Genomic DNA, 57,528 nt, shown 5'->3' with positions numbered 1-57,528 from the left:
AAACGTTCCGTCTATGCCGACATGTTCGGCCCGACCACCGGCGACAGGGTGCGGCTCGCCGACACCGATCTCATCATCGAGGTCGAGAAGGATTTCACCACTTACGGCGAGGAGGTGAAGTTCGGCGGCGGCAAGGTGATCCGCGACGGCATGGGACAGTCGCAGGTCACCAACAAGCAGGGCGCGGCCGACACCGTCATCACCAATGCGCTGATCGTGGATCACTGGGGCATCGTGAAGGCCGACGTCGCGATCAAGGACGGCATGATCGCCGGCATCGGCAAGGCCGGCAATCCCGACATCCAGCCTGGCGTCACCATCATCATCGGTCCCGGCACCGACGTGATCGCGGGCGAAGGAAAAATCCTCACCGCAGGCGGCTTCGACAGTCACATCCATTTCATCTGCCCGCAGCAGATCGAGCACGCGCTGATGAGCGGCGTTACTTCGATGCTGGGCGGTGGCACCGGCCCATCGCACGGCACCTTCGCGACCACCTGCACGCCGGGCCCGTGGCACATGGGGCGGATGATTCAGTCGTTCGACGCCTTCCCGGTCAATCTCGGCATCTCCGGCAAGGGCAACGCCTCACGGCCCGCCGCGCTGGTCGAGATGATCAAGGGCGGCGCTTGCGCGCTGAAGCTGCACGAGGATTGGGGCACCACGCCGGCCGCGATCGACAACTGCCTGTCGGTGGCCGATGCTCATGACATCCAGGTGATGATCCATACCGATACGCTGAACGAATCCGGCTTCGTCGAGGACACGATCAAGGCGTTCAAGGGCCGCACCATCCATGCCTTCCACACCGAGGGCGCCGGCGGTGGTCACGCCCCAGATATCATCAAGGTCGCGGGGCTCAAGAACGTGCTGCCGTCCTCGACCAACCCGACGCGGCCCTTCACCCGCAACACCATCGACGAGCATCTGGACATGCTGATGGTGTGCCACCACCTCGATCCCTCGATCGCGGAAGATCTGGCGTTCGCGGAAAGCCGCATCCGGAAAGAGACCATCGCGGCCGAAGACATCCTGCACGATCTCGGCGCGCTCTCGATGATGTCGTCGGACTCGCAGGCGATGGGCCGGCTCGGCGAGGTCATCATCAGGACCTGGCAGACCGCCGACAAGATGAAGAAGCAGCGCGGCTCGCTGCCGCAGGACAAGGGCAAGGACAACGACAATTTCCGCGTCAAGCGCTACATCGCCAAATACACCATCAACCCCGCGATCGCGCACGGCGTATCGAAACTGATCGGCTCGGTCGAGAAGGGCAAGCTTGCCGATCTCGTGCTGTGGTCGCCGGCCTTCTTCGGCGTCAAGCCGGATTGCATCGTTAAGGGCGGCACCATCGTCGCAGCTCCGATGGGCGATCCCAACGCCTCGATCCCGACGCCGCAGCCGGTGCATTACCAGCCGATGTTCGGCGCCTTCGGCAAGGCGCGCACGGCATCGTCCGTGGTTTTCACCTCGAAGGCCGCGATCACCGGCGGTCTCGCGCGAAAACTCGGCATCGAGAAGAAGCTCTATGCCGTGCAGAACACCCGCGGCAAGATCTCGAAAAAGAGCATGATCCACAACGACGCCACGCCCAATATCGAGGTCGATCCGGAGACCTATGAGGTCCGCGCCGACGGCGAATTGCTCACCTGCGCCCCGGCGGAGGTGCTGCCCATGGCGCAGCGATATTTCATGTACTGAAATAGCGCCTCAACGCATGTCCCGGGATTATGTCCAGGGGGGCATGTCCGGGGACGGCTTTTACGGTTTTGCGTTCGATCCCGCCTGGTCTAATGTCCCGCCCGGTATTGAACCTCAGAAGAAAAGCCGGGAGGATTTCTCGTGATCTACGTCGTTGCCACCTTGACCATCAAGCCCGAGACGCGCGCCGAATTCATTGCAGCCGCCACCGCCTGCATCAAGGAGACGCGGAAAGAGCCCGGGAATATCGCCTATGATCTGCACGAGAGCGTCACCGACCCTGCCAAGATGGTGTTCGTCGAGCAGTGGGAGAACGCCGAGGCGCTGGTGCCGCATCGTGGCATGGAGCACATGAAGACGTTCGGCCGCGTGGCGGTCAAGTGCTTCACGGCACCGCCGAAGATCGAAGTGATCACGCCCGAGAAGGTCGAGACACGGTAAGAGGGAAGACGGATGATCAGGGCGACGCAGGTCAGGGGACAGCACCGCTTCACCGAAGCGCCGGCGGATACGGTGGTGCTCGATTTCGACGATCGGCACCGCCGCCGGATGGCGATGACGGGAACGCGGGGTCTCGAATTCCTGCTCGACCTGGAGCAGGCCGTCGCGCTGCGCGGCGGCGATGCGCTGGTGCTGGAGGACGGCCGGCTGGTCGAAGTGGTCGCGGCGCCCGAGCCGCTGCTGGAAATCCGCGGCCGCGATCCGCACCACCTCATCCGCGTCGGCTGGCATCTCGGCAACCGCCATTTGCCGACCCAGATCATGGCGAAAGCCTTGCGCATTCGCCGCGATCACGTCATCGAAGCCATGGTGAAGGGCCTCGGCGCGCGCGTGATCGAGATCGAGGCGCCGTTCGATCCCGAAGGCGGCGCCTATGCCGATGCCGGCCACGCGCATGGGCATGACGATCATGCGCATCATGATCACGGCCACGATCATGCTCACGACCACCACCACGATCATGCCGCGCATGATCACGGCCACGATCACCACCATCAACACGACGAGCATTGCGACCATCCCGACCATCACCACGGCCACAAGCATGCTCATGACCACAAGTGAGCCGGTCCGCGCCGGTGACCTCGCCGAGGGCGAGGCGGCGGCGCTGTACCGGCTGATGACCTGGCTGTCGCCGGCATTCCCGGTCGGCGGTTTCTCCTATTCCAGCGGCATCGAATGGGCGGTCGAGGCGGGCGACATCGTCGATACGGCCACGCTGGCCGACTGGCTCGACGCCATGCTCGGCGACGGCTCCGGCTTTTGCGACGCGGCGTTTCTGGTCCATGCCTATCGTGCTGCCGAGATGGGCGAAGCTGCGACCTTGAGCGATATTGCCGAGCTCGCCGCGGCCATGGTGCCGTCGCGCGAGCGGCAGCTGGAGACGACCTCGCAGGGCCGCGCCTTCATCGACATCTCCCGGACAGCGTGGGATGCGGACGGCCTGGATGCCATGGTCGCGGCATGCCGCACGCCACTGGTCTACCCCGTCGCGGTCGGCGTGGTTGCAGCTAAGCACGGTGTGGCGCTGGCGCCGACGCTGCATGCGTTCCTGCATGCGCTGGTGTCCAACTGGATTTCGGCCGCCAGCCGGCTCATTCCGCTCGGCCAGACCGACTGCCAGCGCGTGCTGGTGAGGCTGGAGGCTGCCGTCGCCGCCACCGCCAATCGTGCGCTGAGCGCAGCATTGGATGATCTCGGCAGCGCGACCTTCCGAGCCGATCTCGCCAGCCTGCGGCACGAGACGCAATATACGCGGCTGTTCCGGTCGTGACAGCGACGCGGCCTTTGACCCATCGAGAAAGAGCGAATGACATGTCGAAATCTCACGGTCCCTTGCGTGTCGGCGTCGGCGGTCCGGTCGGATCCGGCAAGACCGCGCTGATGGACCTGCTCTGCAAGACCATGCGCGAACGCTATGACATCGCCGCGATCACCAACGACATCTACACCAAATGGGATGCCGAGTTCCTGGTGCGTTCGGGCTCGCTGACGCCGGACCGCATTGCCGGCGTCGAGACCGGCGGCTGCCCGCACACCGCGATCCGCGAGGATGCCTCGATGAACCTCGCCGCGGTGGCGGACATGCGGGCGAAATTTCCCGGGCTCGACCTCGTCTTGATCGAATCCGGTGGCGACAATCTGGCTGCCACTTTTTCCCCGGAGCTGGCCGACCTGACCATCTACGTCATCGACGTGGCCGCCGGCGACAAGATCCCGTCCAAGGGCGGCCCCGGCATCACACGGTCCGACCTGCTGGTCATCAACAAGATCGACCTCGCCCCCCATGTCGGCGCCTCCCTGGAGAAGATGGACACGGACGCCAGGCGCATGCGCGGCGAGCGCCCCTTCGTCATGACCAATCTGAAGAAGAGCGAGGGCCTTGACCGCATTGTCGGCTTCATCGAGGCCAAAGGCGGCCTGAAACGGGCGGGCTGACAGCGCGCCGACTGACTGCGCGACGACTTGGCGCATGCCTTTTTCGCCGTTAACCTTGGGGACCGGGCCGCAACCACGGAACAAATTTCGGACACGGCGATTGACTACCTCCGGTGCCCGGGCAGTTCACCCCGGCCAGACCATCGGCCGGACGGATTAAGCTTTCCAGGCGACCCAAGTTGCGTACCGATGCCTCCTCCTTCATTATCTCTGCCACCGGGGTTCACCCTGTTTCGGCACATGGCCGTTCGAGCGGCGTACATATGCTCCTTGTTTATTGCCGACCTCCTGCTTTCGCCTGAGTAGTCGCGTGGTCCGGCTGGGTTTCATCATCGGTTTCATCGCTCTGCTCGGAGCCTTGCTCTCCGGGCTGGCGGCCTATCGCGTCCACGATCAGGAGCTCGCGCTGGACCGGATCGCGCTCGCGCGCGCGATCGACGTTCATGCCAGCTTGGTGCAGGACCGGCTCACCGAGCGCGAGCTGCTCGCACGCGTCGCCTCAGGTCTGTTCCGCACGCCATCCGTGATCAAGCCGAACATGCTGGAGCCGCTGCGCTCGGCCATCTACGCCTTCAAGACCGATTTCGTGGTGGCCGGCTGGATTGCCCGGCTGAAGCCGAATGAGCTTACGGCGGCGCAGGCTGCCATTGGGGGCGCCGGCTTCCCGAATCCGAAGATCCGCACCTTTGACGACAAGCCGATCAATCCGGCCGAGATCACCCAGCCGATCGACGTGCTGTTGGATCTCGAGCCGCGCAGCGACGAGACCAAGGCTCTGCCGGGTCGTAGTTACGACCAGGATCAGGTTCGCAGTGCCATGTTGACGCGTGCCCGGCTCGAGAAGCGATCGGTGGCGTCGGACCCAATTCCGCTGTTGCGCGGCAACGGGCCGGTCGGGATCATCGTGGCAGCTCCCGTCATTCCCGAGGGTGCGACCGAGCCAGCCGGCTTCGTCACGTTTTCCTACGAACTCGCCTCGCTGATGCTGACCAATGACGACATGTCGTTGTTCTCGGTCGCGCTCAGGGACCCGCGCAAGGAAGGTGGCGAGCTCGTCGCCAACGATCAGGGCATCGTCTCCACGCGCATGACGACGACGGACGGGCCGACGCCATCGGCGACGCGCACGGTGAGCTTCGGCGGCCGTGACTGGCAACTGGGTTATTACGCGAAGACCAACTCGGCGCGTCGCGCCGAGCAGACCGCGATCATCGTGGCTGCGATCGGCTTTGCGATCACTGCGATGGTGTGCGGCCTGTTTGGCTATGTCGCCTACAACAATCTGCGGCTCAGCCGGGAAATCCAGGTCAGAATCGGCTTCGAGCGCCGGCTGACCGCGGTGATCGACGAGCTAAACCACCGGGTCAAGAATATCCTCGCGGTGATCCAGTCGATCGTGACGCGCACCTTGCGTCACGGCTCGGACATCGACGTCGCCCGCGAGCTCCTGATCGGGCGCATCCACGCCATGTCCAACGTGGTCTCGCTGCTCAGCGAGAGCCAGTGGCAGGGCGTCAAGCTGAAGGGCCTGTTCGAGGCGCGCGCCATCCCGCATGCCGACCGCATCGCCGTCACCGGTCCTGATATCGCGGTCAGCGCACGTGCGGCGCAGAGCCTCTCGCTGCTGTTCTTCGAACTTGCCTCGCATTCCGACGAGGGCCTGTCGCTGGTTGGAAAGCATCCGCACATCACCGCCAGCTGGACGGTGACGGGCGAGGGGACGGACGAGGTCTTCCATTTCCGCTGGGAGGAGCTCAACACCAGCGAGGCGACGCGCCGCCCCGATTCCGATTTCGGCCTGATCCTGCTCGACCGCGTCGCCCCCGAGGCGCTTGGCGGCACCGCCAAGCGCTATTTCTCCGACGCTTCCTATGTCTACGAGCTGACCGCGCCGATGGAGACGGTGGTCGACATGACCGAGCGCGACCGCACGGACAAGATCTCGGCACCGGTGAGGCCTGCGCGATAGAAGCCGCCGGCTTTAGCGCTTTAGCCTTGGGCTGAGCCTTCCTAACCCTTGGGCCGCAACACCAGGTCGACCAGATTGCGGGCGTAGGCCGGCGTGATCGGCGCGATGCCGAAGACGTAGCGGTAGAACAGCCCGCCATAGATCGCGTCGTAGAGATCCTCAGCCGGCCCTTCGGCCAGGATGCTGCCGTCGTTCTGGCCCGCGGCAATCATCTCGACCAGCGCGTCGCGACGGAATTGCAGATAGCGGGCATAGAACAGCTCGGCGGAGCCGGTTTTGGAAATGCATTCGGAGATGACGGCGAGCTGGACCTTGCCGAACTCGCCCTGGAGCGCCTCGGCGTAGGCTGCGGCATGGCGGCGGGCGCGCGCTGCGGGGTTGCCGGAGCTCACCGGGGGCAGCGGCAGCATCTGCGCGGCATGTTGAAGAAAGGCGTCGATCAAGAGCGCCTCGCGGGACGGCCACCATTTGTAGATCGTCATCTTGGAGACGCTGGAGTGGCGGGCCACCGCGTCGATGGTGGTGGCGGCAAGGCCGGTGGAAGCCATCAGCGCATAGGCGCTTTCGAGAATGGCGTTGCTGGTCTCGATCGACCGAGGCCGGCCGCGCCGGGGCGTGCTCTCGGTCTCTTCCCCCCCGCTTTTCGCCATCGCCACGCCCCGTCTCCTCACGCAGAGCTTCTCCGCATAGCGCAGCCGCCGCTTTCGGCCTAGCAGAATCGCACGGTTCTCTGGCTAGGCCTGCTGTCGCAAGGCCTTCGGCAGATCCTGCCACTTCGACCAGGCGACGTAGTAGGCCACCGCGGTCATCGCGGCGAAGCCAGCGAGGCTCACCACGATCTGCATCACCACCAGATTGGCGCTGGTGATCAGGATGAGATGGCCCGCGAACGACAGGAACACCCCGACGCAGAACACGGCGAGCCATTCCTCGCCGCACCGGATGACCGCCTGCAGCGGCTTCAATTGCAGGCCGGGATGATCGGCCGGAATGAGATGGGTCGCCAGCAAGGCGAGCGCGAGGAAGTGAATCACGCGATAGGGCGCGAGGTTCTCCTTGTCGGTCGGCGCGATGCTGTCGAGAAGGAGGTCCGGCAGGTAAGCCGACATTGCCGGCGAATGGCGCAGCAAGGTGATGGCCATCGCGAATACGAGATAGGCGCCGGCGAGAATCCGCAGCCAGGGCATGTCGCGTAGCGCGCGCCCGGGCGCGCCTGTCACGGCGAACCAGCCGCCGAGCACCATCAGCATCTGCCAGCACAGCGGATTGAAGGTCCATTCCTGGTCCGGATAGACCCGAAAATTCCAGTCGAACCAGCGTGCGGCAAGATACAGCGCGACCGATGCCGCCAGGGTCAGGTTCGGCCGCCGCAACAGGCCCCACAGCGCGAACGGAAAGAAGGCCATCAGCGGGATCATCAATTGCAGGAGGTCGAGGTTCAGCGGCTCCTCCTGGAGCACGAGGCCGCGCACCAGGATCCGCAGCGGGTGCTCGAGAATGCCCGAGATATTGTATTCGTGGATGATCTCCGGCGCCATCGATTGCGAGGCGACGTAGGCGATGGTGTCGATGTAGATCACGAACAGCACGACATAGGCGGCGTAGAGCCGCCAGACGCGGCGGAAGATGCGCGTCGCCGCCACGAGGTAGCCCCGTTCAAGCGCCATCCGGCCGTGGATGATGGCGACACCATAGCCGACGACGAACACGAACAGGTCAGCCGCGCCGCTGAAGCCGAAATTGCGCAGCGTCAGCAGGTTGACGACGTTGTTCGGGATATGGTCGACGAACACCGACCAGTTGGCGATACCGAGCGTCAGATACAGCCTGGCGTCGTGATGGAATGCGGCGAGGTTCGCCTGAACGGACGGTTTCATTGATTAAAATAGCTTTGGGAATCAGGGTGATGCTTTTAGCGGCAACCGCCTGCTTGTCCGAGTAGCGTTTGCGTGATGGCTGAGGACGACCCCACCGCATCTGCAAGATTGTGCGGCCGCCTCGTGGGCCGAATTCCGATAGATGCGCTCGGAGGACTTACAACGAAATATTCTAACCCGTTCTTACCGCTATTCGGCCGGTTCAGCCGACGTCTCGTCGGGCACGCCCGCGCGGCTCGCCATGATGCCGAGGGCGACTCCGCCGATCGCCAGGATCGGCAACAGCCGCTTGACCCCGATCGCACGAACGATCTGCAGCCCGGTGGCGAGCAGCATGGGGTCCGCGAGCATGCTCGAGGCCGCCGACTTCGCGGCGCGCTCGGCCGCGATCTGGGCGCGCTTCTGCACCTCGCGCTTGTAGCCCCAATAAGAGCCTGCCGCAGCCAGCGTCAGCAGGAAGAAGATGCCGGCTCCGGCAAGACAGGCTTGCACCGGGCCGTATTTCTCCAGCACCGAGATGAAGGCGGCGGCGCAAAGAAAGCATGTCGTCACGAACAGCGCGAAGGCCGCGCCTGCGGCAAGCGAGGTCAGCCGCACCGTCGTGCCGGTGGATGCACTGATCCCGTCGATGATGCGTTGAAACATGGCCCTCGCTCCTCAATCCCCCACAAGCCAAACCGTCACGGGCCGACACCGGCAACGCGCCGGTGCCGACACCTCAAACACGCGTCCGCAAATCTTACCGGCGCCAGGCGGCGCCGATCAGGAAGCCGATGCCGAGCGCGAGTCCGACGGTCGCAAGCGGCCGCTGTGTGATCGCGTCTTCGAGCGTCTCCTCGATCGAGCCGTAGGCTTCCTGGGCCGCGCCCATCATTGCACTGCCGCGCTCCGACACGTCGTCGAGCGCGGTATCCATGTTCTCGCGCGCCTGGCGATAGCCGCGGCGAGCCTGCTTGCTGGTGGAATTGGCAAAGGTGTTGAGCGCGTCGGTGATCTGGTCGGTGAGGGCGGCGATATCGCTTTTCACGGCTGCTACATCCTTTTCGAGGCGTTCTCTGGTGGCTTTGTCGGTCCAGTCTTTCATCCCGGCTTCGGCATTGGTCGTGGACATCGGGAGCTCCAAACTGTTGACGGCTGAGATAGCCGGAAAACGTTTCGTCGTCGGGGAAGTTCCGTTCGTGGAAACCGGTCAGTCCTGCGGAAGCTGCGGCGCATCCGCCGGCAATAGATGCTCCTTCAGGATCAGCGCGACGATCAGGAGCGGCGACGACAGGAATGCGCCCATCGGGCCCCAGAGCCAGGTCCAGAACGCGAGCGCCAGCAGCACGGCGAGCGCATTCAGCGCCAGCCGCCGCCCGATGATCATGGGCGTGACGAAGTGCCCCTCCAGGAAGGTGAGGCCGCCGAAGGCGAGCGCCGCCATCAGGCCGCCGCTGATGGTCGGGAAGGCGACCAACCCGACCACGATCAGCACGGCGAACATGGCGACCGGCCCGATGATCGGGATGAAGTTGAGGGTCGCCGCGAGTGCGCCGAGGCCGGCGGGGTTTGGCATGCCGGTGATCGCGCAGATGAGGCCGGTGCCGACGCCGACGCCGACATTGATGAGGGTGACGGTCAGGAGGTAGTTGCCGAGATGGACCTCGATCTCGTTGAGGATGCGGAGCGTGCGCAGCCGCGCATCGCGATCGCTGAAGTTCATGATCAGCGCCCGGCGCAGGTCTCGCCAGCTCGCGATGAACAGGATCAGGGTGACGAAGAACAGCAGGAATTCGGTAAAGGTCGGTGACAGGAATTCCAGCGTCGGCTGGACCCACTCGAATTTCGGCAACTGGAAGCTCGGCAGCCCTTCCGGGCCGCCGACCATGACTTGCAGCTCCCGCCACAGCACCAGCGGCCGGTCGAACACGTGCAGCTTGTCCTTCAATTGCGCGCCGAGCTCCGGCAGGCGCGTGCTCCATTCCATCGCGGGGGAGGCGATCAGCGCCACCACGAAGGCCACCACCGTGGTCACCGCGACCACGATCAGGACGGCGCCGAGCCCGCGCGGGACCTTGCTCCGTTCGAGGAAGCTGGCGGCGGGCGACAGCATGGTGCCGGTGACGAAGGCCATCACGACCGGCAGGAAGAACGCCTTGCCGACATAGAGCACGGTGACGATGGCGATCAGCAAGAGGCCGGCAAGCGCGAAGGCGACGAACTCGGTGCGACGGATCACCGGCGGCAGCTCGGCACGGCTGTCGGGGAGCGGGGCGCCTTCGCCGTTGCCGGAAGTCAGCCGTTCACCGGGAAGGACGCGCACTATTTCTCTCCCGCACGGAAGCCTCGATCCGCGCGCCCATTGAGGATTGATAATGCAGAGGCGGCCACGGGGTTCCATCGCAGCTTCGTGAACACGCGCTCGCTTGACTGTGACAAGGACGCCGCGCGCAGGCCCGGAACCTGAATCGCACCTGCGGCGTTTGTTCGCAAGCGCATCACCCTGATGCAGACATCCCACGGGGCAGCACATGACAAAGTTCTCTGCAGTCCGTCGCAGCTTCTCGCCGCGCGCCGTCACCGCATTCGCCTTCGCAACCGCTCTGCTGACGGTGCCGTTCGCTGGCGCGAACGCGCAGACATTCGGCTATGCGCCGATGCAGCCGCAGACCTACCCGCAAGACCAGGGTTACGCCCAGGGCTACGTCAACGACGCGCCGCAGGCGGCCGACGAGGATTCCCAGCTGCCCGATCGCCTGCGCAAGCAGATCGTCGGCTTCGACCGCAGCGAGCCGGCCGGCACCATCGTCATCGATACCAACAACACCTATCTCTATTACGTGCTCGGCAATGGCCGCGCGATCCGTTACGGCGTCGGCGTCGGCCGCGAAGGCTTCACCTGGTCCGGCGTGCAGAGTGTGAGCCGCAAGGCGGAATGGCCGGACTGGCACCCGCCGGCCGAGATGATCGCGCGCCAGCCCTATCTGCCGCGCTTCGTCGCCGGCGGTCCCGGTAACCCGCTCGGGGCGCGTGCGATGTATCTCGGCTCCAGCGAATACCGCATCCACGGCACCAACGATCCCTCCACGATCGGCAAGTTCGTTTCCTCCGGTTGCATCCGCATGACCAACGAGGACGTCACCGACCTGTTCGGCCGCGTCAATGTCGGCGCCAAGGTCGTGGTGCTGCCGAAGAACGCGCCGCTGATGGCCAAAGGCGGCGACCCCGCGCGCAAGCGTCCAGCCGTGACGGCGATGCCCTCTGGCCGGCAGGCGCTGAACATCACGACGTCGGCCGTGAACTAAGAGTGAGTCATATGAGCAGACGCTTGATTGGCAAAGTGGCTGGCGGTGCGGCGATCATGGTGGTTGTCTCCGCCGGTCTGGTATTCGCGCCGTCGGCGCATGCGGAAGATTTCTTCTCGGCGCTGTTCGGTGCGTTCGGAGGGCGGCCTCCACAGATCCGGACGCCTTTCCCGAACGATGACATGCCGCGCTATGACGCCCCGCGACAGCGGGCCGCCTATGGCGGCGGCACGGCCTATTGCGTGCGCGGCTGCGACGGCCGCTACTTCCCGGCGCAGGGCAATGATGCCGAGAGCAAGGCGCAATCCTGCAAGAGCTTCTGTCCGGCTTCCGAGGTGTCGCTGGTCTTTGGCAGCAATATCGACGACGCCACGACCGACAAGGGAAGATCCTATTCCGAATTGCCCAATGCGTACCGTTATCGCAATGAGATCGTCGCGGGCTGCACCTGCAACGGCAAGGATCCAGTCGGACTTGCGCAGGTCAAGGTCGACGACGATCCCACCTTGCGCAAGGGCGACATCGTCGCCGGCGCCGACGGCCTCGTGGTCGCCAGCCGCAACGCCAACGACCGCCGCGGCGTCGCGATGAATTTTTCGCCGCTGCCGGAATCGGTGCGCGCAAGGTTCCGCCAGGTGCCGGTGGTGGCGAAGGAGTAGGGGCCTCAATTTCCGGTGTCGTCCCGGACAAGCGAAGCGCAGCTCCGGGATCCATAACCACAGGGCGAAGTTGCGGCACGAGCCGGCAACCACGAGTCTTCGGTAAACTGCACCCTGTGGTTATGGATCCCCGCGTTCGCGGGGACGACACAGAGGATGGGGCCGCTATACCCGCCTCCAACTCGCTTCTTTACGCCGCGCGGATCTTGCCCAGGAAGTCGCTGACCTGATGGCCGAGCTGGCGGCTTTGGGTTTCCAGCATCTCGGAGGCCTGCTTGACATTCTCCGCGGCACCGGCTGCGGTGTCGGCGTCGGCCTTCACGCCGGTGATGTTGTCCGAGACGTTCTTGGTGCCCTGCGCCGCATATTGCGTGCTGCGGGTGATCTCCTGGGTCGCCGCGCCCTGCTCCTGCACGGCGGCGGCGATCGCAGTCGCGACCTCGTTGACTTCGCCGATGATGCCGCCGATCGCCTGGATCGCATTGATGGCATCGCCCGCGACCTTCTGGATGTCGGCGATCTGCTCGGAGATCTCTTCGGTCGCCTTCGCGGTCTGGCTCGCCAACGACTTCACCTCGGAGGCCACGACCGCAAACCCGCGGCCGGCTTCCCCGGCGCGTGCCGCCTCGATCGTGGCGTTCAGGGCCAGCAGGTTGGTCTGTGCGGCGATGGTGTTGATGAGACCGACGACCTCGCCGATGCGCCCCGCCGATTGCGCGAGCCCCTGGACGGTGCTGTCGGTCTCGCGTGCCTGGTTGACGGCGCGGCTGGCAATGCCTGCGGCATGCGCGGCCTGCTGGCTGATGTCGTTGATGGATGCGCTGAGCTCCTCGGCGGCCGCCGCGACGCTGTCGACGCTGGTCGATGCGTCGTTCGAGGCCTTGCCCGCGATCTCGGCGCGTTCATTGGTCTGGCGTGACACCGCGGACAGGTCGCCCGAGGTCTTGCGCATCTCGCCGGACGCCTCGCTCAGCTCGCCCAACGACTTGTGCACCACGCCTTCGAACTCGCCGACATAGGCTTCCATCGCGCGCTGCCGCGCGGCGGCGCCGGCGTTGCGCTCGCGTTCCTGCTCTTCGATTTTCAGCTTGTCGATGGCCTGCTGCTTGAAGGTCTCCAGCGCGCCGGCGAGCGAGCCGATCTCGTCGCGTCGGTCGAGATAGCCGCTGTCGACGGCAAGATCGCCGCCGGCGACCTTGAGCATGGCGTCGCGAATCCGGTGCAGCGGCGTGATCACGCGGCGGCTGACCGCCAGCATGGCGGCGCCGGTCAGGACGATCGCGGCGATCAGCAGGGCGGTGTTGACGATCAGCAACTGCACCGCGGCCGCCCGCTGCGCGGCGGAGTGATCCTTGGCGGCCTGCAGGGCCGCGTCGGCGAGCCTCACCGCGGTCATCATGCGGGGCACCGAATAGGGGCTCCACTGGTTGGCGGTCATCGACGGCTTCTCGCCCCTGGCGACCGTCGTGATGACGCCGTCGCGCGTGGCGGCGTATTGCGGATCGAAATAGGTCGACTTGGTCTCGGTCATCGCCGCCGCCAGCGCCGGCGGCAATTGCATGCCGGACGCGGCGAGCTCGATCGCGGTCCAGGCGGTGTCGGTGCCGCCGACCAATTTGGTGTAGGTGAGCTGCACCTCGGGCGCGATCTTGCCGGCGTTGAGCGCATTGCCGACGATCTGCGAGGACTCGCCGGCCGTGTTGCGCAGCAGCCAGGCCATCTGCTTGATGGACAGGAGCTGGTCGATGGTCGCATCCTGGTGGTTGACGCTTGCCGCGAGCGCGCCCGAGAGCTTTTCGAGCTGCGCCATCAGCGCATCCTCCGTCGCGACATATTCCTTGGCGAGGCCTGCGCGGCGCTCGGCCTTGGGCTTGACGACCTCGGTCCAGAACTCGGCCTGTGCGGCCAGCAGCGTCTTGTTCAGTGCGCCGAGATCGGCGAGGAACGCCTCGCGCTGAACGACGTCGGTCGTGGGCAGGAGCTCGAGCGTGAGGGCCAGCGCCGGCATCAGGGCCGCACGCAGCTCGCGGATGTACTTCTCGATGTCCTTGTCCATCGCGACATCGGAGGTGAGCTGGCGATTGCTGGTCGAACGGTCGGCCCGGATGTTGGCCATCGCCTTGAACACTTCGGCCGAGGCTGCGGAAACTGCGACGATCCGGTTGGCCTGCTGAAGCCGGCCCCATGAGCTCCATGCGCTGATCGAGAAGCCGATGACGACGATGAATGCGGTGGAGAGGATTACCGCCTTCAGCAGCGTGGATACGGTCAGGCGATTGAGCATCGGACACCCCGGGTGCGCGTTTCGAGTTCGTGGCCCTGAACGGCAGCCCCACGAAGTTCGAAAAGACCAAGGGATGCACGCAGCAGATGCGCCCGCCAGCGGCGAGCGCGTGAGGCGCATTTGGCCCGAAAAGGGTAAAAACTTAGGCAGCGTTCCTGCCGTAAAATTACGGGGGCGCGGCGCCTCTCTCTCGATCCGCGCCTACGCCGCGCGGATCTTGCCGAGGAAGTCGCTGACCTCATGGCCGAGCTGGCGGCTCTGGCTCTCCAGCATCTCGGACGCCTGCTTCACGTTGTCGGCGGCCGCGGCCGCAGCGTCCGCATCGGCTTTGACGCCGGTGATGTTGTCCGACACGTTCTTGGTGCCCTGGGCCGCATATTGGGTGCTGCGGGTGATCTCCTGGGTCGCCGCGCCCTGCTCCTGCACGGCGGCGGCAATGGCGGTCGCGACCTCGTTGACCTCGCCGATGATGCCGCCGATGGTCTGGATCGCGTTGATGGCGTCGCCCGCGACTTTCTGGATGTCGGAGATCTGTTCGGAGATTTCCTCGGTCGCCTTCGCCGTCTGGCTTGCCAGCGACTTCACCTCGGAGGCGACCACGGCAAAGCCGCGGCCGGCTTCGCCGGCGCGTGCCGCTTCGATGGTGGCGTTGAGCGCGAGCAGATTGGTCTGCGCCGCAATGGTGTTGATCAGCCCGACGACCTCGCCGATGCGCCCCGCCGACTTCGCCAGGCCCTGCACAGTGCCGTCGGTCTCGCGCGCCTGCGTGACGGCGCGGCCGGCGATGCCGGCGGCGTGCGCGGCCTGCTGGCTGATGTCGTTGATCGAGGCCGAGAGCTCTTCGGCGGCGGCGGCTACGCTGTCGACGCTCATCGAGGCGTCGTTGGAAGCCTTGCCGGCGACCTGGACGCGATCGTTGGTCTGGCGCGACACGGCGGAGAGGTCGCCCGAGGTCTTGCGCATCTCGCCGGAGGCTTCGCTCAGTTCGCCGAGCGTCTTGCGCACCGCGCCCTCGAACTCGCCGACATAGGCCTCGACGGCGCGCTGGCGCGCGGCAGCGCCCGTATTGCGCTCGCGCTCCTGCTCTTCGATCTTGAGCTTGTCGGTGGCCTGCTGCTTGAAGGTCTCCAGCGCGCCGGCCAGTGCGCCGATCTCGTCCTGGCGATCGAGATAGCCGCTGTCGACGGCAAGGTCGCCGCCGGCGACCTTCAGCATGGCGTCGCGGATGGTGTTGAGCGGCGTGATGACGCGACGGCTCACGAGCATGACCGCGCCGACGGCAAGGCCGATGGCGAGCGCCAGCAATCCAAGCTGCACGATCAGCGCGCGCTGAGCGGTGCCGCGCTGCTCCAGCGTATGGACCTTGGCGGCGTCGAGAGCGGCTTCCGCTACGGTGACCGCGCTGGACAGGCGGCCGACCGTGAGCGGGCTCCACTGGTTGGCGGTCATCTCGGCCTTCTCGCCCTTGACCAGCGTATCAGCGAGGCGGTCCCGCAGAGTCAGATATTGCGGCTCGAAATAGCCGGTCTTGGCTGCGGCCAGGGCGGAGGCGAGCGCGGGTGACAACTGCATGCCCGAGGCTGACAATTCCAGCGCCTTCCACATCGCCGACGTGCCGCCGACATGGTGGGTGTAGTTGTTGCGGGCTTCGGGTGTGATCTTGCCGGCGGCAAGACCGGTCGAGACGACCAGCGAAGCTTCGCCCGCGGTGTTGCGGAGCAGCCAGGCGTTCTGCTTGATCGACAGCAGCTGGTCGATCACGGCGTCCTGGTGATTGACGGTGGCAGCCAGGACGTTCGACAGCTTGTCGAGCGTTTCGAGCAGGCCACCCGTCGTCTCCATATATTCCTTCGGCAGGCCGGCGCGGCGCTGATCCCTGGGCTTGGCCATATCCGCCCAGAACTGTTTCTGCTCTTCGATCAGCAGCTTGTGGAGGCGCGCGAGCTCCGGCACCAGTGTGCCCGATTGCGGGAAGTCCATGACCGGCAGCAGTTCCAGCGCGCGTGCCATTGCGGGCATCTCGGTGTCCCGGATCGCACGCAGGTATTTCTCGATCTCGGCATCCATTGGTTCGGCCGAGTTGAGCAGCCGCGTCGTGGTCGAGCGGTCGGTGCGCAGGCTGTGCATCGCCTTGAACAAATCGGCGGATGCGTCGGCGATCTGCGAGATGCGGTTGGCGGTCCTGAGGCGATCCCAGGATTCGTAGGCGGTGAGCGAGAGTGCGATCACCACGCAGATCGACGTGATCGCGATCACCGCCTTCAGCAGCGCGGATACGGTCAGACGATTCAACATCGCAGTCCCCCCAATTCCCATTTCAAAGTCGCAGGAAACGCCCCGGCAACATCGAAAACAGGGGGCGGCGGCATCGGCAATCGCAGGCCGTTTGCGGCTCACGGCCCGAACGGTTTCCGCATCTGAAAGGAAAAGGGTAAAATTTTAGGCAGAGAGCCGCATGGTAGAACTACGTAAGTACCAGAAGTTGCAGTGGGTTTCCTAAATGGAACCTGCGCGGGAGACAGGCGTTAGGACACCGTAGCAATTCGCCTGAAGGGGGGTCCTAGCAATGCTGGTCGGCGTACTCGTCACCTTTCTCGTCGTCATTCTCGTGCTTTATCTCATCAACATGCTGCCGATGGACGGTCGCGCCAAGCAGATCGCGCGCGTGATCGTCATCATCATCGGCATCGTCTCGCTGCTGAAATATCTCGCGGTGTTCTAGCAAGGGATCATAGCCCGGATGAGCGCCGCGATATCCGGGATGCCTCAAGGTCTCGGATGTCGCTATCCGGGCTGCAACTCCAAACAAAAGCCCCGGCGTGAGCCGGGGCTTCGTTCGTGCTGCGCTAGTGCAGCGACTTGAGCCAGTCGTCGACGTCCTGACGAACCTGGTCCTTGGCCTTGCCGTAACGTTCCTGGAGTCGGCCCTCGAGCTGTTCGCGGCGTCCCTCGATCAGGCTGAGGTCGTCGTCGGTGAGCTTGCCCCATTTCTCCTTGGCCGATCCCTTGAACTGCTTCCAGTTTCCTTCGATGCGATTCCAGTCCATGACCATCTCCCATGGGTTGATGGCCGTACAACGCGACCGCCGCGCGGCCGTTCCGCTGCGCGGCGCGACGTTTCGCCCGCTGCGCTCAACAAAAAAGCCCCGGCGTGAGCCGGGGCTTTCGATGTGTCGAGCCGGCTGACTATCAGCCGTTCGCCTTGGCCTCGCGGCGACGCGCGGTGAGGATGTATTCGGTGTAGCCGTTCGGCTGCTCGCGCCCCTTGAAGATCAGGTCGCTCGCCGCCTTGAAGGCGACGCCGTCGAAGGCGGGCGCCATCGGCTTGTAGATGGCATCGCCCGCGTTCTGCTTGTCGACCACGACCGCCATGCGCTTCAGCGATTCCATCACCTGCGCTTCGGTGATGACGCCCTGGTGCAGCCAGTTGGCGAGATGCTGGCTGGAGATGCGCAAGGTGGCGCGGTCTTCCATCAGGCCGACGTCGTGGATGTCGGGTACCTTGGAGCAGCCGACGCCCTGGTCGATCCAGCGCACGACATAGCCGAGGATGCCCTGGCAGTTGTTGTCGATCTCCTGCTTGACGTCATCGGGCGCCCAGTTCGACTTCGACACCGGAATGGTGAGGATGTCCGAGAGCTTTGCGCGCGGACCACCTTTGGTGAGCTCATCCTGGCGCGCGATCACATTGACCTGGTGGTAATGCAGCGCGTGCAGCGTCGCGGCGGTCGGCGAGGGCACCCAGGCCGTGGTGGCGCCGGCCTGCGGATGGCCAAGCTTCTGCGCCAGCATGTCCGCCATCTTGTCGGGCGCTGCCCACATGCCCTTGCCGATCTGGGCGTGGCCGGGCAGGCCGCAGCTCAGGCCCATGTCGACGTTCCAGTCCTCATAGGCCTTGATCCAGGCCTGCGCCTTCATCTCGTTCTTGCGGATCATCGGGCCCGCTTCCATCGAGGTGTGGATCTCGTCGCCGGTGCGGTCGAGGAAGCCGGTGTTGATGAACATGATGCGCTTGGAGGCGCGCTGGATGCAGGCCTTGAGGTTGACGGTGGTGCGCCGCTCCTCGTCCATGATTCCGACCTTGAGCGTGTTCTCCGGCAGCGAGAGCATCTTCTCGACGCGGTCGAAGATCTCGCAGGTCAGCGATACCTCATCCGGGCCGTGCATCTTCGGCTTGACGATATAGGCAGATCCCGTGCGGCTGTTCTTGACCTTGGAGTTGCCCTTGAGGTCGTGAATGGCGAGCAGGCCTGAGACGGCCGCGTCGAGCAGGCCTTCCGGAATCTCCTCGCCCTTCTCGTCCAGCACCGCGTCGGTGAACATGTGGTGACCGCAATTGCGCATCAAGAGCAGGCTGCGGCCGTGCAGCTTGACCTCGCCCTTGCCGTCCGGTGTCTTGTAGCTGCGGTCGGCGTTGAGCGAACGCGTCAGCGTCTTGCCGCCCTTCTCGAAATCGGCCGACAGCGTGCCGTTCATCAGACCGAGCGTGTTGCGGTAGACCAGCACCTTGTCCTCGGCATCGACGGCTGCGACCGAGTCCTCCATGTCGAGGATGGTGGAGACCGCGGATTCCATGATCATGTCGGCGACGCCGGCCGGATCGTCCTTGCCGATCGCGCTGCTGCGGTCGATCTTGACCTCGACATGCAGGCCGTTGTTGGCGAGCAGCACGGCCGAAGGCGCGGCCGCATCGCCCTGGAAGCCGGCGAACTGCGCGGCGTTCTTGAGCGCGGTGGCGTTGCCGCTCTTCAGCTTCACCGCGAGCTGGCCCGCGACGACGCTGTAGGCGGTGACGTCGGTATGGCTGCCGGTCGCGAGCGGCACAGCGGTATCGAGGAACGCCTTGGCCTTGGCGATCACCTTGTCGCCGCGCGCCTTGTTATAGCCCTTGCCGCTCTCGGACGGTTCGTGCGGGATGGCGTCGGTGCCGTAGAAGGCGTCATAGAGCGAACCCCAGCGCGCGTTCGCCGCGTTCAGCGCATAGCGCGCATTGGTGAGAGGCACGACGAGCTGCGGGCCGCAGATCTTGCCGATTTCCTCGTCGACATTGGCGGTCTCGACCTTCTGGGTCGCCGGCTCCGGAACGAGATAGCCGATCTCCTTCAGGAAGGCGGTATAGGCGTTGAGGTCGAACGCCTTGCCCTTGCTGGCGCGGTGCCAGTCGTCGATCTTGGCCTGCAACGTGTCGCGCACCGCCAGCAATGCGCGGTTCTTCGGCCCCAGATCCTTGATGATGGCGGCAAGCCCGGCCCAGAACGCATCCGGCGCGATCCCCGTTTTCGGGGCCGCTTCCTTGGCGATGAAATCAAACAGGACGGGAGCGATCTTCAATCCGTGGGCGTCGACGCGTTTCATGATGGGCTTTCTTGTTGGAAATGGCTGTTTTTGGCTGCTTTTGACCCGACAGCAGCAAAATGCGCCCACAAGGGAGCGGCTTTCGGGGTCTATTAGCCCCAAAATCGGGGCGGTGAGAAGACCCTCAATGGTTTGTCAAAATGTCAAGAGCAGGTGTGGCGGGCAGCTGGCTTTACAAATTTGATCCCAACCTCGCGCCACGGACACAACTGCGCTCCCTCCCCCCTTGCGGGGGAGGGCGGGGGAGAGGGGTGGCTCAGGAAAAGGTGTGTCGGGATTCGACGGGAGCGGAGTGCTCTGATTGATTGAGAGAGTCCCGTGTGGACCCCTCTCCCTAGCCCTCCCCCGCAAGGGGGGAGGGAACGCAGCTGCGCAAGCGGATGGAGCCTGCCTCAAATATTCGCGGCGAGGTCCACGGTTTCGTCGAACAGCACGCCCGTCGTCTTCAGCATCTGCTCGATCTCGTCGGCCGCCTCGGCGACGGTCCGTGTCGAGGTGTCGATCACGAGCTCGGCCGCCTGCGGCGCTTCGTAGTCGTTGCCGATGCCGGTGAACGACGCCAGCGCGCCGGCGCGAGCCTTCTTGTAGTGCCCCTTGGGATCGCGATCCTCGCAGACCTCTGCCGGCGTCGCGACATGGATCTCGCGGAACGCGGTGTCGGCGATGCGGCGCGCCGCGGCGCGGTCCTCGCGCGCGGGCGAGACCGCGGCGACGATGGCGATATGGCCGTTACGTGCGAGATGCGTTGCGACTTCGGCAAGGCGGCGGATGTTTTCGCTGCGATCGGCACTGGAGAAGCCGAGATCGCTGTTGAGCCCGGCGCGCAGCGTGTCGCCGTCGAGCAGGATCGGCGAGCCGCCATTGGTGAACAGCCGCCGTTCCAGCGCCTTGGCGAGCGTCGACTTGCCCGAGGCCGGCAGGCCGGTGAGCCAGACCACGGCGCCGTTGTGCTGATAGCGCGCGGAGCGCTCGTCCGGACGAAGTGCGGATTCCACCGGCACGATGTCGACGGGCAAGGCGCGCTGGCCGGCATCGACCGACAGCACCAGACCGCCGCCGGCGATGCGTCCGGAGACCTCGATCACGAGACGACCGGTACGCGGATTCTCGGTGTAGGGATCGGTGGCGATCGGATTCGACAGGGAGATGTCGATCTCGCCGACATGGTTGCGCCCGATCGCCTTGTTCTCGGTGCTCGAGAGCTCGCCGGGATCGACCGCCTTCTCGATCGCGACGACCGTGGCGCGACTTTCCTTCGGCCCGCAGCGGACCAGGAGCTGGTCGCCCTTGGCGAGCGGCTTGTCGTGCAGCCAGAAGATCCGCGCGCGCAGCCGCCGCGTCTCGCGCGGGGCGGCGCTCGCGTGCGCGATGATATCGCCGCGCTCGACGAACAGTTCGCGGTCGAGCGTGATTCCGACCGAGCGGCCCGCGCCCTGCCGTCCCGCAACCGGCGTCACCGGCCAGCTCTCGACCGACTTGATCTTCGCGATCTTGCCGGCCGGCATGATCACGATCTCGTCGCCGGCAATGAGGCTGCCGGATTCGATGCGGCCCGCCACGATGCGGCGGTCGTCGAACTTGTAGATCGCCTGCACCGGCAGCCGCAGCGCCAGCGCTTCCAGCGGCCGCGCCGGCTCGAGAGCGTCGAGCGCCTCGACAACCGTCGGACCCCTGTACCAGCCGATTCGGTCGGTACGATCAGCGACGCCGTCGCCGTCGCGCGCGGAGATCGGGATCACGGCCGTGGGCTTCACGCCGAGGCCGTTCAGATGCGCGGAGATCTCGTCGCTGATCTCCTTGAAACGGTCGGCGCTGAAGTCGACGCGGTCCATCTTGTTGACGACGATCGCGACCTGCTTCACGCCGAGCAGATGCAGGAGATAGCCGTGCCGCCGTGTCTGGTCGCGCACGCCTTCGAGCGCGTCGATGATCAGCACCGCGCCGTCGGCCTGCGAGGCGCCGGTGATCATGTTGCGCAGGAATTCGGCATGGCCGGGCGCGTCGATCAGAACGATGTCGCGCGAGTTGGTGCGGAAGCGGATCTGCGTGGTGTCGATGGTGATGCCCTGGTCGCGCTCGGTCTGGAGCGCATCGAGCAGGAACGACCATTCGAACGGCATGCCGCGCCGCGCGCTGACGGCTTTCAGCATGTCCAGCTTGCCGTCGGGCAGGCTGCCGGTCTCGTGCAGGAGGCGGCCGACCAGCGTCGATTTGCCGTGGTCGACATGGCCGACGATGACGATGCGGACCTGCGGACGGGTGGTGCCGTTCGGGGTGGCCGGTGAAGCGGGGGTGACGATCATGTTCATATCGCGCTCGCGTACTTGATCAGAGATAGCCGGCGACGCGCAGGCGCTCGAAGGCGTCCTCGGTCTCGTGGTCGAGTGCGCGGCCGGCGCGCTCCGGCACCTTGGTCTGTTCGAGCTCGATCAGGATCTCGTCGATGTTGGACGCGGTCGATGCGACCGGATTGGTGATGTCCTGATCCCCCAGCGAGCGATAGCGCTTGCCGTCCTTGGCGAGATATAGCGGGATGATCGGGATGTTCTCGCGCTTGGTGTAGGCCCAGATATCGGCCTCGGTCCAATGCAGGATCGGATGGATACGCAAATGCGCGCCCTGGGGCGGCGAGGCGTTGAAATGGTCCCAGAACTCCGGCGGCTGGTCGCGCACGTCCCAATTGCCTTCGAGCCCGCGCGGCGAGAACACACGCTCCTTGGCGCGCGTTGCCTCCTCGTCGCGGCGGATGCCGGCGATCAGGCCGTCAAAGCCGAATTTGCCGAGCGCCATCTTGAGGCCTTCGGTCTTGCGCGCAGCGGAGCGGGCGGCCGGCGGCAGCGTCGGATCGACGGCATCGATGGGCGGGCAGGGCTCGACGCGCAAATCGAGATCCCACTCTTTGCCGTAGTGATCTCGAAAGCGGTACATCTCCGGAAACTTCTTGCCGGTGTCGACATGCAGTGCCGGGAAGGGCACGCGGCCGAAGAACGCTTTCCGCGCCAGCCAGATCATGACGTTGGAGTCCTTCCCGAGCGACCACAACAGCGCGATCTTCTTCAGCCGGGCGAAGGCCTCGCGGAAGATGTAGATGCTCTGCGCTTCGAGCTGGTCGAGATGGTCCATGCTGGGGGCAAGGTCAGCAGAAAATTCTTGCGTGCGTGCGCGCCCAGCCGAGGCCGGGCTGCTCAGTCCGCTCGCTGCGGAATCGTCCTTGAGAAGATGCATCTCTGCCACTTTGCGTTTGGAGGCGAAAATTCTATAGTTGCGGTGCGGAAGAGAAGAAAAAATTTTCTCTTTGCGCGCCCGAAACGACACATATATAGAAAATAATTCCAGTCAACCCCGGATGTGGGGGAAGCGAGTATCGCATGCGGTTCTTGCCGGTGTTTCTCGATCTCAAGGCCGGCCCGGTGATCCTCATCGGCGCGGGTGAGCTTTTGCGTGCCAAGCTGCGCGTGCTCGCGGCTGCCGGCGCGCGCATCCGCGTGCATGCGATCGACGGTAATCAGGATCTGGGTCTCAACTCGGGGGACGCGGCGCGGATCGAGATCGCATCGGGCGATCCGCTCGCCGCCGATCTCTCGGGAGTCATCGCCGTTGTCTGCGCTGGCGCGGGCGATGTCGGCGTGGCGATGTCGGCGCGAGCGAAGGCACTGGGTCTGCCCGTCAACGTCATGGACGATCTCGAACATTCCAGCTTCATCTTCCCGGCGATCGTCGATCGCGGCGATGTCGTGGTCGCAGTCGGCACCGGCGGCACTTCGCCCGTCGTGGCACGGCGTGTGCGCGAGAAGATCGAGGCGCTGCTGCCGGCCCGTCTCGGCGAGCTCGCCGAGTTCATCGGCGGCTTCCGCAAGTCCATCAACGAGCGCATCGTCGAGTTTCCGCTGCGCCGCCGGTTCTGGGAGCGCGTCATCGACGGCCCGATCGGCGCCGCCGTGCTCGGCGGCCGCAGGAGCGAGGCGGACGCCGCGCTCAAGGCGATTGCCGATCCCTCCGAATTCGCGCGTGCCGACAAGCCGGAAGGCTCGGTCGCGCTGGTCGGCGCCGGTCCCGGCGATCCCGATCTTCTCACCATCAAGGCGCTGCGCGCATTGCAGGACGCCGACATCGTCTTCCATGACGAGCTGGTCTCGGGCGAAATTCTCGACCGCATCCGCCGTGACACCACGCGCGTTGCCGTCGGCCGCCGCGTCGGCAAGCCCGGCATCGGCCAGGACGCCATCAACAAGCGCATGATCGAGGCCGCGCAATCCGGTCAGCGCGTGGTGCGGCTGAAGGGCGGCGATCCCTTCGTGTTCGGCCGCGGTGGCGAAGAGGTCGAAGCGCTGCGCGCGGCGGGCGTCGCCTATTCGATCATTCCCGGCATCACCGCGGGGCTCGGCGGCGCCGCCGATTTCGAGGTGCCGCTCACCTACCGTCACGAAGCGACCCGCATCACCTTCCTCACCGCGCACAAGGCGCGCGATGCCGAAGTCGTGGACTGGTCGACGATGACCGACACCAGAATGACCATCGTGGTCTACATGGGCAGGACCGCCGCGCCCGCAGTGCGCGCTGGCCTGTTCGCCGCCGGCCGTTCGCCGGAGACGCCGGTCGGCGTGTTCGCGCGCGTGACGCGTCCCGATGCGCAGGGCGCGATTGGCACGCTGCGCGACCTCCCTGAACTCGTGCGGCGGGTCAGCGGCGGTCCTGCCATTCTCATCATCGGCGAGGTGGTCCGGCATGCCGGTTCCCTTCGTCGCGACACCCCAAAGCAAATCATCTCTGACCTATTGGATGCAGCCGAATGACCTCCCCGCTCGAACAGAAGAAGATCAAGATCGCCGGTCCCTCGATCGTGACCGCCAACCGGACCTGGGACGGCATCGTGGTTTATCGCACCGCCGCCAAGAGCTGGTCCGCGGACCTGTCGGAAGCTGCGATCGTGCGCAACTCCGACGAGGCCAAAGCGTTGCTTGCGGAGTCCGTCGCCGATGACGTCGGCGCGATCGGTCCCTATATCGCCCCGGTGCAGGTCGGCGCGGACGGCAAGATCGAACCCGGCAATCTGCGCGAACAGATTCGCCGCACCGGTGTGACCATCGGACAGTCGGCCCAGGCTTAAGGCGCTTTCCTATGTATGCTTACGACGAAATCGATCGCACGCTCGTCAATGAGCGCGTCTCGGAGTTCCGCGACCAGGTGAAGCGGCGCCTCTCCGGCGAGCTCACCGAGGACGAGTTCAAGATCCTGCGCCTGCAGAACGGCGTCTATCTGCAATTGCACGCCTACATGTTCCGCGTTGCGATCCCTTATGGCACGCTGGCGACGAACCAGTTGCGTGCGCTCGCCCACGTCGCGCGCAAATACGATCGCGGCTACGGCCATTTCACTACCCGGCAGAACATTCAGTTCAACTGGATCAAGCTCGCCGAGCTGCCGGACGCGCTGGAAGATCTCGCCAAGGTCGGCATTCACGCGATGCAGACCTCCGGCAACAACATGCGCAACGTCACCTCGGACCAGTGGGCCGGCGTCGCGCCGGGCGAGATCGAGGATCCCCGCATCTGGTCGGAGCTGATCCGCCAGCACACCACGCTGCATCCGGAGTTCTCGTTCCTGCCGCGCAAGTTCAAGATCGCGATCACCGCGTCGGACCACGACCGCGCCGCGATCAAGATCCACGACATCGGCCTCCGCCTGATCAAGAACGAGAACGGCGAGACCGGCTTCGAGGTGCTGGTCGGCGGCGGTCTCGGCCGCACGCCGTTCATCGCCAAGACCATCAAGCACTTCGTGCACGGCCGGGATATCCTCAGCTACATCGAGGCGATCCTGCGCGTGTACAATCAGTATGGCCGCCGCGACAACATCTACAAGGCGCGCATCAAGATCCTGGTGCACGAGCTCGGCATCGAGAAGTTCTCCCGCGAAGTCGAGGAGGAGTGGCAGCACATCCGCAACTCCTCGCTCCAGATCGACGACGAGGTGATCGAGGACATCCGCTCGCGCTTCACCTATCCGGCCTACGAAAAGCTGCCGCACATGCCGGACGAGCTTCGGCAGGCGGCGGCCGATCCCGATTTCGAAGCGTGGCGCAAGAACTCGGTGGCCCCGCACAAGAACCAGGGCTACTCCATCGTCACGATCTCGCTGAAGCCGATTGGCGCGCCTCCGGGCGATGCCACGGCGGAGCAGATGGATGCGCTGGCCGATCTCGCCGACAAATATTCCTTCGGTGAGATCCGCGTTGGCCACGAGCAGAACCTGGCGCTGCCGCATGTCGCCAAGCGCGACTTGCCGGCGCTGTGGAAGGCGCTCGACAAGCTTGGCCTCGCGACGCCGAACGTCAATTTGATCACCGACATCATCGCCTGCCCGGGCCTCGACTATTGCTCGCTGGCGAATGCGCGCTCGATCCCGATCGCACAGGAGCTGACGCGGCGCTTCGCCAACCACGAGCTCGCCAACCTGATCGGCCGACTCCACATCAACATCTCCGGCTGCATCAACGCCTGTGGCCATCACCATGTCGGCCATATCGGCATTCTCGGCGTCGAGAAGAACGGCGAGGAGGTCTACCAGATCACCATCGGCGGCCGTGCCGACGAGAACGCCGCGCTCGGGAACCTGATCGGGCCGGGCGTCAAGTTCGACGAGGTCGCCGACGTCGTCGAGGACATCGTGGAAGCCTATCTGGCGCTGCGCGAGCGGCCCGATGAGCTGTTCATGGACACAGTGAAACGCCTCGGCGTCGAACCCTTCAAGGAGCGCGTTTATGCCACTCGTTAACGGCGGAAAGATCGCCGATGACAGCTTCGTCAAGCTGGCCGTCGACACGCCGCTGCCCGAGGGCGGCGACATCCTGGTGCCGGCCGAGCGCTTCATCGGCGAGGCCGATGCGCTGCTCAAGCGCGCCGGCAAGGTCGGCGTGATCTGGCCGAACAACCGCGACATCGCCGAACTGGTCCCCTATCTCGGCAAGATCGCCGTCGTTGCGCTTGTGTTCCCGACCTTCCGCGACGGCCGCGCCTACAGCCAGGCCCGGCTGCTGCGCGAGCGTTACAATTTCCGCGGCGAATTGCGCGCCACCGGCCAGGTGCTGCGCGACCAGTTCGTGTTCATGCTGCGCGCCGGCTTCGATGCCTTCGACGTCAAGAAGCAGGCCGACGCGGAAGCCTTCATGCAGACCGCGAAGCGCTATTCGGTGTTTTACCAGCCGACCGGTGATGGCCGCATCACGGCCTTGCACCGGCGCATGCAGCTGCGTCATTCCGAAGGCGTCGGCACGTGAACGCGATCGCGCCTCAGGTTTCGTCGACGTCAGTCTCTGCGCTTCCGTCGGCGGACGAACTCGATCGCGCGCTGCGCGATGCCTCGCCCGCCGAGATCATCGCTGCGGCGCTGAAGACGGTCGGGCGCGAAAAGCTGGCGCTGGTGTCGTCGTTCGGCACGGAATCGGCGACGCTGCTGAAGGTCATGGCGGACGTCGATCCCGCGATCCCCGTGGTCTTCCTCGATACCGGCTGGCTGTTCGAGGAGACGCTGGCCTATCGCGACACGCTGATCGCGACGCTTGGCCTGAAGGACGTGCGTTCGATCAAGCCTGCGGAAGAAACATTGTCGCGTGACGATCCCGATCGCGACCTCTGGTTCTCCGATCCCGACGCCTGCTGCCGCATTCGTAAAGTCGAGCCGCTGGCGCGGGCACTGAAGCCGTTCTCGGCCTGGCTCAACGGCCGCAAGCGCTTCCAGGGCAATGCGCGCGCCGACATTCCGGTGGTCGAAGACGATGGCGCGCGGTTGAAGTTCAACCCCTTCGCCAACGTCTCGCGCGAGGAACTCGAGGCCATCTTCGTCCGCGCCAAATTGCCGCGTCATCCATTGGCCGCCTCCGGTTTCCTGTCGGTTGGGTGTATGCCTTGCACGAGCAGAACGGCCGAGGGTGAGGATGAACGTGCCGGTCGCTGGCGCGGCCGGGCCAAGACAGAATGCGGCATCCACACGATGAAGACTTCGTAGCACAGTCACGCTGCCACGCTGCGAACAAGAAAATCCGGTTTCGTTGACTTAAGCGCGTTTCGCCGCGAGTTTCGCCTGCCTTCGCTGACACTGACGTCGTCGAAGTGAATGGAGATGGACATGATCCGCCGTATCGTTCCGCTCGCTGCAGGACTTCTCGCGACGGGTTTCTTGGCAAGCGCGGCTCTCGCTGCTGACATCAATCTGCTCAACGTGTCGTATGATCCGACGCGCGAGCTCTATGCCGAATTCAACAAGGCGTTCGCGAATGCCTATCAGAAGGAAACCGGCAAGAGCGTCGAGATCAAGCAGTCGCATGGCGGCAGCGGTTCGCAGGCGCGCGCCGTGATCGACGGATTGCAGGCCGATGTGGTGACGCTCGCGCTCGCCTACGACATCGACGCGATCGCCGGCAAGGGCCTCACGGCGACGGACTGGCAGAAGCGGTTACCGCAGAATGCGTCGCCCTACACCTCCACCATCGTGTTCCTGGTGCGCAAGGGCAATCCCAAGGCGATCAAGGACTGGGACGATCTGATCAAGCCGGGCGTTGCCGTGATCACGCCGAACCCGAAGACATCGGGCGGCGCGCGCTGGAATTATCTGGGGGCCTGGGGCTTTGCGCAGAAGAAATACGGCTCCGCCGACAAGGCCAAGGACTTCATCGGAAAGCTCTACCAGCAGGTGCCGGTGCTCGATACCGGCGCGCGCGGCGCGACCGTGACCTTCGTCGAGCGGGGCGTCGGCGACGTGCTGCTCGCCTGGGAGAACGAGGCGTTTCTCGCCCTGAAGGAATTCGGCCGGGAGAAATTCGAGATTGTGGCGCCGCCACAATCGATCCTCGCCGAGCCGCCGGTCGCGATCGTCGACAAGGTTGCCGACAAAAAGGGCACCCGCAATGCCGCCGATGCCTACCTCCAGTACTGGTACACCAAGGAGGGGCAGGAGATAGCCGCGCGCAACTTCTACCGCCCGCGCGATGCCGAGATTGCCAAAAAATACGAAAACGCCTTCGCAAAGGTCGAACTATTCACGATCGACGACGTTTTCGGTGGTTGGACCAAGGCGCAGAAGGAACATTTCGCCGACGGCGGTATCTTTGACCAGATCTATAAGAACTGATCTGGCGCTGTCTTAGGGCTTTAGCAGGGGGCCTGGTGAGCGCACTCGCAGCACGACGCCGGACATTGCCGGGCTTCGGTCTCACCATGGGACTGACGCTTTCCTGGCTGTCGATCATCATCCTGATTCCGCTCGCCGGGCTGTTCCTGAAATCGCTCGAGCTCAGCCCCGAGCAGTTCTGGAATATCCTTGCCAGCCGCCGCACCCTGAATGCCCTGCGGGTTTCCTTCGGCCTCGCGTTCGCGGCGGCCTGCGTCAACCTCGTCATGGGCAGCATCATCGTCTGGGCACTGGTGCGCTATCGCTTCCCCGGCCGCCGCCTGTTCGACGCCATCGTCGACGTGCCCTTCGCGCTGCCGACGGCGGTCGCCGGCGTCGCGCTGACCGCGCTGTTCGCCGAGAAGGGTTGGCTGGGGGCGCCGCTCGCGGCGCTCGGCATCAAGGTGGCGTTCACGCCGGTCGGCATCTTCGTCGCCATGATCTTCATCGGCATTCCCTTCGTGGTGCGCACGGTGCAGCCGGTGCTGCAGGATCTCGACCCCGAGATCGAGGAAGCCGCGGGCAGCCTGGGCGCCAGCCGCTGGCAGACCATCATCCGCGTGATCCTGCCCTCGCTTGCGCCGGCGCTGCTCACCGGGCTCGCGCTCGCCTTCGCCCGCGCTGTCGGTGAATACGGCTCGGTGATCTTCATTGCCGGCAATCTGCCGAACGTCTCCGAGATCGCACCGCTCTTGATCGTGATCCGGCTGTCCGAGTTCCGCTACGCCGACGCGACCGCCATCGCGGTGGTCATGCTCGTCGTCTCCTTCGTCATCATTTTCGCCGTCAACCGGCTCCAGCGCTGGGCGCGGAGCCGGATCCCGGCGCGCTGAGGGCGAACCATGACGATGCAAATCGCAGACACCGTCTCGCTTTCGGCCCCCGACGCCAGGGCACGTGCGAAGGCCCGGGCACATGCGGCGGCGGCGCGAGACAATTTGCGCACCGAGCCGCGCGCGGTGCGCATCACCATCATCGCGCTGGCGATCATCTTTCTTTCCGTCTTCGTCGTGCTGCCGCTGGTGGTGGTGTTCGCGCAGGCCTTTTCGAAGGGGATTCTCGCCTATCTCTCCGCGCTCGCCGAGCCGGAGGCCCTGTCCGCGATCAAGCTGACCCTGATCGTCGCGGCGATCTCGGTCGGCCTCAACCTTGTCTTCGGCCTCGTCGCTGCCTGGGCGATTGCAAAATTCGATTTCCCGGGCAAGACCTTCCTGATCACGCTGATCGACCTGCCGTTTTCGGTCAGCCCGGTGATCTCCGGCCTCGTCTTCGTGCTGCTGTTCGGCGCGCAGGGTTATTTCGGCGGCTGGCTCAGGGATCACGACATCCAGATCCTGTTCGCCGTGCCCGGCATCGCGCTCGCCACCACCTTCGTGACCTTCCCGTTCGTCGCGCGCGCGCTGATCCCCTTGATGCAGGAGCAGGGCACGCAGGAGGAGGAGGCCGCGGTTTCGCTCGGCGCTTCGGGCTTGCAGACCTTCTTCCGCGTCACCCTGCCCAACATCAAATGGGGCGTGCTCTACGGCGTCCTGCTCTGCAATGCGCGCGCGATGGGCGAGTTCGGCGCGGTCTCCGTCGTCTCCGGCCATATCCGCGGCGAGACCAACACGATGCCGCTGCTGGTCGAGATTCTCTACAACGAATACCAGTTCGTCGCCGCCTTCGCGATCGCCTCGCTGCTGGCGATGCTGGCGCTGATCACGCTGATCGCAAAGACGGTTCTCGAACGTCACCTCGACGAAGGACACGATGCAAGTGACCATTGAAGTCAAAAATCTCGTCAAGAAGTTCGGCAGTTTTGCCGCCCTCGACGGCGTCGACCTCAAGGTCGACAATGGTGAATTGCTGGCGCTGCTCGGTCCATCAGGCTCCGGCAAGACCACGCTGCTGCGGATCATCGCCGGCCTCGACTGGCCTGATTCCGGCGAGGTCTCCTTCAATGGCGAGGACGCGCTGGCGCAGGGCGCGCGCGAGCGGCATGTCGGCTTCGTGTTCCAGCATTACGCGCTGTTCCGCCACATGACCGTGTTCGAGAACGTCGCCTTCGGCCTGCGCGTGCAGCCGCGTGCGGTGCGCAAGGACGAAGCCGCGATCCGGGCGCGGGTCAAGGAGCTGCTCGACCTTGTGCAGCTCGACTGGCTCGCCGACCGCTATCCGAGCCAGCTCTCCGGCGGCCAGCGCCAGCGCATTGCGCTCGCCCGCGCACTGGCGATCGAGCCGCGCATCCTGTTGCTCGACGAGCCCTTCGGCGCGCTCGATGCCAAGGTGCGGAAAGAGCTGCGCCGATGGCTGCGCTCGCTGCATCACGAGATCAACGTCACCTCCATCTTCGTCACCCACGACCAGGAGGAGGCGCTCGAAGTCGCCAACCGCGTCGTCGTCATGGACAAGGGCAGGATCGAGCAGATCGGCTCGCCCGATGACGTCTACGAGACCCCGGCGACGGCCTTCGTGCACGGCTTCATCGGCGAGTCCATCGAGCTGCCGGTCCAGGTCGAAGGCGGCGTGATCAGGCTGGGTGACCGGCCGCTCACCCTGGCCGCGGACGGGCTTGCGCCTGGCGCGTCAAAACTGTTCGTGCGGCGACATGACATGCTGGTCGGGCCCCCCGGCAGCGGCGCCTTCGAGGGCGCGGTTCAACACGTCCGCAATTTCGGTCCCGTGCAGCGCGCGGAGGTTGCCTTGCTCGGCGGCGAGACCATCGAGATCGACGCCCCCCGAGATCGGGAACTGCGTGCCGGCGACACGATCGGCCTGGAGCCCCGCCGCTACCGGATATTTGCGGGCGCCTGAGCCGTCTCGATCCGTCAAATTTTCCTCAAAATTCACCTTTCAGCCACGGTTGGTATGCAACAACGGCCCCTGATTTGGGGGCTCCTGTTCATGCGCGCCGCGGCCGCAATACTCATCACTTTGCTGCTCGCCGGCTGCGCCGGCAACGAGGCACCGGTCCAGCAGCCGTCCATGTATGCCGATATGGCGGTCCCGGGCTCCAAGCTCGATGCGCAGGCGGCCGCGATCATGATCTCGCAATACCGCCAGAACAACGCTCTCGGCACCGTCGTCATCGACCCCGACCTGATGCGGCTCGCCGAATCCCAGTCCCAGGCTATGGCTGCGGCCAACAAGATGGATCACGACGTCCGCGCGCCGCTGGCCAAGCGCCTGGCCACCGGCGGCTATCCCGCCACCGTTGCCGTCGAGAACGTCTCGGCCGGCTATCATACGCTGGCGGAAGCGTTTTCCGGCTGGCGTGACTCGCCACCCCACCGCGCCAACATGCTCAAGGGCGGTGTCACAAAACTGGGCATCGCGGCGAGCTATGCTCCCGGCACCAAATACAAGGTGTTCTGGACCATGATCCTGGCCTCCACGGAGCCCCGATAAGCCAGACTTGATCCCGGGATGCATTGACGCCGCGGCGGAGGGTCGCCACGGTGGCGCGCCTTTTGCTATTGTTCCTGTATGACCGATCGTAGCCCGGAATCCGCCAGCATCCCCGCGAATGCGCAACGCGTCCTGGTCCTCCAGGGCGGCGGCGCGCTTGGCTCCTATCAGGCCGGCGCCTATCAGGCGCTGTGCGGCCACGGCTTCGAGCCGGAATGGGTCGCCGGCATCTCGATCGGCGCGGTCAACGCCGCCATCATCGCCGGCAACGAGGGCCCGACGCGCGTCAAGCGGCTCAAGGAATTCTGGGAGATGGTCTCCGCGCCGGTGCCGTGGAAACCGATCGGCAAGAGCGACCACAGCCGCGAGCTGTTCAATTCGACCAGTGCCGCGCTGATCGCGACCTTCGGCGTACCCGGCTTCTTCACCCCGCGGATTCCGCCGGCGCCGCTCTGGCCGCCCGGCAGCCCGCAGGCCGAGAGCTATTACGACACCGCGCCGCTGAAGAAGACGCTGGAGCGTCTGGTCGATTTCGACCGCATCAATGACCTGAAGACGCGCCTGTCGGTCGGCGCAGTCGGCGTCACCTCCGGCAACTTCAAATATTTCGACAATTACGAGTTCAAGAAGCTCGGCAAGACCATCGGCCCCGAGCACATCATGGCCTCCGGCGCGCTGCCGCCCGGCTTTCCCTCCGTGATTATCGAGGGCGAGCATTACTGGGACGGCGGCATCGCTTCCAACACCCCGCTCGACTACGTGCTCGATGCCGAGGTCGATCGCGATATGCTGATCTTCCAGGTCGACCTGTTCTCCGCCCGCGGCGATCTGCCGAATTCGCTGCTGGAGGCCACCGAGCGCGAGAAGGACATCCGCTTCTCCAGCCGGACGCGGATGAACACCGACAAGAACAAGCAGTTGCACAACGCCCGCAGGGCCGTGCGCGACCTGATCGGCAAATTGCCGGACTATCTCAAGAACGATCCTTCCGTCGAATTCCTGGCGAAGGTGTCGCGCGAAAGCACCGTCACCGTCGTGCATCTGATCTACCGCAGCAAGAACTACGAATCCTCGTCCAAGGATTACGACTTCTCGCACGTCGCCATGGTCGAGCATTGGGAGGCCGGCGTGCACGACGTGCATCTGTCGATGCGCCACAAGGACTGGCTCGAGCGGCCGCAGTCCGGCGAGACCATGGTGACTTACGATCTCACGGGGGACGTCACCGCGCCCCCGGCAAAAAGGAGCGAATAGAATGGGTAGTCTGTCAGGCAAGAATGCCGTCGTGACCGGGTCCACCAGCGGCATCGGGCTCGCCTACGCACGCGCCTTCGCCGCCGCCGGCGCCAATGTCGTCATCAACGGCTTCGGCACGCCGGAGGACATTGAGAAGGAGCGCGCGAAGATCGAGGCGGACTTCAAGGTGAAGGCGATCTATTCGCCCGCCGACATGACCAAGCCGGCCGAGATCGCCGGCATGATCGCGCTCGGCGAGAAGACCTTTGGTTCAGTCGACATCCTCGTCAACAATGCCGGCATCCAGTTCGTCTCGCCGATCGAGGAGTTTCCGCTCGAGAAGTGGGACCAGATCATCGCCATCAACCTGTCCTCCGCCTTCCACGCCATCCGTGCCGCCGTGCCCGGCATGAAGAAGAAAGGCTGGGGCCGCATCATCAACACGGCATCGGCGCATTCGCTGGTCGCCTCGCCCTTCAAGTCGGCCTACGTCTCGGCCAAGCACGGCATCGCAGGCCTGACCAAGACCGTGGCGCTGGAGGTCGCGACCCACAAGATCACCTGCAACTGCATCAGCCCCGGCTACGTCTGGACGCCGCTGGTGGAGAGGCAGATCCCCGACACGATGAAGGCGCGCAATCTGACGCGCGAGCAGGTCATCAACGACGTTCTGCTCGACGCGCAGCCGACCAAGGAGTTCGTGACGTCCGAGCAGGTCGCCGCATTGGCGCTGTTCCTGTGCGGCGATGATGCCGCCCAGATCACCGGCACCAATCTCTCGATCGACGGTGGCTGGACGGCGGAGTAAGCACGCACTCTGTCATGCCCCGGCTTGACCGGGGCATCCAGTACGCCGCGGCCTATCGACTTTATCACTGCTGTCTCTGGAATACTGGATCGCCCGGTCAAGCCGGGCGATGACAGCGAGAGTGGGGCGCCTCGTCTGGCCTAATGCCCCCAGGCCAGCGCCGTCACGAAAGCCGACGACAGGTTCAGCTCCGCAAACATGATCTTGCCTGCGACCACGAACAGCACGCTGGCAAGCGTCAGCCGCAGCACCGTCTCGGGCACCCGCGTCGCGCTGTAGCTGCCGACGATGATGCCTGGCAGCGAGCCCAGCAGCAGCACGCCCATCAGCGCCCAATCGACGTCGCCGAGCGCCCAGTGCCCGATGCCGGCGACCAGCGTCAGCGGCACCGCATGGGCGATGTCGGAGCCGACGATGGTTGCCATGGGCAGGCGAGGGTAGAGCAGCAGCAGCACGGTCACGCCGACCGCACCGGCGCCGACCGACGAAATCGACACCAGCACGCCGAGCACGATGCCGGTGACGACGGTGGCAATCGCGGTGGTGCGCTCGTCGACCTGCTCGAGGCGCCGGCGATAGCGCTCCATGATCGCCCTGCGGAAGATCAGGGAGGTGGCAGTCAGGAGGAGGGCGAAGCACAGCACGAGATTGACGAGGCTGCGCTCGGAATCGCTTCTGAGGTCGAGCTTCCACAGCACCAGCAGCGTCACTGCGCTCGCGGGAATGCTGCCGCAGGCGAGCCGCAGCACCGCCGGCCAGTGGACGCTGCGCGACCAGCCATGCACCACGCTGCCGCCGGTCTTGGTGGCGGCGGCATAGAGCAGATCGGTGCCGACCGCGGTGGAGGGATGAACACCGAACAGCAGGATCAGCAGCGGCGTCATCAGGGAACCGCCGCCCACGCCGGTCATCCCGACGAGCAGGCCGACGCCGAAACCGGAGGCGACGTAGAGTGGATCGATCATGTCTGGAGAATCTTAGGTTGATCTCGTCGGTTGGGCAATACGACGTAGAATAAACTTTCCCTGGGACGCAACCGCTTGGGCGGAATAAGAAAAATTGTGCTGCGCGGCGGAAATGGAGAGGCGTTTCCAGTTGTTCCGAGGCGCGCTGCGAAACAGTCGTTCCCCCACGGGGAGTGAGCAAGGATGGCGCCGTAGTACCTATTTACCAAACGCCAGCACGTGCAGCCCCAACCGCTGCCGCACGATCCAGAACAGCAGCACCGTCTCGAAGGTGAGCGAGATCGAGGTCGCGGCCGCGGCGCCGTGGCCGCCGTAGCGCGGCACGAGTGCGATGCAGAGCACGAGGTTCATCCCGAAGGCCAATGCATAAGCGAGCGCGCAGATCTTCTGCTGACCGAGCATGTTGAGCAGCCGCTCGACCGGTCCGATCGCGGAGCGCACCACGAGCCCGATCGCTGCGACGAACATGATGTCGTAGCCGACCACGAATTGCGGCCCGAACAGCCAGAGCAGCGGCTTGCCGAGCGCGAGCAGCACGATGGTCGCCGCCAGCGACGGCCAGAACGTCCAGTTGATGGCATGCGCGACATAGGCCGACAGGCGCGCCTTGTCGCCGCTGGCGTTGTATTCGGCGAAGCGATGCGCCGTGGTCGCCGACATCGCGTAGTGGATGAACGAGACCAGCGCCAGCGTCTTCACCACCGCGAAATAGACGCCGACCTCGTCGGAGGGGCGGAACTGCTGCAGCACCAGCACGTCGGTGTAGGACAGCAGCAGGTAGAAGCTCTCGACCAGCAGGATCGGCAGCGAGACGGCAAGCCAGCCGCGGATGTCATAGGTCTTGGGGCCGGGCGCGATATGATCGGCGAGCTTGCGGTTCAGCACCATCATCTGCCCGGTCATCGCGATCCACACCGCGCCGGCGCTCGCGACCATCGCGGCGACCGCGCCGAGGTGATAGCCGAGCAGGAAGGCGCTGGCGGTGATGCCGATGATCAGCCCCTGACGGATGATGAATTGCGGCATCAAGCCGAGCTGCATCCAGTCATGCGAGCGCGCGATGCCGTCCTGGGTGTTGGCGACGACGAAGGCGGGCAGCGTCATGCAGCCGATATAGAGCGGCATCACCTCGGCCGGATCGATCCAGGGCGATAGCAATTTGACGATGCCGGCGAGCGCGAGCGAGACCAGCGTGGACACCGCGAAGGTCAGCCAGCGGCTGCCGGAGAGGAAGCCGCGCAGCAGCGCATGCTCGCCGCTGGTGCGATACTCCGGAATGATCTTCTGCGCCGAGGCCGAGATGCCGAAATCCATCATGCTGCCGAGCAGCAGCACCCAGGTCCAGACATAGACGTAGATGCCGTAGTCGGAGGTGCCCATCCAGCGCGCGAGCAGGACCTGCGAGAAATAGGCAAGGCCCGCGCTGATGACCCGGATGATGAAGATCGTGCCGGCCAGCCGCCGCGTCAGCGACGCCTCGCTCGACCCGCCCGTCAGCCTGGCCCGCAGCCGCGCGATCAGCCCGGCCGGTCCGCTCGTTGCGGGTTCTGCATCCATCACGGCCAATTCGAACGGTCCCCAGGGCGCACGCGCATGCTGCGGCAGGCCTGGGAATTAGCAACCATTCCTTAAGATTCGGTTGGGCCGCCTCCGGCGGCTTCAAAGGCCGGCACGTGGAGGCGGACATCACTTGGTTTGCCGAAGGCACCGGCGCTGTTGCGACCTTGCCAAGTGATCTGGGGAATTTTCATCCGGCCAGTTTGGGGAGTGGCCGCCCGAACTTCTTCAAACTATGATGCCCACATAGTGGATTCACTTGGAATTTGTGCAAGCAGCTGCTTGCGCATGGAATTTTTGCCCTATGCGGGCTGGTGGCGGACCATCTCGCGGTTTCGGCGGGACGGCCGCGTTGAGCGTCACTTTCAGCAGGAGCGAATAATGACTCGATTGATGATGTGCATGGCCGTTCTCACCGCAATTGCCGGCACCGGCCTCTTTGCCATGGCGCCTGCGCGGGCGGATGCGTGGGGATGCTCTTACGAGAAGTGCGTGGCGTATTGCATGAAGGTCGGCGGTCAACGCTGCAGCGCATATTGTACGAACAAGCTGAGGGAAAAACAGCTCTCGAAGGTTTGCCCCGCGTCCTGACAGGCCTCGGCCGATCTTGCGCGTGGCGCATTGCCGGACGGGGCCGCGGGAATGAGGGAGCGCCGCCCGCGGCGCCCCTTCGTCGATCGCGAGCTATTGCAGATTGGTATTGAACTCGTACGACTTCTCCGGCCCGACCAGCGTGAACTTCAGCGCTGCCCCGTCCGGCTTGGCGCCAGGCGGCAGGCCGTCGAGCTCGAACGAAAATCGCTTCACCCCTGGCGAGCTCTGCTCGACCGGAGCCGGAATCGGCAGCGCCCAGTCGGGCGTCGGACCTTCCACGAACAGATTGACGTCGCGCGCATCCGGCGTGACCACGTCGACCGTCACCTTGGTGGCGCCGTCGCGCTTGACGTCGCGGATGGTGAGCGGATTGGGATCGCCGATATTGGCGGGCTTCGGTACGGTGTCGAGGGCAGCACGAAGATTGGCATCCTCGGTCGAGGCCACGCTGTTGAAGCCGAGCTCGGCGCTGGCCTCGACCGGAATGCAGAGTTTTTCGCATACCGCGTAATTGATCTCTGCGCGCAGGGTCACGGGCTTGTCGGCCGCCTTGGCGACGATGCGCAGGGGCAGCACGATCTGGTTGTGATAGCCGATCGAATGGCCGCCGGCGCCGTCGTTGAATTTCAGCGGCGCAGGCCACATCACCGTCACCGCCTCGACATTGTCCGACTTGGAAAAATCGAACCGCGGCGGGACACCGGAATCGCCGGGGGAGCGCCAATAGGTCTTCCACCCCTGCTGGAGCTGGATGGCGATACCGCCGAGCAGGACGGCGCCGCTGCGCGATCCCGCCAATAGCCGCACCGCGGAATGTCCGTCGCGCTGCCACGGCGAAGCGTCATCGGCCCGGGCCACGATGGCCAGCGACGACGCAAACAGGGTTGTCGCGACGCCAATCGCCGCACGCAGGGGAACTCTTGTGAGCATGGCACGTCTTTACAGGGTCGCCCTGAGGCAAACCATTGAATTGCTTGTGATGGATGCACTTCAATCAAGTCTCTGCAAGCCTTGATTTGACAGCGGCCCGGCCCGACATCAGGATAGGAATTGAAACCGGAGTGCTTAACCGATGGCTCCCACAGGCAAGAGGACGGGCGAAAGCACCCGCAGCGCGGGACCCGTGCTCCCTAATTCGGCCGGTTATCTCGACGGCCGGCTCTTGATCGCGATGCCGGTGATGGGCGATTCCCGCTTCGAACGCTCGGTGATCTATCTCTGCGCCCATTCGGCGGAGGGAGCGATGGGCATCATCGTGAACCACCCGGCCGGCAGCATCGACTTTCCCGAACTCTTGCAGCAGCTCGGCATCATCAAAAAGGGCGAGCACATCAAGCTGCCGGAGAATGCCGAAAGCATGAAGGTGCTGCGCGGCGGCCCGGTCGACACCGGGCGCGGCTTCGTGTTGCATTCCAGCGACTTCTACATCGAGAACGCGACGCTGCGGATCGACGACGGCGTCTGCCTCACCGCGACCGTCGACATCCTGCGCGCGATCGCCAACGGCTCCGGCCCCAAGCATGCCATTCTCGCGCTCGGCTATGCCGGCTGGGCGCCGGGCCAGCTCGAGACCGAGATCCAGAGCAACGGCTGGCTGCATTGCGATGCGGATGCGGATCTGATCTTCGGTGACGACGTCGACGACAAGTACGGCCGCGCCCTGCGCAAGATCGGCATCGATCCAGGGATGCTGTCGAACGAAGCGGGGCACGCGTAGCTACTATAGTCGCTACCGCGACATACGACGCTGTCGTGCATCCTCTCTGCTGTCGTCCCGGACAAGCGCGCCTCAAGCGCGCGTAGGTCCGGGACCCATACTCCCAGCGTGAAGTTTGAGGCAGGCCGGTCACTCCGAGTCTTCGCCAAACCACGCCCTGTGGTTATGGGTCCCGGATCTTCGCTTCGCTCGTCCGGGACGACAGCGGAGGTTGCCGCGCCTACTCCGCCGCCTGCTGCTGCACCGTCGGCTCTGTCCCCGCCACCGTCGCGCGGCGCATGTCGCGAGGCTGCGACTGGTCGTAGCGGCGGACACGGTGCATGGTCTGGCGGTTGTCCCACATCACGAGGTCATGCAGCGTCCATTTATGGACGTAGACGAACTCGGCTTGCGTTGCGTGCTCGTTGAGGTCGCGCAGCAACAGCCGGCCCTCGGGCACGCTCATGCCGACGACCTTGCCGGCATGGGATGAGAGATACAGCGACTTGCGGCGGTGCACGGGGTGCGTCCGCACCAGCCTTTGCAGCACCGGCTTGAACATCTCCTTCTCGTCGTCGGTGTATTCGGTGAAGCCGAGCGATCCCCGCGAATACATCAGCGAGTGCTCGCAGACGAGATCGTCGATCTCCGCCTTGGTGTCGTCGTCGAGCGCATCATAGGCGGCGCGCATGTCGGCGAATTCGGTGTTGCCGCCCTTCGGGTTCACCACGCGGGCCGACAGCAGCGAGAATTTTGCAGGGATCGGACGGAACGAGCTGTCGGAGTGCCACAGGCAATTGCCGAGATTGAACAGATTGGCGCGGCTGTCCTTCGGCAGCGGCTTGCCGTCCTTGCCGAGGTTTGAAACATCGTTCAAGCCCGAGTTGAGGCGGTATTCGCTGGCCTTGGTAATGTTGCCGCCACGCGCATCCTCACGCTGACCAAAGTTCAGCGCAAAAGCCATCTGCTGCTCGTCGGTGATGTCCTGGCCGTGGAAAACCAGCACTGCGTATTTGTCCATGGCGGCCTCGACCTCGCGCGCCTCGACCTCGGTCAGAGGCTTTCGCAAATCGAGGCCGGAAACCTCGCCGACAAAATGCTTGTGAAGCTGCCGGATGGCGATCGTCATTGGCGTTTTCTCCCGCATGTGCGAGCGGTTGGTCCCGCTCTGTCAGCGAAAAAGCTACTCGCACGCTCGTACTTGTCAACGCTCGGCACGCATGGCTGCCCGTAGCCCGGATGGAGCGTAGCGTAATCCGGGGAGGTCTTTCCGCGAGGTGAGAACCCCGGATTACGCTGCGCTCCATCCAGGCTACGCTCCCATACTACGCATTCCGCGCCATCAACCCGCCGTCGACCGGGATCACCGCGCCGGTGAGGAAGGACGCCGCCGGCAGGCACAGGCTCAGCGTCATATGCGCGACCTCCTCGGGATCGCCGTAACGGCCGAGCGCCGTGCGGCGCTTGGCGTAGATCGTCTTGTGCTCCTCCGAGATGCGGTCGGTGATCGCGGTGCGGATCGGACCCGGGCAGATGCAGTTGACGGTGATGCCCTCGCGGCCGAGCTCGACGGCGAGCGAGCGGGTGAGGCTCGCCACGCCGCCCTTTGCTGCCGAATAGGGGCTGTGCAATGCGGTGGCGCCGAGTGCCTCGGTCGAGGCGATGTTGACGATGCGCGGGTTCTTCGATTTGCGCAGGTAAGGCAGCGCGGCGCGGATGATGCGCGGATGCGCGGTCAGCATCACGGCGATGCCTTTGGCCCAGGAATCCTCATAGGCCTCGTCGTCGATCGCGACGCGTACGGAGATGCCGGCATTGTTGACGATGATATCGAGCCCGCCGAAATGTGCCGCGACATCGTTCACCACGCGCTTGATCTCGCCGGCCTCGGCGACGTCGAGCTTCCAGGCTTTCGCCGAACCGCCGCTCGCCGCGATCTCCTCCGCGACGGCGAGCGCACCTTGCTCGTCATAGTCGGTGACGGCAACGTTCGCGCCCTCTGCGGCGAACACGTGCGCGGTCGCGCGTCCCATGCCGCTGGCCGCGCCGGTGACGAGAACGGTCAGGCCCTTGACGGACCGGCTGAGCCGTTTGAACTCGGACATGCTGTTTCCTCGCGCCCTGCTTGTTCTTGTTATGATTGACAAGGCTGGCATCGATCCGCAGACAGGTCAAACAAGCAAGACAAAAGGGGAGGCCGCGATGGCGAACGAGCTCGATTTCTCAGGCAGGCAGGTGCTGGTGGTCGGCGGTTCCAGCGGTATCGGCAACGGCATCGCGCAAGCATTTCGCGCGAGGGGCGCGCATGTCGCGGTTTGCGGCACGCGTGCGCAGCCGAAGGATTATTCGATCGAGGAAGGTTCTGATCTCGCGGGCCTGTCTTATGCGCAGCTCGACGTCAGCAATCCCAGTGCGATCGAAGCGTTCAAGCCCTCCTTCGAGCGGCTCGACGTGCTCGTGCTGGCGCAGGGCGCGGTGCTCTATCGCCGCGGCGAGTTCGAGATGAGCGGATTCCGCAAGGTGGTCGAGGTCAATTTGATGAGCCTGATGGCCTGTGCGACGCGATTTCATTCCATGTTGCGGGATTCCAGGGGGTCGCTGATCATGGTGTCGTCGACCGCGGCCTATCATTCCACCATGGGCAATCCCGCCTACAACGCGTCGAAGACGGGTGCGGTCGGATTGACGCGGACGTTGGGCGAGGCCTGGGCGGAGGATGGCATCCGCGTCAACGGCATCGCGCCGGGACTCGTCGACACCAAGATGACGAAGGTGACGACCGACAATCCCAAGCGGCTCGAAGGCGCACTATCACGCATTCCGCTGCGGCGCCTGGGGACGCCGGCCGACATGGCGGGGGCGGCCCTGTTCCTGGCCTCGCCACTGTCGTCCTACATCGTCGGACAGACGCTGGTCGTCGATGGCGGGCTGATCCTGTAGCTGCTCCTTGCCCGGATCGCGCTGCGCTCCATCAGGGCTGCACACCTTCGTACGGACTACACTTTCGCAAACACTTGGAACTGCGTCGCGCCTGATCGGTTACTTCGGCTGACCACCGAGGAGGATCATCATGGACACGGATCGGATTGTTGGATCGGCCAAGGAATATGCCGGACGCGCGGAAGGCGCGATCGGAGACGTGGCGGGCGATGCGAAGACGCAGGCGTCGGGCAAGGCGCGGGAAGCTGCGGGTACGGTGCAGAATCTCTATGGCCAGGCCAAGGATGCCGTCCGCGAGGCCGGCGAGACTGCGGCCGACTACGCCAAGGACGCCTACGACCACAGCGGCGAAACTTTTCGCGACGGTACGCAAGCATTGTCGAAGAAAGTGCAGGACAATCCGCTCGGCGCGCTGATGGTCGCCGGCGGCATTGGCTTCGCGCTCGCGCTTCTGATGTCGCGCCCCGCGCGTCGTCCCCCGCCGTCGCGCTGGCGCTATTAAGGCTAGTCGCCGAACGCCTATCACTCGTGCCCCGGACGCGATGCAGCCTAGGCGATGCGTAGCATCGTCCGCAAACGCTGCATCGCTAAGCCGGGGCCCATCTTTTGTGAATGCCGCACGAATTGGGTCCCGGCTCTGCGCCGCCTCACCAAGAGGCGCTGCGTCGCATCCGGGACACGAGACCTTACCTTACCGGAACATCTCGGCCGAGCGGCCAACGTTACCCGGCGGACGCGGGACCCCGGGATTGGGATTCGGATTGCGCGGCCCTGGAGCCGGCGCCAGTTGACGCGGCGGCGGGGGCTGCGGAGAGCCGAAGCCGAAGAAATCGCGGAATGAGGGCGTAGCCTGTACCGGTTGCTGCGGCGGGGCCGGCGGCTTCTTCGGCGCAAGTTTTGGTGGAGCGATCGCCGCGGCTGCGCCCGGCGAAGCGGGAGCCGCGCCGCCATCGGGCGTCGTCGCGGCCATCGGCGTATCGCCCTTGGCCTGCTCGCGGCCGACTTCGCGGCGCGGCCAGGCATAATCGTCGGCGCGGCCCGCGGGAGCCGCCAGCGGCTCGCCCTTCACCATCGTCTTTGCAGCCAGCGCGTCGACGGCGGCGGGACGCGAGCCCGGGCCGCCCAGCAATTGGTCGGTCGAGATCGAGGCTGCAACCAGCGGCACGATCGGCCCCGCCAGCGGACGCGGTGCGGGCTTGCCGGGCTCGGCGCTGGTGTCGGGCGTCGCAGGCTCGCTCGGCAGCGCGATCGGGCCGGAACGTCCTGCCAGCAGGCGCGTGATCTCGCGCTCGACATAGTGCGCGAGCTTGCGCGCGCCGGGCTTTGTGAAGAAGACGCCGTCAGAGCTGCGGAGCTGACGGATCTGGCCTTCGAAGTCAGGACCCTTCTGGAGGAAGCGGCCGGCCTCGTCGACAAACCCGTCCCAGACGTCGACATAGGTAATGCCGGCCTTGGCCGCGCCTTCGCGATAGAGCGAATCCAGGAACAGCATGTCCGCCGTGCCCTTCTGGCCGCGGATGGCGGGAAGACCGACCCACAGCACCGGCACGCCCTTGGCCTTGAGGACGCCGGCGAGCTCCTCGATCTTCTTGCCGTAGAGCTCGACCCAGCGGTCGTCGCGGAATTCGTAGAGGCCGTTCGGATTGCGGGCCGTCTTTTCGGGCGCGGCCGCCGGCGCGTCGGCGTTGTCGGCATCGTCCTGCGGCAGATCGGCATCGGCAGGCTTGTCGTCGGGCTTGGCGGCGGTGTCGTTGCCGGGCTTGGCGTCCCCCGGCTTCGCCGGCGGTTTGGCCCGCGCGCCCTTGTCGTTCTTCTTGTCCTTGTCTGCGGCGGCCTTGTCCGTCTTGTCGGCGGCGGGCTCGCGGATCGCGCCGCGGTCGTTGAGGCCCAGCATGACGACGATCACATCGGGCTTCTCGGTCTCGAGGATGCCCCTTGCGGCGGTCGTCCAATCCGCGGGCTCGCCGCGCGGCTGGTACTTGATCAGGCCGGACGTGGTCTTGTGCTTGCGGATCACGCCCATGTCGGGCTGCTCGGTGTAGGCGTCTTCCAGGCCATAGGCGAGCCAGTCGGCCATGGCGTCGCCGATCACCAGCACGTTCTTCTCAGGGATGGTGTCGCGCTTGGCCGGTGCCGGCGCGCGCGAAAAATCCTGGCGTGGCGCCTGCGGCTGTTGCTGCTGGAACGGCGCGAAGAAGTCGCCGCCGAACCAGCCGCCGCCTCCGCCACCGCCCCGCTGTGGTGGCGGAGCCGAACGCTGCGGCGGGCCGCCGAAGCCGGGGAAGTTGAAGAATTGCGCCGAGGCAGGCCCCGCGACCGAGACCAAAATCGCAAGCGCCGTCCCCAGCGCGATCAACGGGCCGGTCTCGGTCAGCGCCTTGAACAGGGACTTCGGCTTCGACATGCGATCTCGGGCCAGCGCAATGGGTATCGGAGGTAGCTCAATATAATAACGGAATCAGGCGCCAAACGGGCAAATTCCGTTGCAGATTCTTGCGCCCATACACCGGGGAACAGCCGCCTCCGTCAAGGCAGCCTGCCAAAATCCCTGTTCAGGGTTACTTTCGGCGCGATTTTACCGCCCGCGCAGTCGTTCCAGTGCATCCGAGGACGCAAAACCGTCCGCGGGCACTCCGATCGAGGCCTGGAAATTGCGCAGGGCTTCCCGGGTCTGGCCGCCGAACTGGCCGTCCGGGGTGCCCTTGTAGAAGCCGCGCTGGGCCAGCAGCTGCTGCAGCTCGAGCCGCTCGGTGCGCGACAGCTCGCGTTCCTGCCGCGGCCAGGGCTGCACGAAGGGCTGCCCCCCGCGCAGGCGGTCGGCGAAATGGCCGATCGCCAGCGCATAGGCCTCGGCCGGGTTGTATTTCATGATGACGCGGTAATTCTGCAGCATCAGGAAGCCGGGCCCCTGCGCGCCGGCGGGGGCCAGCAGATAGGCCTTCTCGCCCGGATGCGGGAACGGCTGGCCCGTCGCCCGCTTGAGCCCGAGCTTCTCCCATTGCGCGATCGTCATCGCCTTGGCGCGGTCGGCCAGCATGTAGTTGAAGCCCTGCGGCACCACGACCTCGAAGCCCCAGGTCTGGCCGGCCTGCCAGCCGTCCTTCTTCAGGTTATTGGCGGTCGATGCAATCAGGTCGGTCGGATTGTCGACGACGTCGCGCCGTCCGTCACCATCGCCGTCGACGGCAAAGCGCTTGAACGCGGTCGGCATGAATTGGGTCGGGCCGAACGCACCGGCCCAGGAGCCGCGCATCTGCTCCGGCCTGAGGTCGCCGCGGTTGAGGATCTCCAGCGCGGAGAGGAACTCGTCCTTGAAATAGGCCTGGCGGCGGCCGATGCAGGCGAGCGTCGCGGTCGATTGCAGCACGCTGCGGTCGCCCATCTGCGTCGAGTAATTGGACTCGATGCCCCAGATCGAGGCGATGATGTAGCGGTCGACGCCAGTGGCCTTTTCGGTGGCGTCGAACTGCGCCTTGTATTTGGCGAGGATCTCGCGGCCCTTGGCGAGGCGGTTGTCGTTCACGAGGATGTCGAGATAGTCCCAGATCGACTTGGTGAATTCCGGCTGCGAATCCATGAGGTCCATGATGCGCAGGTCGGGTGAGAGCCCGGCCGTGAAGCGCTGAAAATTCTCCTGCGTGATGTTGCGCCGTGCGGCATCGGGCCACATCGCGGCAACGCAATTGCTGAAATTGCCGGCGGCCTCGCGGATCGCCGCGGCGGTCATCAGCGGATGGCCGGAAGCTCCGTCCTCACCGCTCCAGGGGAGTGCGCCGCCGGGACCGGGCGCGGGCTGCGAGGGCGCCGGGTTCTGACCCGAGAAGATGCCGCCGAACAGATTCGACAGGCCGTTCTGCGCCTGGGCGTGCGCGCTGACGGGCAGCAGCAGGGCGGCCGCCATCATCGCCGCGCCGGTCACGGATATCGCCCGTCTTGCCTGCCATGCCACCAATTGCATCATGCCCCACCCATCGGCCTTCCAGAAATCCGCCATCAGGAGGCCCGGTTACGGTTGCCAATAGCTTAACAAAGGTAAAATTTTGGTGGCTGCCTTTTTCTTAACTCTGCGCGGGTGAGGCCCCACATCCGCCTTTGTTGGCGGCTGCAAACAGGCTAGCAAGATGCCATTGCTCCGTTCCGCCGTTCCCATGTGCCCCCAGGTATTCGAACAATCACATGAAAATTCGCAAAGCCGTATTCCCCGTCGCCGGCCTCGGCACCCGCGTCCTGCCCGCCACCAAGGCGATGCCGAAGGAAATGCTGACCATCGTCGACAAGCCGCTGATCCAGTACGTCTATGACGAGGCGAGGGAGGCCGGCATCGAGCACTTCATCTTCGTCACCGGCCGCAACAAGAATGTCATCGAAGATCATTTCGACCGGATGTACGAGCTCGATGCGACGCTTAGCCAGCGCGGCAAGAAGGCCGAGCAGGAGATCCTGGCGCAGAACCAGCCCGAAGCCGGCGCCGTCAGCTTCACCCGCCAGCAGGCGCCGCTCGGCCTCGGTCACGCAGTCTGGTGCGCGCGCGACATCGTCGGCAACGAGCCGTTCGCCGTCGTGCTGCCCGACGAGCTCGTGCTCAACACGCCTGGCTGCCTCAAGCAGATGATCGAGATGGCATCATCGCTCGGCGAGAAATCCAACCTGGTCGCGGTCGAGGCGGTGCCCGATCATCTCACCCATCAATACGGCATCTGCGGCGTCGGCAAGCGCAGCGGCAAGATGTTCGAGGTCGACGGCATGGTCGAGAAGCCGGCCAAGGGCACCGCGCCCTCCAACCTCTCCATCACCGGCCGCTACATCCTGCAGCCGGAGATCTTCAAGATCCTCGAGACGCAGGAGCGCGGCGCCGGCGGCGAGATCCAGCTCACCGACGCCATGATCGGCCTCGCCAAATCGCAGAAATTCTACGGCGTCGAATTCGAGGGCGAGCGCCACGATTGTGGCTCCAAGCCCGGCTTCCTCCGCGCCAACATCGCCTACGGCCTGAAGCGCCCGGAGCTGCGGGACGGGCTGATCGCGGAGATGAAGAAGTATCTGGGGCAGTAGCTGCCACATCCTCGCTGTCGTCCCTGCGAACGCAGGGACCCAGACCGCGTGATCTATCGACTGCGTTTTGCAGTAGTACCGAACGACAAGTCTTCGCCAAACCACTCCCTGTGGTTATGGGTCCCTGCGTTCGCAGGGACGACGCCGTTGGTGTGGATCGCGTCGCGTTCAATAACGGTGATTAGCCCCCCTCACGCCACCAGCGACAGCTTCGGCAGGCTCGCAACCACGGACTGATTGCGCCCGCCCGCCTTCGCCGCATACAGCGCCTTGTCGGCGGCGGCGACCAGGATCGCCCAGTCCATGCCGGCGGTGGGAACGAGGCTGGCGACGCCGCAGGAGACCGTCAAAATCACCTCGTCGTCAGACCAGTCCTGCACCTTGAGGCGGATCGTCTCGGCGACCTTGAAGGCGTCGTTGGCAGACGTGTTGGGTAGCAACACCGCGAATTCCTCGCCGCCATAGCGCGCGGCGCAGTCGCCGGCCCGGCTCACCGAATCGGAAATACAGATGGCGATGCCGACCAGCACCTGGTCGCCGGCCTGATGGCCGAACGTGTCATTGTAGGCCTTGAAGTGATCGGCATCGATCATCAACAGCGCGACCGGCGCCTTCTGGCGCATGGCGCGCCGCCATTCGACGTCGATGACGGAATCGAACTTGCGGCGGTTCTTCAGGCCGGTGAGCGCGTCCGTCGTCGCCATCTCCTCGAGCTTGCGCTCGGCCTCGGCGCGGCGGCCGATCTCGCGCGCGAGCACCAGCGTCGATCCCAGCATGAACAGGATGAGTGCCACCACCACGGCACCGATCCGGTAAGCCTCCTTCCGCCACAGCTCGAACACCGCGCTAAGGGGCTTGCCGGCAACGACGAACAGCGGACTTGTGCCGCTGCTGCGAACATACAGCCGCGGGGTCTTGTCGACGGGGCCTTGACCGGCATAGGCGCCGCCGGCGCGCAAATTGTCCGCCTTCCAGTCCTGCCGTGCGCCGAGGTTCTTTCCGATCACGTCGAGGTCGAACGGCCGCCGCATCATGATGGTGCGGTCGCGCCTGAGCACGGTGATGGTGTCCTCGGGGCCGAGGTTCAACCGCTCGAACAATTCGTGGAAATAGCTGAAGCGGATCGAACCCGCGACGACGCCGAGGAAGCCGCCGTCGGTGTCGCTGATGCGCCGGCTCAGCACGATCGAATAGGCGCCGCGGAACAGCATGGGACGGCTGATGAACAGCCCCGTTCCGGGATTGTCGCGATGGACCTTGAAGTAGTCCTCCTCGCCCCGGTTCTCCGGCTCGGGATCGAGCGTGGAGGCGTCGATCGTCAGCCTGCCCTCGGCATCGAACACCTGGATCGCGCCGAAATGCTTGGCGGTCATGGCATGGTCGAACAGGATCAGGTGACGGATGGGCTTCGAGACGGTTGCCAGCTCCGGCAGCAGCATGTTGCTGGCGACCGCCTTCAGGGACAGATCGTAGATCTCGATGTTGCGGCTGATGTCGGATTCGATGGTCGTCGCCAGGTTCTCCAGCGTCTGGCGGGCGAGCGCCTCCTCGCCCCGGCGCATGTCGAGCATGACGTTGACGCAAATGGCGGAAAAGCCGATCACCGTCACCACGGACGAGATGATCAGCAGCTTCGCCGAAATCCGCCACGGCCGGCGGGCCGTGACTTCGCGCCATCCAGACAGCATCGTTTGCTCCCGATCCCCTAGTGGATGCGCCCGAAATCTTGAGTAGTGTTTAAGGTAGGACGTCGCAGCTGCAATGAGTTAAGAATCGGTTTACGCCGCCCACGGTTTTCGGCAGCCCGCATGTGGCAAGCTCATTTGAGCAGGTTGGGGTTCGGACGAGAGGACGATTGTGAACGACTACGACGCGTTGCGCGACTATCTGCTGCGGCAGAAGCAGGCCGAATTCGTCCTGAGCTTCGAACAGATCGAAGAGATCATCGGCGCGGCCCTGCCGCGCGCGGCCAATCGGGCCTCATGGTGGGACAGCCTGCGCAGCCCCGACATCCAGATGCCGCAACGCGAAGCCTGCCTCGCCGCGGGGTTCAAGGCAGTGCGGATGCCGGACGGTGCGAGCGTGCGGTTCACGAAGATGAAGAAGGACGGGCGGCGGTAGCGGCGTGCGTTCGTCCTTCACCAGGGGGAAGTATCGTAGGGTGGGCAAAGCGTAAGCGTGCCCACCACTTCTTTGCGGTGCTGGATCTATGGTGGGCACGACGCTTCGCGCCTTTGCCCACCCTACGATACCGGACGCGCGGCGAGTTCAGCTCGCCGCTTCGAGCCGCACTTCCGTCAGCAGCCGCATCGCCGCGTCCGCGTCCATCGGCTCGCCGAAGGCAAAGCCTTGCGCGTATTCGCAGCCCATCTGGTAGAGCTCGACCGCGTCGGAATCGGTCTCGGCGCCTTCGGCGACCACGTCCATGCCGAGATCGTGCGCGAGCGCGATGATCGACTTCAGGATCACCGGCCGCGTGCCGCGATTGGTGGTGCGCACGAAGGACTGGTCGATCTTGATGGTGTCGAACGGGAAGCGCTGCAGATAGGCCAGCGAGGAATGGCCGGTGCCGAAATCGTCGAGCGAGAGCCCGGTGCCGAGCTCGCGGATTCGCGTCAGCATCTGCGCCGCGTGCTCCGGATTCTCCATCACCAGCGATTCCGTCAATTCCAGCTTGAGCGTGCCGCGGGCCACCGAGGAGCGCGACAGCACGGTGCGGATGTCGTGGATCAGATCGTGGCGCAGCAACTGCCGCGAGGAGACGTTGACCGAGGCGAAGATCGGCTCGCGTGAGCGCATCGCGCGCTGCCAGATCGAAAGCTGCTTCGCGGTCTGGTCCAGCACGAACATGCCGAGGTCGATGATCAGGCCGGTCTCTTCGGCGATGGTGATGAACTCCGAGGGCGCCATGCGGCCAAGCTTCGGGTGATCCCAGCGCACCAGCGCTTCGAAGCCGGCGACCGAACGATCTTCCAGCCGCACGATCGGCTGATACAGGATCGTGAGTTCTTGCCGCTCGATGGCGCGGCGCAGTTCGCTCTCCAGCGTCAGGCGATCGGTCTTCCGCGCGCGCATCGCGGGCTTGTAGACGTCGATGCGGTCGCCGCCGATGCGCTTGGAGTGATACATCGCAAGCTCGGCGTCCTTGATGATCTCGTCCGTGAGCTGAACTTGCGGATCGGAAAGGGCGAGACCGATCGAGGCCGTGAGAAAAATCTCGCGGTCGTTGAAGGCGATCGGCGCGCGGATGGTCTTGCGGATGGTCTCGGCGAAGGCGGTGATGCGGGCTGGGTCCTGCTCCGAGAGCAGGATCAGGCCGAACTGGTCGCCGGCAAGCCGCGCCAGCGTGTCCTGCGGCTTCAGGATCCGGGTGAGGCGGCGGGCGAGGGTGAGCAGGATGGAATCGCCGACCGCGATGCCGACGGAATCGTTGACCTGCTTGAAGCGGTCGAGGTCGATCACCATCAGCGTCGGCCGCAGCGTCGGCATGGTCTTGGCGAAATGCGCCACCGCGCCCAGCCGGTCCATGAACAGTTTTCGGTTGGGCAGGCCGGTGAGATTGTCATGCACGGAATCGTGCAGCAGGCGCTCCTCGGCGTTGCGCAGCTCGGTGACGTCGGTGAGCGTGCCGACCACGCGCGAGACCTCGCCGTCGGAGCCGACCACCGGGCGCGCCTTCAGCGCGAACCACATGAAATGGCCGTCCGGGGTGCGCAGGCGGAAATCCTGCACCAGGCGGCCGCGGCGCTGGTCGAGCACGCTGTCGAGCGCGGCGCGGAAACGGTCCTGGTCGAGCGGATGCAGCACTTCGAGCCAGGAGGCTGCGGGCCCTTCGAGCGTGCCGCGCTTGAGGCCAAGCAGGGCTTCGGTTTCGGGGCTGGTGAAGACCTTGTCGGCGGAAACGTCCCAGTCCCAGATCAGATCGCCGGACCCGGCCAGCGCCAGTGCGCGCCGTTCGATGTCGGAGACGACACCGGTGGTGGCGCCGCCGCCGGCAAAGGCATGCTGCATCACCGTGAACCCGATCAGCATCACGATCAGCACGAGGCCGCCGAGCAGTGCAGGGCCGACGATGTCGTTGGTGACGGAGCCTGCCACCGTCATGCCGGCTGCGACCACCCAGACCACCAGGAGGAACCAGGTCGGGATCAACAGCACCGCGCGGTCAAAACCGTGGGTGGAGAGATAGACGATCAGCGCGAAGCCGGCGAAGGCGATCAGCACCAGCGAGATGCGGGCGATGCCGGAGGCCACCGCCGGATCGAACAGGGCCAGCGCCACCAGCGACCCCAGGAACGCGAGCCAGCCCACCGTGATGTGCGAATAGCGCACGTGCCAGCGGCTGAGGTTGAGATAGGCGAACAGGAACACGAGCAGCGTTGCCGCCAAAATCGCTTCACCCGCCGCGCGCCAGATCCGCTCGGCGTTGTTCGACATGTCGAGCACCTTGCCCCAGAAGCCGAAATCGACGCCGATATAGACCAGCACCGCCCAGGCCAGCGCGGCGGCGGCTGGGAACATGATGCTGCCCTTGACCACGAACAGAATGGTCAGCACCAGCGCGAGCAAGCCCGAGATGCCGATCACGATGCCCTGGTACAGCGTGAACGAGTTGACCTTGTCCTTGTAGGCTTCCGGCTCCCACAGATAGAGCTGCGGCAGCTTGTCGGTGCGCAGCTCCGCGACGAAGGTGATGACGGCGCCGGGGTCGAGCGTGACGCGGAAGACGTCGGCGGTCGGGCTTTCCTGTCGCTCCGGCCGGTCGCCGGTCGAGGGCGTGATGGTGGCGATGCGCGACAGGCCGAGGTCGGGCCACAAGAGGCCCGAGGAGACGATGCGGTAATGCGGGGCGACGATCAGGCGGTCGAGCTGGTCGTCTGTGTTGTTGGCGAGCGCGAACACCACCCAGTTCTGGCCGCCCTCGCGGGCGCGCACCTCGATGCGGCGGACGATGCCGTCGGTGCCGGGCGCGGTGGAGACCTGGATGCGATCGGCATCGCTGCGCTGATGCTCGAGCACGCCGGTGAGGTCGATCGCGGGCGCGTCACTGCGGACGCTGACGGCGTCGAGCGCGCGCGCGGGATGCGCGGCGACAAGAATCATGAGGCCCAGCGCGATGGGCGCGAGGCACCTGATCAGACGCAAGGCCAGTTCTCCGCGTTCGACGCAAACTCTTCAGAAGAAGACGATTTCAGACCGGACGGAAACCGTTCGGTGCGTCGCGATAGATGCCACGAAAGCAAGGAAAATCAAAGGGTTTCCGCCGCCGCCTGTGGGCCGGAGGCCTAGACCTCCAACACAATTTTGCCAATATGTGCGCTCGTTTCCATGCGCCGGTGCGCATCGGCTGCCTTTTCCAGCGGGAAAGTGCTGTCCATCAGCGGTTTGACGCGGCCTTCGCGCAAAAGCGGCATCACTTTCGCCTCGATCGCGGCGACCATCGCCGCCTTGTCCGCATTACTACGGGGACGCAATGTCGAGCCGGTATGGGTCAGGCGCTTCACCATCACCTTGGCGATGTTGACGTTGACCTTGGGTCCGTTGAGGGTCGCGATCTGCACGATGCGGCCGTCGAGCGCGGCGGCATCATAATTGCGGTCGACATAGTCGCCGGCGACCATGTCGAGGATCAGGTTGACGCCTTCCTTGTTGGTCTCTTCCTTGACCACGGCGACGAAGTCTTCGGTCTTGTAGTTGATGGCGCGATCGGCCCCGAGCTTGAGGCAGGCATCGATCTTGTCCTGCGAGCCGACGGTGACGAACACCTTCGCGCCGAACGCCTTCGCGAGCTGGATCGCCATGGTGCCGATGCCGGAGGAGCCGCCATGGATCAACAGCGTCTCACCTTCCTTCAGGCCGCCGCGCTCGAACACATTGTGCCAGACCGTCATCAGGGTTTCCGGCAGCGCGCCGGCTTCCTTGATCGACAGCGCCGGCGGCACGCTCATCGCCTGGGCGTCCTGTGCGATACAGTACTGCGCATAGCCCCCGCCGGCGACCAGCGACATCACCTTGTCGCCGATCTTGTGCCGCTTGGCATTGCTGCCGACTGCGACCACTTCACCGGCGATTTCGAGGCCGGGCAGGTCGCTGGCGCCGGGCGGCGGCGGATAGGCGCCGGAGCGCTGAGCGACGTCGGGTCGGTTGACGCCGGCGGCCATCACCTTGACCAGGATCTCGTCAGGACCGGGCTGCGGCAGTGCGCGTTGCTCCGGCACCAGCACCTCCGGTCCGCCGGGCTTGGAGATGGCGACCACGGTCATTTGCGCGGGCAGCTTGTCCATGATGTGTCCTTGGGTGAAGGTGCGGGATGGAACGAGGCCCTTGCTTAGCCAGCGTGATCCGAGCTGGCAACCGCCTCGGCATTGTGTGCGCGAACGCAGGAGGAACCAGGATGGCGACGGAAGACGACGACCGCCCGCGCAAGAAGATCAGCCATGACATCGGGCAGGACCTCTCGCTCTTGTCGGTCGAGGAACTGGCCGAGCGCATCATGCTGCTCAAGACCGAGATCGCAAGGCTGGAAGAAGCCGCCACCAAGAAGCGCGCCTCGCGCGATGCGGCGAACAGTTTTTTCAAGAAGTAGGATTTTCGCGACTCGTGTCCCGGACGCGGTGCGGCACACAGTGACGCTCCGCAGAGCCGGGACCCATGCCTCACCGAACTCCTCGGCCAAAGAACTGGGCCCCGGCTCAGCAGTGCAGCACTTCGTGCCGCACCGCGTCCGGGGCACGAAACCCGCTCGGCCACTGGCCGACATGGCTAACGAACCCTGAAAAAATTCGCTCGTTTACGCACCATTAAGCTTTCGGGTTTATGACTGGAACTGTCCTCGTTTGGACACCGAGTGGCTCCTGTCCACTCTGTTTGACGCCTCCCTGTTATCAACTTTCAAAGCCGCCGGTCTCCGGCGGCTCTTTTTTTGCGTCTACTTCTGCTATTTGGCGTCTCGTCCCGGTTGAATTCCTGGGAATGACCCGCGGAAACCATATCCGCGCTTGTCACTGGACTCCGCGTCCCGCCCGCGCAATGATTTGTTCATCATAAGCCGGCGCAAAGCCGGGCAGTCAAACAGTTGCGTAAGAGGCGTTAACCATGGAACGTTTGCAGGCCGACGGCGCTCTCGTTCAACTCAGCGAGCGGTTCACCAATTCTGCGGCGTTCGGCGTCCTGTTCCGCGAGGGCATGGACCTCGTCGAAGAGACCGCCGCCTATCTCGACGGCGCCGGACGCACCGAGGCCAAGGCGCTCGACCGTGCCGTCAGCCTCACCTACGCGACCGAGAGCATGCGTCTCACCACCCGCCTGATGCAGCTCGCCTCGTGGCTGCTGCTGCACCGCGCGGTGAAGGAAGGCGAGATGACGCTGAGCCAGGCCAATCGCGAGAAGACCAAGGTCAAGCTCAGCGCTGCCGATCCCGGCCCCACCGACACCATCGAGAAGCTGCCCTCGCAGCTCCAGGACCTGATCCATCGCTCGATGAGCCTGCAGACCCGCGTCCGCCGCCTCGACACCACCATCCACACCCCGCCGGCCGAACACATCGCGATCGGCAATCCGCTGGTGCCGCACCTCAACGCGCTGAAGGCGGCGTTCGAGCGGTAGGGCCCATCACCAATTTCGGTCGTCATTCCGGGACGCGCCTCTTGGCGCGGGCCCGGAATCCATACTTCCGATCGTGGTTATGGATTCCGGGCTCTCGCTTCGCGAGCCCCGGAATGACGCCCGCGAAACCAACCCCGTCACCTTGAGGTGCTCGCCTCTTCGGCGAGCCTCGAAGGATGACGGGTCTGGCGGACGACACCTCTCCAAAAACAAAAACGCCCCCGGCTCTCCGGGGGCGTTTTTTCGTGTCCAACCCTGCGGGCCGGATCAATCCTTTTTGAGGAAGCCCGAAAACTTCTTCTGGAAGCGCGAGACGCGGCCGCCGCGATCCATCAGCTGGGCATTGCCGCCGGTCCAGGCCGGGTGCGACTTCGGGTCGATGTCGAGGTTCAACGTGTCGCCTTCCTTGCCCCAGGTCGAGCGGGTCAGGTACTCGGTTCCGTCGGTCATCACGACCTTAATCGTATGATAGTTCGGGTGAATTTCGGCTTTCATGGCAATTCCTCGGCGCCCCGGCGCCTTCCTGGTTGGCTAGCTATTGACGGATTTGGCCGGCTCTATACCTCACGACATCAGGCAAAACAAGCCATCCCGGGCGGTGAACCGGGGTTACCCCTAAGGGACTTCCCGGATTTGCCACTACCCTTGCACCGGCCTATTGGGAGCAAACGAATGCAATGGGTTGGATCTCATGAGCGCAGTGGAACGGCTTGATGACCAGTATGTCGATCAGCCCGGAATGAACGCCGCGGACACCCCCTCGATCGAGGCCGAGCTGATCGAAGAGCCGGCCAAGGGTCGCGCCAAGCTGCGGCCGCTGCTTGCGCTCGCGCCGTATGTGAACCGCTATCGCGGCCGGGCGGCGCTGGCCTTCGTCGCACTCACGGTCGCGGCCCTGACCACGCTGCTGGTGCCGGTCGCGGTGCGCCGGATGATCGATTTCGGCCTGACGCCCGAGGGCATCGAGCTGATCAACAGCTACTTCTCGGTGATGCTCGCAGTGGTCGGCGTGCTCGCGCTCGCCAGCGCGGCGCGCTACTACCTCGTGATGACGATCGGCGAGCGCATCGTCGCCGACCTCAGGCACGACGTCTTCGCTCATCTGCTCTCGCTCTCCCCCGCCTTCTTCGATTCCGCGCGCAGCGGCGAATTGATCTCGCGGCTCACCGCCGACACCACCCAGCTCAAATCGGCCGTCGGCGCCTCGGTGTCGATCGCGCTGCGCAATCTGATGATGTTCCTTGGTGCTGCGGCGATGATGGTGATCACGAGCCCAAAACTGTCGGGCTTCGTGCTGCTGGCCATCCCCTTGATCGTGCTGCCGCTGGTTGCCTTCGGGCGCTGGGTGCGGCGTCTGTCGCGCAATGCGCAGGACACGCTTGCCGAGGCGTCCGCCTATGCGGGCGAGCTGGTCGGCGCGATCCGCACCGTGCAGGCCTACACCAGCGAGCAATTCGCCGAGAAGCGTTTCGGCGGCGAGGTCGAGCAGGCCTATGAGGCCGCGCGCACCTCGACCCAGGCGCGCGCCGTGCTCACGGCCATCATCATCTTCATCGTGTTCGCGAGCGTCGTCGCGATCCTCTGGATCGGCTCGCATGACGTGCTCATCGGCGCGATTTCGCCGGGCCGGCTCGGCCAGTTCGTGCTGTATGCGGTGTTCGCCGCAGCGGGCCTCGGCCAGCTCAGCGAGGTCTGGGGCGAGGTCTCGGCGGCATCAGGCGCGGCCGAGCGGCTGTTCGAGATCCTGCATGTGAAGCCCGACATCAAGGCGCCCGCGTCTCCCCGCGCGCTGCCGGTGCCGGCACGCGGCGAGGTCGGCTTCGACCGGGTCAGCTTCGCCTATCCGATGCGGCGCGACGTCAATGTGCTCGATGCCGTGTCGTTCACGGTGCGCCCCGGCGAGAAGGTCGCGATCGTCGGTCCGTCCGGAGCCGGCAAGAGCACCATCTTTCACCTGTTGCTGCGCTTCTACGACCCGCGCAGCGGCGCGATCTCGCTCGACGGGGTGCCGGTCAAATCCGCCGATCCGCGCGATTTCCGCGCGCGCATCGCGCTGGTGCCGCAGGAATCGAACGTGTTCGCCGCCAGTGCCCGCGAGAACATCCGCTTCGGCCGGCCCGATGCGACCGATGCCGAGGTCGAGCGCGCCGCCGAGCTCGCGCATGCCGCCGAGTTCATCCGCCGCCTGCCCGAAGGTTTCGACACCCCGCTCGGCGAGCGCGGCGTGACGCTGTCCGGCGGCCAGCGCCAGCGCATCGCAATCGCCCGCGCCATCCTGCGCGATGCGCCGCTCTTGCTGCTCGATGAAGCCACCTCCGCACTCGATGCCGAAAGCGAGACGCTGGTGCAGACCGCACTGGAAGAGCTGATGCGCCACCGCACCACGCTGGTGATCGCCCACCGCCTCGCCACCGTGCTGTCCTGCGACCGCATCCTGGTGATGGACCAGGGCAAGATCGTCGAGCAGGGCACGCATGCCGAGCTGGTGGCCGCGAACGGGCTGTATGCGCGGCTGGCGAGGTTGCAGTTCGAGGGGGCGTGAGCCGACAGGGCCACGCGAGGTTCTGCGATCGTCACTACAATCACGGTGTCATTCCCCGCGCAGGCGGGGAATCCAGTACGCCGCGGCTTCTCGATTCAATCGCTGGCTTCACGGAGTACTGGATCGCCCGGTCAAGTGTTTAGCCCGGACAGATCACTGAGAGGTGTTCGGAGACATAGCTGACACATCAAACTGGGCTGGATTGGTCGATTCGGGAGGCCGTCCATGCCCTGGAACGAGGTGTCGGTAATGGATCAGCGGCGCGAGTTTGTGCGACTTGCCTTGCAGGACGGAACGAACCGGCGGGAGCTGTGCCGGCGGTTCGGGATCAGCCCCGACGTGGGCTACAAATGGCTGAGGCGTTGGCGGGCTGGGGACCATGAGCTGGCGGAGCAGTGCCGTCGGCCCAAGAG

General features: G+C 65.0%; 52 protein-coding genes (1 of these 52 only partly in view). 30 read left to right on the top strand and 22 right to left on the bottom strand.

The window, feature by feature from the left end; genetic code table 11:
* The 6 genes from ureC to AABA84_RS25780 all read left to right on the top strand — a co-directional run.
* Positions 1-1,701: the 3' portion of an urease subunit alpha gene (ureC, locus tag AABA84_RS25805; RefSeq protein ID WP_212245517.1), read on the top strand. The gene continues 15 nt to the left of window position 1, outside the view; only the last 1,701 of its 1,716 coding nucleotides appear in the window; the start codon falls outside the window, past its left edge; the stop codon is at positions 1,699-1,701.
* A gap of 141 nt (positions 1,702-1,842) precedes the next feature.
* The gene (locus AABA84_RS25800) at positions 1,843-2,142 is read left to right on the top strand and encodes a putative quinol monooxygenase (RefSeq protein ID WP_018318764.1); all 300 of its coding nucleotides are present in this window, start codon (positions 1,843-1,845) and stop codon (positions 2,140-2,142) included.
* A gap of 12 nt (positions 2,143-2,154) precedes the next feature.
* Positions 2,155-2,766 carry an urease accessory protein UreE gene (locus tag AABA84_RS25795; RefSeq protein WP_338313594.1) on the top strand — a complete coding sequence of 204 codons (612 nt, stop codon included), beginning with the start codon at positions 2,155-2,157 and terminating at the stop codon, positions 2,764-2,766.
* Positions 2,747-3,475 carry an urease accessory protein UreF gene (locus tag AABA84_RS25790; RefSeq protein WP_338313666.1) on the top strand — a complete coding sequence of 243 codons (729 nt, stop codon included), beginning with the start codon at positions 2,747-2,749 and terminating at the stop codon, positions 3,473-3,475. Before AABA84_RS25795 ends, AABA84_RS25790 begins: the two co-directional genes overlap by 20 nt.
* A gap of 41 nt (positions 3,476-3,516) precedes the next feature.
* A complete protein-coding gene (gene ureG / locus AABA84_RS25785) occupies positions 3,517-4,140 on the top strand; it encodes an urease accessory protein UreG (protein WP_008131868.1) in 624 nt (207 codons plus the stop codon).
* A 310-nt stretch (positions 4,141-4,450) separates the two neighbouring features.
* Entirely contained in the window at positions 4,451-6,109 is a 1,659-nt protein-coding gene (locus AABA84_RS25780) for a CHASE domain-containing protein (protein ID WP_338313593.1), read from the top strand.
* Between the two features lie 41 nt (positions 6,110-6,150).
* On the opposite strand, the gene AABA84_RS25775 is transcribed toward AABA84_RS25780, so the two are convergent.
* From AABA84_RS25775 to AABA84_RS25755, 5 genes are all read right to left on the bottom strand, one after another.
* Positions 6,151-6,759, bottom strand: a complete 609-nt coding sequence (locus AABA84_RS25775) for a TetR/AcrR family transcriptional regulator (RefSeq protein ID WP_338306138.1) — start codon at positions 6,757-6,759, stop codon at positions 6,151-6,153.
* 84 nt (positions 6,760-6,843) lie between these two features.
* Positions 6,844-7,986 (bottom strand): OpgC domain-containing protein, encoded by a 1,143-nt coding sequence (locus tag AABA84_RS25770; protein ID WP_338313592.1) that lies wholly within the window; start codon positions 7,984-7,986, stop codon positions 6,844-6,846.
* 189 nt (positions 7,987-8,175) lie between these two features.
* Positions 8,176-8,631 carry a hypothetical protein gene (locus AABA84_RS25765; RefSeq protein WP_338313591.1) on the bottom strand — a complete coding sequence of 152 codons (456 nt, stop codon included), beginning with the start codon at positions 8,629-8,631 and terminating at the stop codon, positions 8,176-8,178.
* Between the two features lie 94 nt (positions 8,632-8,725).
* Complete coding sequence (locus tag AABA84_RS25760) at positions 8,726-9,097, bottom strand: DUF883 family protein (protein ID WP_028142077.1); 372 nt, start codon at positions 9,095-9,097, stop codon at positions 8,726-8,728.
* A gap of 78 nt (positions 9,098-9,175) precedes the next feature.
* Positions 9,176-10,288, bottom strand: a complete 1,113-nt coding sequence (locus AABA84_RS25755) for an AI-2E family transporter (RefSeq protein ID WP_212245508.1) — start codon at positions 10,286-10,288, stop codon at positions 9,176-9,178.
* A gap of 208 nt (positions 10,289-10,496) precedes the next feature.
* Between AABA84_RS25755 and AABA84_RS25750 the strand changes: the two genes are divergently transcribed.
* Together AABA84_RS25750 and AABA84_RS25745 are read left to right on the top strand one after the other, a co-directional pair.
* Entirely contained in the window at positions 10,497-11,270 is a 774-nt protein-coding gene (locus AABA84_RS25750; protein ID WP_338313590.1) for a L,D-transpeptidase, read from the top strand.
* Positions 11,271-11,281: 11 nt separating this feature from the next.
* Positions 11,282-11,929, top strand: coding sequence for a DUF2865 domain-containing protein (locus AABA84_RS25745; protein WP_212245491.1), 648 nt, complete (start codon positions 11,282-11,284; stop codon positions 11,927-11,929).
* 190 nt (positions 11,930-12,119) lie between these two features.
* On the opposite strand, the gene AABA84_RS25740 is transcribed toward AABA84_RS25745, so the two are convergent.
* Both AABA84_RS25740 and AABA84_RS25735 read right to left on the bottom strand, forming a co-directional pair.
* A complete protein-coding gene (locus tag AABA84_RS25740) occupies positions 12,120-14,213 on the bottom strand; it encodes a methyl-accepting chemotaxis protein (protein WP_338313589.1) in 2,094 nt (697 codons plus the stop codon).
* A gap of 201 nt (positions 14,214-14,414) precedes the next feature.
* Entirely contained in the window at positions 14,415-16,508 is a 2,094-nt protein-coding gene (locus AABA84_RS25735; protein ID WP_338313588.1) for a methyl-accepting chemotaxis protein, read from the bottom strand.
* Between the two features lie 271 nt (positions 16,509-16,779).
* Here AABA84_RS25735 and AABA84_RS25730 point away from each other — a divergent pair, with 271 nt between their 5' ends.
* The gene (locus AABA84_RS25730) at positions 16,780-16,935 is read left to right on the top strand and encodes a Thivi_2564 family membrane protein (RefSeq protein WP_008546817.1); all 156 of its coding nucleotides are present in this window, start codon (positions 16,780-16,782) and stop codon (positions 16,933-16,935) included.
* 124 nt (positions 16,936-17,059) lie between these two features.
* On the opposite strand, the gene AABA84_RS25725 is transcribed toward AABA84_RS25730, so the two are convergent.
* The 4 genes from AABA84_RS25725 to cysD form a co-directional block, all read right to left on the bottom strand.
* Positions 17,060-17,260: a CsbD family protein gene (locus tag AABA84_RS25725; protein ID WP_164718867.1), complete on the bottom strand. Its 201-nt coding sequence runs from the start codon at positions 17,258-17,260 to the stop codon at positions 17,060-17,062.
* A gap of 142 nt (positions 17,261-17,402) precedes the next feature.
* Positions 17,403-19,568, bottom strand: a complete 2,166-nt coding sequence (locus tag AABA84_RS25720; RefSeq protein ID WP_338313587.1) for a malate synthase G — start codon at positions 19,566-19,568, stop codon at positions 17,403-17,405.
* Between the two features lie 392 nt (positions 19,569-19,960).
* Entirely contained in the window at positions 19,961-21,877 is a 1,917-nt protein-coding gene (cysC, locus tag AABA84_RS25715; protein WP_212245483.1) for an adenylyl-sulfate kinase, read from the bottom strand.
* Positions 21,878-21,896: 19 nt separating this feature from the next.
* Complete coding sequence (gene cysD, locus AABA84_RS25710) at positions 21,897-22,691, bottom strand: sulfate adenylyltransferase subunit CysD (protein WP_026202064.1); 795 nt, start codon at positions 22,689-22,691, stop codon at positions 21,897-21,899.
* 245 nt (positions 22,692-22,936) lie between these two features.
* Between cysD and cysG the strand changes: the two genes are divergently transcribed.
* The 12 genes from cysG (at position 22,937) to AABA84_RS25650 (ending at position 34,164) form a co-directional block, all read left to right on the top strand.
* The gene (gene cysG, locus AABA84_RS25705; RefSeq protein ID WP_212245481.1) at positions 22,937-24,361 is read left to right on the top strand and encodes a siroheme synthase CysG; all 1,425 of its coding nucleotides are present in this window, start codon (positions 22,937-22,939) and stop codon (positions 24,359-24,361) included.
* Positions 24,358-24,675 carry a DUF2849 domain-containing protein gene (locus tag AABA84_RS25700; protein WP_135166566.1) on the top strand — a complete coding sequence of 106 codons (318 nt, stop codon included), beginning with the start codon at positions 24,358-24,360 and terminating at the stop codon, positions 24,673-24,675. The genes cysG and AABA84_RS25700 overlap by 4 nt, the downstream gene beginning before the upstream one ends.
* Positions 24,676-24,686: 11 nt before the next feature.
* Positions 24,687-26,342 (top strand): nitrite/sulfite reductase, encoded by a 1,656-nt coding sequence (locus AABA84_RS25695; protein ID WP_212245479.1) that lies wholly within the window; start codon positions 24,687-24,689, stop codon positions 26,340-26,342.
* Positions 26,329-26,844, top strand: coding sequence for a DUF934 domain-containing protein (locus tag AABA84_RS25690; RefSeq protein WP_212245477.1), 516 nt, complete (start codon positions 26,329-26,331; stop codon positions 26,842-26,844). Before AABA84_RS25695 ends, AABA84_RS25690 begins: the two co-directional genes overlap by 14 nt.
* Positions 26,841-27,572 (top strand): phosphoadenylyl-sulfate reductase, encoded by a 732-nt coding sequence (locus AABA84_RS25685; protein ID WP_212245470.1) that lies wholly within the window; start codon positions 26,841-26,843, stop codon positions 27,570-27,572. Before AABA84_RS25690 ends, AABA84_RS25685 begins: the two co-directional genes overlap by 4 nt.
* A gap of 108 nt (positions 27,573-27,680) precedes the next feature.
* Complete coding sequence (locus AABA84_RS25680; protein WP_283814234.1) at positions 27,681-28,694, top strand: sulfate ABC transporter substrate-binding protein; 1,014 nt, start codon at positions 27,681-27,683, stop codon at positions 28,692-28,694.
* A 35-nt stretch (positions 28,695-28,729) separates the two neighbouring features.
* Complete coding sequence (gene cysT / locus AABA84_RS25675; protein WP_212245466.1) at positions 28,730-29,566, top strand: sulfate ABC transporter permease subunit CysT; 837 nt, start codon at positions 28,730-28,732, stop codon at positions 29,564-29,566.
* A 9-nt stretch (positions 29,567-29,575) separates the two neighbouring features.
* A complete protein-coding gene (gene cysW / locus AABA84_RS25670) occupies positions 29,576-30,499 on the top strand; it encodes a sulfate ABC transporter permease subunit CysW (RefSeq protein WP_212245464.1) in 924 nt (307 codons plus the stop codon).
* Complete coding sequence (locus tag AABA84_RS25665; RefSeq protein WP_338305639.1) at positions 30,489-31,526, top strand: sulfate/molybdate ABC transporter ATP-binding protein; 1,038 nt, start codon at positions 30,489-30,491, stop codon at positions 31,524-31,526. The genes cysW and AABA84_RS25665 overlap by 11 nt, the downstream gene beginning before the upstream one ends.
* Before the next feature lie 90 nt (positions 31,527-31,616).
* Positions 31,617-32,120, top strand: a complete 504-nt coding sequence (locus tag AABA84_RS25660; protein ID WP_018318739.1) for a CAP domain-containing protein — start codon at positions 31,617-31,619, stop codon at positions 32,118-32,120.
* Between the two features lie 78 nt (positions 32,121-32,198).
* The gene (locus AABA84_RS25655; RefSeq protein WP_212245460.1) at positions 32,199-33,374 is read left to right on the top strand and encodes a DUF3734 domain-containing protein; all 1,176 of its coding nucleotides are present in this window, start codon (positions 32,199-32,201) and stop codon (positions 33,372-33,374) included.
* Between the two features lies 1 nt (position 33,375).
* Entirely contained in the window at positions 33,376-34,164 is a 789-nt protein-coding gene (locus AABA84_RS25650) for a 3-hydroxybutyrate dehydrogenase (protein ID WP_028142057.1), read from the top strand.
* 140 nt (positions 34,165-34,304) lie between these two features.
* On the opposite strand, the gene AABA84_RS25645 is transcribed toward AABA84_RS25650, so the two are convergent.
* The 3 genes from AABA84_RS25645 to AABA84_RS25635 all read right to left on the bottom strand — a co-directional run bounded on the left by AABA84_RS25645 (position 34,305) and on the right by AABA84_RS25635 (position 38,210).
* Positions 34,305-35,129, bottom strand: coding sequence for a sulfite exporter TauE/SafE family protein (locus AABA84_RS25645; protein WP_212245458.1), 825 nt, complete (start codon positions 35,127-35,129; stop codon positions 34,305-34,307).
* 198 nt (positions 35,130-35,327) lie between these two features.
* On the bottom strand, positions 35,328-36,695 hold the full coding sequence (locus AABA84_RS25640) for a flippase (protein WP_433960964.1): 1,368 nt from the start codon (positions 36,693-36,695) through the stop codon (positions 35,328-35,330).
* Positions 36,696-37,370: 675 nt separating this feature from the next.
* On the bottom strand, positions 37,371-38,210 hold the full coding sequence (locus AABA84_RS25635; RefSeq protein ID WP_212245454.1) for a protein-disulfide reductase DsbD domain-containing protein: 840 nt from the start codon (positions 38,208-38,210) through the stop codon (positions 37,371-37,373).
* A 142-nt stretch (positions 38,211-38,352) separates the two neighbouring features.
* Between AABA84_RS25635 and AABA84_RS25630 the strand changes: the two genes are divergently transcribed.
* A complete protein-coding gene (locus AABA84_RS25630) occupies positions 38,353-38,997 on the top strand; it encodes a YqgE/AlgH family protein (protein ID WP_028142053.1) in 645 nt (214 codons plus the stop codon).
* A 220-nt stretch (positions 38,998-39,217) separates the two neighbouring features.
* Here AABA84_RS25630 and AABA84_RS25625 read toward each other — a convergent pair whose 3' ends face one another.
* Positions 39,218-40,105: a TauD/TfdA dioxygenase family protein gene (locus AABA84_RS25625; RefSeq protein WP_212245452.1), complete on the bottom strand. Its 888-nt coding sequence runs from the start codon at positions 40,103-40,105 to the stop codon at positions 39,218-39,220.
* A gap of 196 nt (positions 40,106-40,301) precedes the next feature.
* Positions 40,302-41,081 (bottom strand): SDR family NAD(P)-dependent oxidoreductase, encoded by a 780-nt coding sequence (locus AABA84_RS25620; RefSeq protein ID WP_212245450.1) that lies wholly within the window; start codon positions 41,079-41,081, stop codon positions 40,302-40,304.
* Between the two features lie 97 nt (positions 41,082-41,178).
* Between AABA84_RS25620 and AABA84_RS25615 the strand changes: the two genes are divergently transcribed.
* Positions 41,179-41,916, top strand: coding sequence for an SDR family NAD(P)-dependent oxidoreductase (locus AABA84_RS25615; RefSeq protein WP_212245448.1), 738 nt, complete (start codon positions 41,179-41,181; stop codon positions 41,914-41,916).
* A 130-nt stretch (positions 41,917-42,046) separates the two neighbouring features.
* On the top strand, positions 42,047-42,418 hold the full coding sequence (locus AABA84_RS25610; RefSeq protein ID WP_212245446.1) for a CsbD family protein: 372 nt from the start codon (positions 42,047-42,049) through the stop codon (positions 42,416-42,418).
* 189 nt (positions 42,419-42,607) lie between these two features.
* Here the strand turns inward: AABA84_RS25610 and AABA84_RS25605 are convergent, their stop codons facing one another.
* Both AABA84_RS25605 and AABA84_RS25600 read right to left on the bottom strand, forming a co-directional pair.
* A complete protein-coding gene (locus AABA84_RS25605) occupies positions 42,608-44,320 on the bottom strand; it encodes an SGNH/GDSL hydrolase family protein (protein ID WP_212245444.1) in 1,713 nt (570 codons plus the stop codon).
* 171 nt (positions 44,321-44,491) lie between these two features.
* Entirely contained in the window at positions 44,492-45,874 is a 1,383-nt protein-coding gene (locus tag AABA84_RS25600) for a lytic murein transglycosylase (protein ID WP_433960968.1), read from the bottom strand.
* 218 nt (positions 45,875-46,092) lie between these two features.
* On the opposite strand from AABA84_RS25600, the gene galU reads away from it, so the two are divergent.
* On the top strand, positions 46,093-46,968 hold the full coding sequence (gene galU, locus AABA84_RS25595) for a UTP--glucose-1-phosphate uridylyltransferase GalU (protein ID WP_212245442.1): 876 nt from the start codon (positions 46,093-46,095) through the stop codon (positions 46,966-46,968).
* 191 nt (positions 46,969-47,159) lie between these two features.
* Here galU and AABA84_RS25590 read toward each other — a convergent pair whose 3' ends face one another.
* A complete protein-coding gene (locus AABA84_RS25590; protein WP_212245439.1) occupies positions 47,160-48,656 on the bottom strand; it encodes a sensor domain-containing diguanylate cyclase in 1,497 nt (498 codons plus the stop codon).
* Positions 48,657-48,825: 169 nt separating this feature from the next.
* On the opposite strand from AABA84_RS25590, the gene AABA84_RS25585 reads away from it, so the two are divergent.
* Positions 48,826-49,089, top strand: a complete 264-nt coding sequence (locus AABA84_RS25585; RefSeq protein ID WP_212245437.1) for a DUF7662 domain-containing protein — start codon at positions 48,826-48,828, stop codon at positions 49,087-49,089.
* Positions 49,090-49,236: 147 nt separating this feature from the next.
* Here the strand turns inward: AABA84_RS25585 and AABA84_RS25580 are convergent, their stop codons facing one another.
* On the bottom strand, positions 49,237-52,113 hold the full coding sequence (locus AABA84_RS25580; RefSeq protein WP_212245435.1) for an EAL domain-containing protein: 2,877 nt from the start codon (positions 52,111-52,113) through the stop codon (positions 49,237-49,239).
* Between the two features lie 140 nt (positions 52,114-52,253).
* On the bottom strand, positions 52,254-53,252 hold the full coding sequence (locus AABA84_RS25575) for an NAD(P)H-quinone oxidoreductase (RefSeq protein WP_212245433.1): 999 nt from the start codon (positions 53,250-53,252) through the stop codon (positions 52,254-52,256).
* 110 nt (positions 53,253-53,362) lie between these two features.
* Between AABA84_RS25575 and AABA84_RS25570 the strand changes: the two genes are divergently transcribed.
* Together AABA84_RS25570 and rcdA are read left to right on the top strand one after the other, a co-directional pair.
* Positions 53,363-53,554: a DUF1192 domain-containing protein gene (locus AABA84_RS25570; protein ID WP_212245431.1), complete on the top strand. Its 192-nt coding sequence runs from the start codon at positions 53,363-53,365 to the stop codon at positions 53,552-53,554.
* Between the two features lie 509 nt (positions 53,555-54,063).
* A complete protein-coding gene (gene rcdA / locus AABA84_RS25565; protein ID WP_018318720.1) occupies positions 54,064-54,573 on the top strand; it encodes a protease adaptor protein RcdA in 510 nt (169 codons plus the stop codon).
* 267 nt (positions 54,574-54,840) lie between these two features.
* Here rcdA and rpmE read toward each other — a convergent pair whose 3' ends face one another.
* The gene (gene rpmE, locus AABA84_RS25560; protein ID WP_007599895.1) at positions 54,841-55,068 is read right to left on the bottom strand and encodes a 50S ribosomal protein L31; all 228 of its coding nucleotides are present in this window, start codon (positions 55,066-55,068) and stop codon (positions 54,841-54,843) included.
* Between the two features lie 196 nt (positions 55,069-55,264).
* On the opposite strand from rpmE, the gene AABA84_RS25555 reads away from it, so the two are divergent.
* Together AABA84_RS25555 and AABA84_RS25550 are read left to right on the top strand one after the other, a co-directional pair.
* On the top strand, positions 55,265-57,115 hold the full coding sequence (locus tag AABA84_RS25555; protein ID WP_338313586.1) for an ABC transporter ATP-binding protein/permease: 1,851 nt from the start codon (positions 55,265-55,267) through the stop codon (positions 57,113-57,115).
* A gap of 225 nt (positions 57,116-57,340) precedes the next feature.
* The coding region (locus AABA84_RS25550) for a helix-turn-helix domain-containing protein (protein WP_338313585.1) at positions 57,341-57,528 on the top strand (188 nt) is incomplete at its 3' end.

Origin of the sequence: Bradyrhizobium sp. TM239 (assembly GCF_036247985.1) — a bacterium.
In the GTDB taxonomy this organism is placed as follows: Bacteria; Pseudomonadota; Alphaproteobacteria; order Rhizobiales; family Xanthobacteraceae; genus Bradyrhizobium; species Bradyrhizobium ottawaense.
This window is presented reverse-complemented; position numbering and strand designations above follow the sequence as displayed.

Coding starts and splice junctions, on each gene's coding strand:
- AABA84_RS25795 (WP_338313594.1), top strand. CDS start 2,155: ATGATCAGGGCGACGCAGGTCAGGGGACAGCACCGCTTCACCGAAGCG.
- AABA84_RS25790 (WP_338313666.1), top strand. CDS start 2,747: ATGCTCATGACCACAAGTGAGCCGGTCCGCGCCGGTGACCTCGCCGAG.
- ureG (WP_008131868.1), top strand. CDS start 3,517: ATGTCGAAATCTCACGGTCCCTTGCGTGTCGGCGTCGGCGGTCCGGTC.
- AABA84_RS25775 (WP_338306138.1), bottom strand. CDS start 6,759: ATGGCGAAAAGCGGGGGGGAAGAGACCGAGAGCACGCCCCGGCGCGGC.
- AABA84_RS25770 (WP_338313592.1), bottom strand. CDS start 7,986: ATGAAACCGTCCGTTCAGGCGAACCTCGCCGCATTCCATCACGACGCC.
- AABA84_RS25765 (WP_338313591.1), bottom strand. CDS start 8,631: ATGTTTCAACGCATCATCGACGGGATCAGTGCATCCACCGGCACGACG.
- AABA84_RS25760 (WP_028142077.1), bottom strand. CDS start 9,097: ATGTCCACGACCAATGCCGAAGCCGGGATGAAAGACTGGACCGACAAA.
- AABA84_RS25750 (WP_338313590.1), top strand. CDS start 10,497: ATGACAAAGTTCTCTGCAGTCCGTCGCAGCTTCTCGCCGCGCGCCGTC.
- AABA84_RS25745 (WP_212245491.1), top strand. CDS start 11,282: ATGAGCAGACGCTTGATTGGCAAAGTGGCTGGCGGTGCGGCGATCATG.
- AABA84_RS25740 (WP_338313589.1), bottom strand. CDS start 14,213: ATGCTCAATCGCCTGACCGTATCCACGCTGCTGAAGGCGGTAATCCTC.
- AABA84_RS25735 (WP_338313588.1), bottom strand. CDS start 16,508: ATGTTGAATCGTCTGACCGTATCCGCGCTGCTGAAGGCGGTGATCGCG.
- AABA84_RS25730 (WP_008546817.1), top strand. CDS start 16,780: ATGCTGGTCGGCGTACTCGTCACCTTTCTCGTCGTCATTCTCGTGCTT.
- AABA84_RS25725 (WP_164718867.1), bottom strand. CDS start 17,260: ATGGACTGGAATCGCATCGAAGGAAACTGGAAGCAGTTCAAGGGATCG.
- AABA84_RS25720 (WP_338313587.1), bottom strand. CDS start 19,568: ATGAAACGCGTCGACGCCCACGGATTGAAGATCGCTCCCGTCCTGTTT.
- cysC (WP_212245483.1), bottom strand. CDS start 21,877: ATGAACATGATCGTCACCCCCGCTTCACCGGCCACCCCGAACGGCACC.
- cysD (WP_026202064.1), bottom strand. CDS start 22,691: ATGGACCATCTCGACCAGCTCGAAGCGCAGAGCATCTACATCTTCCGC.
- cysG (WP_212245481.1), top strand. CDS start 22,937: ATGCGGTTCTTGCCGGTGTTTCTCGATCTCAAGGCCGGCCCGGTGATC.
- AABA84_RS25700 (WP_135166566.1), top strand. CDS start 24,358: ATGACCTCCCCGCTCGAACAGAAGAAGATCAAGATCGCCGGTCCCTCG.
- AABA84_RS25695 (WP_212245479.1), top strand. CDS start 24,687: ATGTATGCTTACGACGAAATCGATCGCACGCTCGTCAATGAGCGCGTC.
- AABA84_RS25690 (WP_212245477.1), top strand. CDS start 26,329: ATGCCACTCGTTAACGGCGGAAAGATCGCCGATGACAGCTTCGTCAAG.
- AABA84_RS25680 (WP_283814234.1), top strand. CDS start 27,681: ATGGAGATGGACATGATCCGCCGTATCGTTCCGCTCGCTGCAGGACTT.
- cysW (WP_212245464.1), top strand. CDS start 29,576: ATGACGATGCAAATCGCAGACACCGTCTCGCTTTCGGCCCCCGACGCC.
- AABA84_RS25660 (WP_018318739.1), top strand. CDS start 31,617: ATGCGCGCCGCGGCCGCAATACTCATCACTTTGCTGCTCGCCGGCTGC.
- AABA84_RS25655 (WP_212245460.1), top strand. CDS start 32,199: ATGACCGATCGTAGCCCGGAATCCGCCAGCATCCCCGCGAATGCGCAA.
- AABA84_RS25650 (WP_028142057.1), top strand. CDS start 33,376: ATGGGTAGTCTGTCAGGCAAGAATGCCGTCGTGACCGGGTCCACCAGC.
- AABA84_RS25645 (WP_212245458.1), bottom strand. CDS start 35,129: ATGATCGATCCACTCTACGTCGCCTCCGGTTTCGGCGTCGGCCTGCTC.
- AABA84_RS25635 (WP_212245454.1), bottom strand. CDS start 38,210: ATGCTCACAAGAGTTCCCCTGCGTGCGGCGATTGGCGTCGCGACAACC.
- AABA84_RS25630 (WP_028142053.1), top strand. CDS start 38,353: ATGGCTCCCACAGGCAAGAGGACGGGCGAAAGCACCCGCAGCGCGGGA.
- AABA84_RS25625 (WP_212245452.1), bottom strand. CDS start 40,105: ATGACGATCGCCATCCGGCAGCTTCACAAGCATTTTGTCGGCGAGGTT.
- AABA84_RS25620 (WP_212245450.1), bottom strand. CDS start 41,081: ATGTCCGAGTTCAAACGGCTCAGCCGGTCCGTCAAGGGCCTGACCGTT.
- AABA84_RS25615 (WP_212245448.1), top strand. CDS start 41,179: ATGGCGAACGAGCTCGATTTCTCAGGCAGGCAGGTGCTGGTGGTCGGC.
- AABA84_RS25610 (WP_212245446.1), top strand. CDS start 42,047: ATGGACACGGATCGGATTGTTGGATCGGCCAAGGAATATGCCGGACGC.
- AABA84_RS25605 (WP_212245444.1), bottom strand. CDS start 44,320: ATGTCGAAGCCGAAGTCCCTGTTCAAGGCGCTGACCGAGACCGGCCCG.
- AABA84_RS25600 (WP_433960968.1), bottom strand. CDS start 45,874: ATGCAATTGGTGGCATGGCAGGCAAGACGGGCGATATCCGTGACCGGC.
- galU (WP_212245442.1), top strand. CDS start 46,093: ATGAAAATTCGCAAAGCCGTATTCCCCGTCGCCGGCCTCGGCACCCGC.
- AABA84_RS25590 (WP_212245439.1), bottom strand. CDS start 48,656: ATGCTGTCTGGATGGCGCGAAGTCACGGCCCGCCGGCCGTGGCGGATT.
- AABA84_RS25575 (WP_212245433.1), bottom strand. CDS start 53,252: ATGGACAAGCTGCCCGCGCAAATGACCGTGGTCGCCATCTCCAAGCCC.
- AABA84_RS25570 (WP_212245431.1), top strand. CDS start 53,363: ATGGCGACGGAAGACGACGACCGCCCGCGCAAGAAGATCAGCCATGAC.
- rcdA (WP_018318720.1), top strand. CDS start 54,064: ATGGAACGTTTGCAGGCCGACGGCGCTCTCGTTCAACTCAGCGAGCGG.
- rpmE (WP_007599895.1), bottom strand. CDS start 55,068: ATGAAAGCCGAAATTCACCCGAACTATCATACGATTAAGGTCGTGATG.
- AABA84_RS25555 (WP_338313586.1), top strand. CDS start 55,265: ATGAGCGCAGTGGAACGGCTTGATGACCAGTATGTCGATCAGCCCGGA.